Genomic DNA, 57,671 nt, shown 5'->3' on the forward strand with positions numbered 1-57,671 from the left:
CCTTTCTCTGTTCTTGCGAATCCTACCGCTATAGCAAGTGCAAACATTACGGGAAGATTGGCAAAAACAGGTTCCAAGAGAAGTAAAAAATATGCTTTGTGCCGATTATAAGCGCATTCGCCGCGCTGTTTTATGGTATTGTATTAACTTTTTTCTGGCCTTTTGTAGGGGCTCTGTTTGGCGTGGCAGGTTCTGCTCTTGGCAACTTGTCTGCAGGAGGCCATGGTTATATTGCATCATTTATTTTCGGCATCATTGAGAGATCATTGATTCCAGTCGGTCTGCACCACGTATTTTACCTACCACTCTGGCAATCTGAATTAGGCGGCACAGCAGAAATAGCCGGGCATGTAATAAAGGGAACACAAAGCATATTTTTTACTTCTCTTGGAACCGGAGACTTTACTCATTTTAGCTCAACAAATTTTATGACAGGAAAATTCCCGTTCATGATGTTTGGGCTACCAGCTGCAGCATATGCGATGTATACGGTGGCCGACAGAGAAAACAAAAGGGCTGCAGGTGGATTATTATTTTCTGTAGCGTTCACTGCTTTTCTGACAGGCATTACCGAACCTATTGAGTTCACATTCCTTTTCCTCTCCCCTGCACTTTACTATTTTATTCATGTTCCTCTGGCTGGTCTGTCATTCCTTCTGATGGATATTTTTCAGGTTAAAGTTGGAATGACATTTAGCGGTGGATTCATTGATTTTATTTTATTTGGTGTTTTACCGGGCGTAACTGGAGTTCATAACAACTGGTATTACATTCCTCTGGTAGGAATTGCTTATGCTTTCCTTTATTTTATTATATTCCGTTGGTACATTCTAAGATTTGACATAAAGACACCTGGCCGTAAAGAAACTCTAGTTGAAGTCAAAACAAAAAAAGATTATCTGGCGGCAAAAGAAAATAATGAACAAGTGCGACAAATAATAGATGCCCTCGGCGGCGCCGAAAATATACTGGATGTCGATGCCTGCATTACTCGTCTTCGTGTTACTGTAAAGGACAGTAATTTTGTCAAAGATAATGAATACTGGATTAATAAACTTGGAGCTAAAGGCCTGGTAAAAGTGGGAACGACAGGAGTCCAGGTCATATATGGTGCTGCCGCAGCACAATACAAACTATTAATCAATAACATACTGGAGAAATGATGAACATTCTGTTTAAGTACTGCAGAATCGGGGCCTTTATGATTGACATGGCCATTGTTCAAATGTTTACGCAACTAGCACATAATGTATTCATTATGATATTGAAACTGCTGACACTTAAAAGGCACTTAATTCTACCTTTTAGCAACAATCTGGCTCTTACGTTATTATTGTTTATATGTTTTATTTTACTTCTCATATTTACAGTGATATTTGTCATATACCAATGGATATGTTTCCGCTGCCTTGGTGTTTCGCTAGGAAAATGGATTCTGGGTCTAAATGTAATGGATACAAATGGCTATTCTTTGTCATTGACAAGCTATACTAAACGCGAATATGAAAAAGTTGCGCTCTTTACAACCAGCCTAACGTTTTATGGACTCTATAGCATAGCGCAATTTATCACTTTCTCCAGAGAACCTCTACATGGAAGAAGGAGTAATTCAGTGGTATCTTTCAATAAAGATATCATTAGGCATACATAATTAACTTTATCGGTTGCTGGTTATCCCGGCAACCGAACCCTTCCATTCTAGGATGTGTATCAGAATCCTCAGTACCATGCTGACACGATCTTAATTTGAAAATTGTCTCCTCTTTTTCTTTATCGTAAGAAAAAACGATGGCGAGATACCTGAATACTTGATTTACTGGATGGCATATTCCTACTCGAATGGACATAGCCCACATTATGGAAAAAAATTGGGTGCGCCAACGCACTATCTTACCGAGTTTGCGCTAAATGTTCAGGTAGTCCAGTGCAACATTGAATAGCTGCGCCGCCGAGTCTCCGCCTTAGTCCGGCGGGATATTTCATGATGGTGCAGGAAAACGGCCCAGGCCTCTGCGTCTTACACAGCACGGGGACGGTTCCTTACACTGCTCAGATCCTCCACGGTTTTCCTCCGGTCCGGTGACTCAAAGTCAGCCATCCTGCACAGGTGAATGTGAGCGAGAGCCCCAGGCTCAACAGCGACAGACGTAGCCCGATGAATTCAGCAACCGGTCCGACAATCAGCGGACCTGCCAGCAGGCCGATATAACCGATCCGCGTGGTGATGGCCAACCCCTCTGATGCCGGCATTCCCCCCTGAACGGCCAGCCTGGCCGCCGTTGAAAACAGAAGCGGAATGATGTTTGCAATACCGAGGCCGGTAAAGAAGAACCCGGCCACCACTTCCGCTGGCGAGCGCAGCGCCAGTACAGCCGCCAGCCCTCCTGTGGCGACTATCCAGCCCGTGGCTATAAGGAGTTGATTCGCAATTCGAATGCTGATCAGGACGCCTGAAGTATCAAAAGAACGGGAAGTAAATTATCTGAAATAATGAGTTTTGATAAATACAGCAAATGTCAGCTCATAGGTCCATGTAATTTATCATTTATTAACAATTGGTTAGCTTTGTTAAATTGATATTCTCCTCTTGTCCACGGATCTGTCCATGTCTATTTGTTCTCCCGTCGGATATATCAAGGATAGTGACGATTGAATTGGGCCTCAATTAGATGAAATTGGGTCAGTATTTCTGAATCAATCCGTTTAATGAGAATCAGATCACAATCTATAAAAACGTTATTTGTTTCATGCTTCAAAATAAATAGAAACTACCGCTAGGTAGCCCCTTAATTATAAATAAACGTCTTAGCTATCGATACGAACTATCTTTCTGATAAATGAGGAAATTATGCTAAAAGAAATTCAGAAGAACACTGTACGCCTTGCGGTTCTGGTATGCCTTCCCCTGTCAGTTTCTGCCAGCATCCGGGTTGCTCAGCAACCAGATCTGGGCCATGATACCGTCCCTATTCTTCATCTGTCGGGGCTAACCTTTAAGGATCTGAACCGTGACGGCAAGCTGACCCCATATGAAGACTGGCGGCTTCCACCGCAAATCCGAGCAGCGGATCTGGTAAAACGGATGACGGTAGCTGAAAAGGCCGGTGTGATGATGCACGGTACAGCCCCTGCTGAAGGCAGCGCTTTCGGCAACGGTAGCGTTTATGACAGTGACGCTATCCGCAAAATGGTTGTCGGAGCCCACGTTAACAGTCTGATTACCCGTCTGAACGGTGATGACCCGTCTAGGCTGGCTGAGCAGAATAACCTGATACAACAGACTGCTGAGACAACCCGTCTGGGGATCCCTGTCACCATCAGTACGGATCCACGTAACTCCTATCAGGCTCTTGTGGGCATCAGCAACCCTGCAGGCAAATTCACTCAGTGGCCGGAAGCAATTGGCCTGGGGGCAGCCGGAAGCGAGGTACTGGCACAGCAATATGCGGATTATGTCCGGCGTGAATACCGGGCTGTAGGGATCACCGTAGCTCTGTCACCGCAGGCTGACATCGCAACAGAACCTCGGTGGGCAAGGATCAGTGGAACCTTTGGGGAAGATCCAGAACTGGCTAAAAAGCTCGTCAGAGGATACATCACAGGGATGCAAAAAGGTGGGCAGGGTCTTAACCGCCAGAGCGTTGCGGCTGTGGTCAAACACTGGGTCGGCTATGGGGCAGCGGAAGACGGCTGGGATGGTCATAATGCTTACGGTAAGTATACTGTCCTCAGTAAAGAGAGTCTGCAAAAACACATTATTCCTTTCCGTGGTGCTTTTGAGGCTAACGTGGCAGCAGTGATGCCGACCTATTCCGTGATGAAAGGAGTAACCTGGAACGGGAAAGAGACTGAACAAGTTGCTGCCGGCTTCAGTCATTTTCTTCTGACCGACCTTTTAAGAAAACAGAATAACTTCTCTGGAGTGATTATCAGCGACTGGCTTATCACAAATGACTGTGATGACGAATGTGTTAACGGTAGTGCGCCGGCTAAAAAACCCGTTGCCGGAGGTATGCCCTGGGGCGTTGAGTCTCTTTCTAAAGAGCAGAGATTTGTTAAGGCGGTTAACGCCGGTATTGATCAGTTTGGCGGCGTGACGGATTCCGCTGTGCTGGTTGATGCCGTAAAAAAAGGTCTTATCACTCAGGTTCGTCTCGACGCCTCGGTTAAGCGTATTTTGCAGCAGAAATTTGAACTGGGTTTATTCGAGCAACCGTATGTAGATGCTAAGCTTGCAGAAAAGATTGTCGGTGCCCCAGACACCAAAAAAGCGGCCGATGATGCCCAGTTCCGTACGCTTGTTTTGCTGCAGAATAATAACATTTTGCCGCTAAAGGCCGGCACGAAAGTATGGCTTTATGGTGCTGATAAAACAGCCGCCGAAAAAGCGGGTCTGGACGTAGTTTCTGAGCCGGAAGATGCAGATGTGGCTCTTATGCGAACCAGTGCCCCCTTCGAGCAACCACACTACAACTACTTTTTTGGCCGCCGTCACCATGAAGGCTCTCTTGAGTACCGGGATGACAACAAAGACTACGCGATCTTGAAGCAGGTTAGTAAGCATGTTCCTGTCATCATGACGATGTACATGGAGCGGCCCGCCGTTCTTACGAACGTGACGGATAAAACCAGCAGTTTCATTGCCAACTTTGGGCTAAGTGACGAGGTCTTCTTCAGTAGACTGATGTCGAATGCACCATACACGGGGCACCTTCCTTTCGCTTTACCTTCCTCAATGGCATCCGTGCTTAAACAAAAATCTGATGAACCAGATGATCTGGAGGCTCCATTATTCCAGCGTGGATCCGGGCTGGCGCGCTGACATCCTGCAGAGGACTGTGCAAGACAGGTAACTACCCGCTGCGTCTATTTAATCTGATTTTCACTCATGTCGGTATTGACATCATTTATGTCGGTACCGACCCTTGTTGCTGGCCGATTCGGCTATCAGACTAGGGTCACGACACAACCAGACGGAGATAATGGGGATGAATACACTTAAAACAACTTGGAAAGGGTTAAAGCAGGGGCAGGGCAACATTAGTGGGAGTAACTTCGATATTCCCATCGCCATTCCTGAATCCTTTGGCGGCACCGGTAGTGGAGCGAATCCAAAAGATATGCTTAAGGCCTCAGCAGCGTCATGCCTGGTGATGACGCTGGCCATCATGCTTGAGTCACGCAACATCAGGGCTGATAATATTAACGTCTCCACGGATATCACAGGGGATAAACCTCAGAATTTGCATATCAGCCACTCAGTAGCGGTTTCGCTGCCTGCAGGGACGACGCCGGAACAGGAAGACAAAGCCAGACATATGATTTTTGCAGCTGATCAGGCCTGCATGGTTGGTAATTTACTCAAAGCCGCAGGTGTGCAGGTTACAGTATCAGGTGATGTGTCTTTGCTGTAACGTTTGCGGTTATGTCGGCGGCGTTGATATCGCCATGCTGTATACCGTCACTGATCTCAGTGACCTCAACTACCTGTCCCGTACCATTCTGACCAATGCTGCCAACATGATAGCCGGCGCGGTCAACCATGTTGATGCACCTAACCGGGCACAAAAACCGGTACTTGAATTGACCATGTTTGGCGTGACCACACCTTGTATCAACCAACTGTTAGCTGTTCTTAATGAACAGTATGACCCATTGGTGTTCCATGCCACGGGTAACGGTGGTACGTCGATGGAGCGCCTCGTTGAAAATGGCGAGGTAGTGGGGGTTATTGATATCACATTGACCGAAGTGGCTGACCTGCTGTTTGGTGGCGTCCTGGCGCGCCCGGAGACGCGACTCGATAGTATTGCCCAGACTGAAGTACCGTGGGTCGGCAGTGCCGGCACCCCGGACATGGTCAATTTTGGGAAACCTGACAGCATACCTGAGCGTTATGCTCAGCATAGAAAGTTTGTCGAGCATAACGCTCAGGTGACGCTAATGCGCACAACACCAGAGGAAAACTACCAGCTCGGCGTGTGGATTGGCGAAAAGCTCAATCGATGTAATGGGCCGGTACGCTTTACTACCAGAAGGCGGATTCTCCGCGCTTGATGCTCCTGGCCAGCCGTTCTTCGATCCGCAGGCAAGGCAGGCTTTTGCCGAAGGGTTAGAGTCGACTGTGTTACAGACGAGCAGGCGCCGGATTATCAAAACGCCTCACCATATTAACGCACCTGAATTTGCAGCACTTGTGATTGAGGAGTTCAACGCAGTCATGCAACACCAGGGAACCTCTCATCACTGAACACCAGGGAAACTTTAATGAATAACTACAAAGTACTTGTTGAAAGTCTGAAACAGAAAGTCGTCCGTGGTGAACCCATTATCGGTGCCGGTGCCGGTCTTTCCGCGCGCAGCGAAGAGGCCGGCGGTGTTGACCTGATAGTTATCTACAACTCGGGGCGTTTCAGGATGGCCGGCCTCGGTTCTCTGTCCGGCTTGATGCCGTATGGCAATGCCAACCAGATAGTCCGTGAGATGGGCGATGAAGTGTTGCCCGTTGTCAAAAAGACGCCGGTACTTGCCGGTGTCTGCGGTACGGATCCGTTCTGCAACCTCTCGCCGTTCCTGGACGAACTGAAGACCCAGGGATTTGCAGGGGTGCAGAACTTCCCGACCGTGGGCCTCATCGACGGTAACTTCCGCAAGAACCTGGAAGAGACCGGTATGGGCTATCAGTTGGAAGTCGATATGATACGTCTGGCGCATGAGAAGGGGATGCTGACGACGCCGTATGCCTTCAATCCGGATGATGCGGTAACGAGCCCAGGCTGGCGCTGACATTATTGTCGTGCACATGGGGCTGACTACCGGCGGAGATATTGGCACCGAAACCGCGCATGACCTTGAGTCTTGCATACCGATAATCAACGCCTGTGCCTGGGCGGCGAAAGCGGTACGTGACGATGTGATTGTGCTGTGTCACGGCGGGCCTATCGCGGAGCCGGAAGATGCGGCGTATATCCTGGCGGATTGCCACGGATTCTACGGCGCCAGCTCCATGGAGCGATTGCCGACTGAAAAAACGATTAAAAATACCGTCGAAGTATTTAAAAAAATAAAACGGAATTAATTATTACGTTAATTTCCGAATAATAAGCAGGGCCAAAAGTAATGATGGCAGCGCCCTGAACAGACTAAATAATAATTATTTTTGCCTCATCAGACTGAAGCAGCATGAGAGTGATAACGGTATATCACCCTGAATACGCCTGAACAGGATAAATCTTTTCTTCCGGGAAAAGAGTTTCCTGTGGTGCGTATCGCACTGACCTGCGCAGCATAGCGTCGGTTCCGTTTTAATGGAGTGCTGCTGATGTCTTATTCTGATACACCTGAACAGACTGCCGTTATTGGCTGGTCTGGTCATCGCCTGGTCGTCAGAGCGTTTGCCGGCACGGGTAAAACGTCCACCCTGGTGCGTTATGCCCTGGCGAACCCCAATAGCAGGATGCTCTATCTTGCGTATAACCGCGCAGTCAGGGATGAAGCCGAACAGAAATTCCCGTTCAACGTTGAGTGCAAAACGTCGCATCAGCTGGCCTGGCCAAACTTCGGCCGTTATTACCAGAAGCGGTTAGTAGGGAATCTGCGGATCACCGACGTAGCCCGCCTGCTCAATACCCGTCACTGGCCGTTGGCCAGAACGGCCATCATGACCTTCAATGCCTTTCTGTGCAGTGGTGACCACGAATTTGGGCCGCAACACCTGCCGGATGAAGATGACCGCAGCGGGGTGTCCGCGGAAAGGATCCTGACGGCCGCGCAATTGTTATGGCGCGAATCTGCACGCCAGGACGGCACGTTCCCGGTTACGCACGATGTCTATCTCAAGCTGTATCAGCTTTCTCAGCCAGATCTCTCAAAACGCTGGCAAACGTTGCTGTTCGACGAGGCGCAGGATGCCAATCCGGTGACACAGAGCCTGGTGCTGGCGCAGAACTGTAATGTGGTGCTGGTCGGCGATCGTCATCAGCAGATTTACCGCTTCCGAGGTGCCGAGAATGCCCTCGATGCGCCGGCACTGATTGACGCTGAACGGTTGAATCTGACCCACAGCTTCCGGTTTGGGCCGGCGGTGGCCAGCGTGGCCAACATGCTGCTGGCCCGCCAGGGAGAAACGCTGCCTGTTGTGGGTGATGGCGGTGAAGACGTCGTGGTCACGAGCCTTCCGCAAGCATGCAGGGGAGAACACGTCACGGTATTAAGCCGAACCGTTGCCGGCGTGATTGGCGCAGCGCTCGATGCCAGTCTGGCCGGCCAGAAGGTGTTCTGGGTCGGCGGTATCGCCGGCTACAAGACCGAAGAGCTTGAAGACCTTTACTGGTTTTCGGCAGACATGCCGGAGCGTATGCGCTCGCCGGGGTTGTCGCGGGAGTACCGTGATTTTGATGAATTTGAATCGGTGGCCAAGGCCACGAAAGATCCGGAAATGAACCAGGGTCTGCGCCTGCTTGAACAATATTTCCCGTTACCGCAGAAACTGCAGGTGATGCGTGAGCATGCCGTCACGGACGAAACTCAGGCTCAGGTCACGGTTTCGACGGCGCACCGCAGCAAGGGATTGGAATGGCCGGTGGTCGCCCTGAACGAGGACTTTGCTGATATCACTGATCCGCTGTTACCAGAGGATGAGCGCACGGACGAAACCAATCTGCTCTATGTGGCCGTTACTCGCGCGCGGAATACCCTGGTCATCAATGCCTTGCTTCAGGCGCTTCTTGATGAAGACGCCGGCGATGATATGGAAGGGGACATGGCGGCATGCTGAAGGCGATCAAGGAGCTGCTGGTCGGCACGGCGCCGACCAGGGCTAAATCATCCTCTGTGGCTTCATCGCCGGCTGGGCCGGCGGGGTATTTTATGCCGCAGTCTGCCACGCAGCTGCTGGACATGCCTGCTCGTAAACAGTGCCTGCAGCAGCTGTGGGAAAACAGTGCGCTGCCAAAGGATTTGTACGAAAAGTTTTATCTGCAGCCGCTCCATCACCTGGTAACGTTGATGCAAGTGCTGCCGGCAACCCGGCAGGGTGAGTATGCCAGCGAAGGGGGCCTGGTTGACGTCACGTTGCAGACGACGACCTATGCCGTTCGCCTGGCCAAAGGGCATATGTTACCCCCGGGCGCGGCACCTGAAGATCAGTCAGCGCAAAATATTCTGTGGAACGCGGTGGTGTTTTACGCGGCGCTCTGGCGTTACCTGCCGCAATTAGATCTGGTAGAAGGCGAACTGCAAAGCGGCCGGGCGTGGTTACCTGGTGTTACGGTTCCCGCCGAACCTTACCGTTTTCGATTCAAGGCGGCGGCGCCAGAACCAGGTATCACGATGAGCCAAAGCGCGTTAATAGCGTGCCGTCTGCTGCCGGCGGAAGCGGTCAACTGGCTGTCTACCCTGCCAGCTGCAGCGCAGGCAGTCATGCTGATAGCGTCACGTCAGCCTAGTTCCCTGCCGGTGATCGATGAAATTATCGGGGAGGCCGTCACGCTGGCACGCGGTGATGCCATTGCCAACCCAGTGGCCGTTGCCATTCCTTCCTCTCCAATGCCCGTGCCGTCAGAGACATCGCCAGTGCTTGTTAGCACACCTGCTGCGCAGGTTGCGCTGGAGAGCAGTGTACCCGATGTGCAAAGTGCTGTGTCGGGAGAGCAGGTTCCCGCTGAGGGCCAGGGCAATAGTGCTGACACTGTCGCAGCCGTCAGCTCGGAAGAAGCCATGCCTGTTCCATCGGGGGATGTCCTACTGAGTTCCGCGCTGGATACACCCGTTAATGATTTACCGCTGGCCGAGATGGTTGTTGCACCAGAGCCTGCTGTTGAGGTTGAGGAGGATATGCAGGCGCTGCTTTCGCTGATGAATGTCAGTGTATCTGCGCCGGAAGCCCCCGAAATGTTGGTTCAGGAGGACGCGCCCCAGGAGGAGGCTCCGGAGCCTACAGAAAGTGAGCGACCGGCAGCAGATTTACTCAATGTAGTGGATACGGTGACGACGTTACCAGAGAAAACTCCGACCCTTATACCTGAAGCATCTGCTTCTGATGAAGTTCCAGCTGTTGCTGAAGCAGTCATACCTCAAGAGGAACCTGAAAATTCTGAGCCGGTGATGGGGCAAGGCGCTTCTGAAGTTGGTAAAGGGGAAGTGCCGATCTCTGATGAGCATTCAGGGGAGCAATTCCTGCAGTGGCTGAGTACCGGTGTGACCTCAGGGGAAATTCCTATCAATACGGCAGGTGCGAGGGTTCATCTTGTTGCTGGATTTGCCTTATTAACTGTTCCAGGGATCTTCTACCTCTACCTTAAGCAATCGGGACTGGAAGGTAATCAACGCGAGGCATTACAGGAGAGCTTTGAGCGATTGGATAAGCACCGGCGTGTAAAGGGTAAGCGATTTTATTTTGCTGAGTTGTACGGAAACCCTGAGCGTACAGGTCCTTTTAAACGTACCAAGGGGTATCTCATTAAAGCGAGTTTGCTCTATCGAGGGGCACCGGTACCAGCCGACAGTCCGGTGCTGGTCATCCCTTGATAGGGATTGTCCGTGTCTTTATATGGCACTTAATTTCAACTGGGGGGATATATCATGAACAAACGAGGAATGATGGACTGGGAAACATTGCTTGAGGAATATTGCTTCTCAAAACCGTTACGACCGGATACAGAGAAAAGCTATCGCGGTGTGGTGGCTGTTTTCAGACGGTTTATAGGGCTTGAAGTAATGCCTGATGAAGTTACACAGCGCGACCTTATACTCTGGCGCCGTGATATGTTGAATCGAGGGCTTACAACGAGCACCTGGAATAATAAAGTGCGCCATCTCAGAGCGCTTTATAACCAAGGTATAAAGAAGAAATGGTTATCGATAACAGAGAACCCGGTTCAGGAAACGCAGGTCCCTCCAGGTAGCAAGAGGAAAAGGTTGCTCAATCGAGATCAACTGGTGAGGCTCAACCTGGTGTTGGCGCAGTTCGAAGAACAGGAGAAGTTGAGTGTGGGCAAGTGTCGCCCTTGTGCACTTTACCCTGTGTGGTACTGGAAGACTGTTATTGATGTTTTACGTTCAACAGGGATGAGGCAGAACCAGCTGTTACACATACGTCTGATGGATGTTGATATGGATGCCAATTCTATATTGCTGTGCAGAGAAGGGAGTAAGACGCATCGCGAATGGCTTGTACCTATAGTTAATTTCGCGCGAGAACGGATGCAAATATTAATCGATCGGGCAATAAATCAGGGGGCTGAGCCAGAGGATTATTTATTTGACGTGGATCGATTTAAAAATCCTTTGGGGGAAGTGGGGACTGAGCCAGAAATACAACCGGTGCGTTCGTTTTTTACCCGGCTGACAAAGGAGTGCGGTTTTAAAGTCACGCCACATCGTTTTCGCCACACCCTGGCTACGGAGATGATGAAATCCCCTGATCGCAATCTGGCCATGGTCAAGAACCTTTTGGGGCACAGGAGTGTCAGTACTACGATGGAATATATTGAGCTGGATCTGAAGATAACCGGAAAGGCTTTAGAGAGTGAGCTGGCGCTTTATATGGACATACCCCGGATACCCGCAAGTGAACCCGGAGTATCTTGACATAACTTTAACAAGCTGTAAAAATAGACAGTGATCGAGAAAAGGACGCCTGTGCAGCAACACAGGCATCCTTTTTAAGGGGAACCTAATCATCAATCTCGAGTGTGCAGTGAACAACACTACGACTTTGACTTGTAAGTTCCTTTGTTCCACCCGTTAAAGGGTTTGCCTCTAACCAGCGTGCTTTCATGCAGAATTAGTGGTGCCCGGACTCGGAATCGAACCAAGGACACGGGGATTTTCAATCCCCTGCTCTACCGACTGAGCTATCCGGGCAACGGAGCGCATTAAACCGCAATCGCGCGCGATCGTCAACATTATTTCGGGAAAAGCTGTTCAACTGCTTAAGTTTGCGGCAATCTGTCCGTTTGTGCGCTGAAAATGCACAAATCTTCCAGACAGTTCAGGCAAGATGTGACAATGCTGACGGTAAGAGGAGGGCAGTATGGCAAAAGACTGGCTTGAGCTGCGTCAGCATGCAGAAACAGGTATTGAGACAATTAAGGCGCATTTCGAAGGACACGCCTTTGATCCCCACTGGCATGATAGCTATCTGGTCGGAATAACCCTTTCCGGTACGCAGCAGTTCCACTGTCGCCGTGAACGCCACCGTAGCCAGCCGGGCGATGCTTTTTTACTTGAGCCTGGTGAAATACATGACGGTGATGCACCGGTAGAGGGTGGCTTTACTTATCTGACCTTTTATCTGGATGAACACTGGCTCACCCGTACGCTTCAAGGGCTGTATGACTCTACTCCCGGGAGTTACACCCTCCACTTTGCCCAAACGCTGACGCGAGAGCCTCAGCTGGTGCGCGCTATCGGTGATACATTTGCCTCGCTGCATAACGATGAGATGAAGATCGTACAACAGAGCACAATGGATAACCTGCTCACTAAGATTACAGCCCACTGCCACTGGCGGAAGAAACTCCCGTCGCAGTTACAAAGCTCCGCTGTGGCGCATCGTGCCCGCGACTATCTCTATGCGCATATCGGCGAGAACGTGGGGCTGTCAGACCTTGCGCGGGAGACGGGGACGGATCGCTTTACGCTCACCCGCTGCTTTAAGCGCGAATTTCACCTTGCGCCGCACGCCTGGCTTATCCAGCTGCGCCTGGCAAAGGCCCGACAGATGCTGGCGTATGGGGAACTGCCTGTTGATGTGGCGACGGCAGTAGGTTTTGCCGATCAAAGCCATCTTGGTCGCTGGTTCCAGCGGGCGTACCGTATTTCTCCGGCACACTACCGTCGGTTGTGCACAAACCTTCCAGACGTTTCCAGAAAATAACGGCACATTCATGGCTCTACTAAAAGGAGCCACCTGTGAATTTAATACCCTTCCTGCTGTTTGCATTTGTCGCCTCGATTACGCCGGGGCCAACCAATATTTTGGTACTGGCTAACAGTCAGCACTTTGGCGTAAAAAATACGATTCCTGCGATCCTGGGTGGGTGTATTGCCGCCAGCGCTATTGTTCTGGTTTCAGGCGCTGGGGCAGGAGAAGTGTTACGCCAGTATCCGCTGATACGTCAGGTGATGAGCTGGGCGGGTGTGCTGTGGCTTTCCTGGATGAGCTGGCAGCTGTTTAGCGCCCCGGCCGCGAATCTCTCCTCCAGGCGTCATGTCCGATTTACCGCGCGGGCAGCGGCGTTATTACAGGTTGTAAACCCAAAAACCTGGATGATGGCGCTGGCCGTCGTCAGCCTGTTTGCTCCGGCAAGCGACCATGCATTACGGGATATTTCGCTGATGGCGCTATGGTTTCTGGCGATCTCAGTGGTCTGTTTGTTGTGCTGGGCGTGGCTGGGGAAGGCGGTGAACCGGATTTTCCGCACCACCGAGGCGATGGTGCGATTTCAACGTGCAATGGCGCTGTGTTTGTTTATTTCCGCCTGGACGGGAATGCTGGCTTAGGTCAGTGCACCACCCATACGGCACTGCGCAAACCGCAAAATATCTTCCGCCAGACGGTGCGCCGTATCCACATCCGCCTGGCTACGGTTCACCAGCATGCGGCTCAGGCAACCTTCCAGCACCAGCTCCATCTGCTTCGCGACCATTGCCGGATCATCCACTTCAAGTGTGGTCAGCAACTCGTGTGTGAACTCGTGCGCGGCTCGTTTTTGCTGATCTGCCAGCTGATGGATGGGGTGCCCGGGATCGGGGAAGTAGGTGCAGGCGGCGATAAACAGACAGCCTGGGTAACGGTTGTTGGTGACACACTCCGTCAGTGCGGTATAGCGTGCCAGCAGCTTTTGCTCGGTGGTCAGCTCTTCATTCAGCATCAGTTGCCTGCGCCAGATATCCACCTGCTGGCTGAGATAGCGCAGGGCATCATACAGCAGCGCCTCTTTATCCGGCCAGAAGCGCTTAAGTTCATCCAGAGGGTAATCGATACGGTCGGCTACCATCTCAAGCGTGGTGCTGGCGATCCCTTGAATCTCAAGTAATTGCAGGGCTTGTCCCAGTACGTCTTCGCGTTGCACGGTTATCTCCTCCGCTATTCCCAACGGTTTGTCCCGTCTAAAGTGTTGTTTACGGTTGGCGATTGCGCAAATGCGCGTTGAATGCCGTCGCGTCCATAAACCCGGTTACACGCTGCGTCAGCTGTTCTTCCCCCTGTTCATTGAAGAACAGGATGGTAGGCAGCCCGAGCACGTTAAGTTGCTTCAGCAGAGCCTTATCCTGCGCGCTGTTGGCGGTAACGTTCGCCTGGAGCAGAACGGTATCGCTCAGCGCATGTTGTACCTGCGGATCGCTGAAGGTGTATTTTTCAAACTCTTTGCAGGCCACGCACCAGTCGGCATAGAGATCGAGCATGACCGGTTTTCCTTTCGCCTGCGCCAGGGCGCGGTTGAGATCGTCCACGTTCTTAATCTGTATAAAATTCAGATGAGCCTGCGTTTGACCTGTCGGGGTGCCAAACGCCCAGTCCTGTAGCGGACGGACGCTCACCAGCGCGGCCGCCAGCAGAAGGATCTGTAGCAGGCGCATCCACGGTTTCTTCGCACCCAGACTCACGATAAATGTCCAGCTGAAGAAGGCCACGCCGAGCATAGCCCACAGACGCGTACCCCACACATCACCGATGATGCGTTCCAGCAGGAATACCGGTAGCGCCAGAATGACAAAACCAAACGCGGTTTTCACTGTCTCCATCCACGGGCCGCTCTTCGGCAGCAGACGATTGCCAAATACCGTCACAAGGATCAGCGGCAGACCCATGCCGAGCGCGTAAAGGTACAGTGTGCCGCCGCCGAGCCAAAGGTTGCCGCTCTGGGCAATGTATAACAGGATGGCGCTCAGCGGCGCGGTGGTGCAGGGGGAGCAAATCAGCCCGGCGATGGCACCCATGGCGAACACGCCGCCCGCAGAGCCCCCCTGCTGACGGTTGCTCATTAGCGTCAGACGGGTTTGCAGGGAAGAGGGCAGTTGCAGAGTGAACAGGCCAAACATCGACAGCGCCAGCAGAATAAACACTGCTGACAGTCCGATAAGCACATAAGGGTGCTGAAGGGCGGCCTGGAACTGCAACCCGGCAGCGGCGACCACGAGGCCGAGCGCCGTATAGGTTAACGCCATGCCCTGCACATAGATAAAGGCCAGCAACAGCGCGCGGGCGGTGGAAAGGCGTTGCTTACCACCCAGCACGATGCCAGAGATAAGCGGGTACATAGGCAGTACGCAGGGCGTAAAGGCGATGCCGATACCAATCAATAACGCCCAAAGCGCTGAGAACGGAAGGTCTGAAGCGGCTTCGCCTTCACCCCTCACACTGGCCATTTCCCCTGAGGGGAGAGGGGAGGCCGCCGCTTTCACTTCGCTAAGCGGAACGACCTTTGTTTCAGGGGGATAGCAGAAGCCCGCATCGGCGCAGCCCTGATACGTCACCGTCAGGGTAGCGCCTTTATCCGCCTGATTCACCGTGACGGGCACGCTTAAGCGCTGGCGATAAATTTCACTTTTACCGTAGAACTCGTCCTCGTGCCATTCGCCAGCGGGCATCTGCAATGCGCCGACGTCAGCCTTTGCCGGCGTGATGCTGACCTGCTTGCGATAGAGGTAATAACCCTCTTTCACCTGCCAGGTGAGACTGAGATCGTGCTGGTTTTGCTGAAAGTCGAAAACGAATGCCTGGTCGGCAGGAATAAAGTTCGAACGGCCGGGCGCGTCAAACAACCCGGCAAAAACTGACGTGCTGCACAGCAGCAGGATCAGCGTAAAGAAGCGTTGAGCCATGAGAGATAATCGTTATCGCCGTGGACCACTGGCGGCACCAGCAGCTCCGGGGTTTGGTAAGGATGATGAGACTTGAGGCAGTCGAGGAGCGCCTGCTGGTTGGTCAAATTGGTTTTGAGCAACATCTGGACTTCGTACTCTTGCTCCAGCTTGCCTTCCCAGTAATAAAGGGAGGTGGCGCCGGGAAGTAGCGTGACGCAGGCAGCCAGTTTTTCGGCCAGCACTTTGGCGGCGAGATCCTGGGCGGAAGCTTCATCAGGGGCGGTACACAGTACAACAACAGCATCAGGCGTGTTCACAAGTCGACCTCCTCATCACGAAAGTCTTCACTATATCACGCCATGTGATTGGTCATTAATGAAACGGGCCGCAGCGCGGCCCGTTTTTAACTATTTTTACAACGGCTAACCGTTTACAGCACAATGCCGCCGATGATAAAGCCGAGGACCACGCAGAGCGTAATCGCCACCACGCCCGGGATGAGGAACGCGTGGTTAAACACGTATTTACCGATACGGGTCGAGCCGGTGTCATCCATCTCAACCGCGGCCAGCAGGGTTGGGTAGGTTGGCAGCACGAACAGGGCGGAAACCGCCGCGAAAGAGGCAATCGCCGTCAGCGGCGTCACGCCCAGCATCAGTGCCGCAGGCATTAGCGCTTTGGTGGTCGCAGCCTGGGAGTACAGCAGCGTTGCGGCAAAGAACAGCACCACCGCCAGTAGCCACGGATAGTTGTGCAGCAGGTCGCCTGCAACTGTCTGGATATCGCTGATGTGCGCTTTCACGAAGGTGTCACCGAGCCACGCCACACCCAGCACGCACACGCAGGCGCTCATACCGGATTTGAAGGTGCTGGCGTTCAGCACTTCGCTGGTGTCGATTTTACAGGTGATACTGATCAGCGTCGCGATGGTCAGCATAAATACCACAATCGCTTCGTTACGCGGCAGAACCGGGTTCTGGATCAGACCTACCGTATCGCTGATGGCGGTCGCGTAGAACATCACGGCGACGATACCAATCAGGAACAGCAGCACGGAGCGTTTTGCATGCGGCTTCAGCTCAAAGACCTGGCTACCGCGCAGGCTCACTTCACCTTTTGCCAGACGCTCCTGGTAAACCGGATCGTCTTTCAGCTCGGCGCCGAGGAAGTTACACAGCACGGCAGTGATCATTACCGCAATCAGCGTGACCGGAATACAGATCGCCAGCAGCGTCAGATAACTTACGCCCATCGGCTCGAGAATACCCGCGAAAAAGACCACCGCCGCGGAAATGGGCGAGGCGGTGATCGCAATCTGGGAGGCGACTACAGCAATAGAAAGAGGGCGAGACGGGCGAATACCCTGCTCTTTCGCCACCTCGGTGATGACCGGCAGCGTGGAGAAAGCGGTATGGCCAGTACCGGCGAGAATGGTCATAAACCAGGTCACCAGTGGGGCAAGGAAGGTGATGTATTTTGGATGACGACGCAGCATACGCTCCGCCAGGCTCACCAGGTAGTCCATACCGCCAGCGACCTGCATGGCCGCAATGGCAGCGATAACCGCCATGATGATTTCGATAACGTCAAAAGGGATTGCGCCGGGTTTAATCTGAAAGATCAGGGTAAGTACGAGCACGCCGAGACCGCCGGCAAAGCCGATGCCGATACCCCCGAGTCGTGCGCCCAAATAAATCGCCAACAGGACGATGACGAGTTCTGCTCCAAACATAAAGACCTGCCTTGCTTATTAACAAGTTGATATTGAATTGTTGTGTTTTGGTAACGGCCATAAAGAAAAAAGGCACGTCACAAGTGACGTGCCTTTCGGAAGCTTAGCCTGAACGGTTACTGTTCGCTTTCATCGGTATATCGTTTCGCTTTATATGCCGGGTGCATCAGGTTCTGGGCGGAGAAGATATCGTCCAGTTCGGCTTCGGTCAACAATCCTCGCTCGAGAACCACCTCACGCACGCTCTTACCGGTTTCGGCACAAATCTTCCCGACGATATCGCCGTTGTGGTGGCCGATGAACGGGTTGAGGTAGGTGACGATGCCGATGGAGTTATAGACGTAGCCTTCACACACTTCTTTATTCGCGGTGATGCCGTTAATGCATTTTTCCAGCAGGTTGTAGCAGGCGTTGGTCAGAATGTGGATAGATTCAAACATCGCCTGGCCAATCACCGGCTCCATTACGTTCAGCTGGAGTTGACCGGCTTCGGAGGCCATGGTGACGGTCGTATCGTTACCAATCACCTTGAAGCAAACCTGGTTCACCACTTCTGGCACCACCGGGTTCACTTTAGCTGGCATGATGGATGAACCCGCCTGCAACTCTGGCAGGTTGATTTCATTCAGGCCAGCGCGCGGACCGGAGGAGAGCAGGCGCAGGTCGTTACAGATTTTGGACAGTTTCACCGCCAGACGTTTCAATGCGCTGTGCACCATCACGTAGGCGCCGCAGTCTGAGGTGGCTTCAATCAGGTCTTCTGCAGGCACAACCGGCAGGTTGGACACTTCAGCCAGCTTCTGTACCGCCAGCTGCTGATAGCCATCCGGGGTGTTCAGGCGTGTACCGATGGCGGTAGCACCCAGGTTCACTTCCAGCAGCAGTTCGGACGTGCGCAGCAGGTTTTTGGTCTCTTCGTTCAACAGCACGTTAAACGCGTGGAACTCCTGGCCGAGGGTCATTGGCACTGCGTCCTGCAGCTGGGTACGACCCATTTTCAGAATGTCCTGGAACTCAACGGCTTTACGCTGGAAGCCATCACCCAGCTGATTAATCGCGTCGACCAGTTTGACGACAGAGGCATACACCGCGATGCGGAAGCCGGTTGGGTAGGCGTCGTTGGTGGACTGACATTTGTTAACGTGGTCGTTCGGGTTCAGGTACTGGTATTCACCTTTCTGATGACCCATCAGCTCCAGGCCGATGTTTGCCAGCACTTCGTTGGTGTTCATGTTGACGGAGGTGCCTGCGCCGCCCTGATAGACGTCAACCGGGAACTGATCCATGCATTTGCCGTTGTTCAGCACTTCATCGCACGCGGCGATAATCGCATTTGCAGCGCTTTTAGGAATGGTTTGCAGCTCTTTGTTTGCCAGAGCCGCGGCTTTTTTTACCATCACCATGCCACGCACAAATTCAGGGATGTCGCTGATTTTGCTGTTGCTGATGTAGAAGTTTTCAATCGCTCTCAGAGTGTGAACACCATAGTAGGCATCCGCTGGAACTTCCCTGGTACCCAACAAATCTTCTTCGATACGAATGTTGTTTAACATGTGAACCTTCTTTTCAAGCTGCCGATGGATTGTACTAAACACACAGTAGATATGTGGTTTTGAATATTTTATGACCGACGATTATTCCCTCAATCGGCCAGATGTTCGAGATCATATGCTGATGATAGCGAATTGCCGTAAGCTGGATCACTTATTATCGACCCGATTTCATGATAATTATTAATCTGTGAAATATGTCACCGCTTTAATATTTCCAGAAAAAATATCCGTGCAAACCGATTGAATTTTGGCTAACCGTCACCATTTCTTATCTACGCGCTTCGCGAACACATTCAGTCAGGGGCCAGAAGGCACCTGCCACACAGGAGATGCCAGTGCGCTGGATACCATTTATTGCTTTCTTTCTTTATGTTTACATTGAGATTTCCATTTTCATCCAGGTTGCCCATGTGCTGGGCGTCCTGCTGACGCTGATTCTGGTGATCTTCACCTCCGTCATCGGCATGTCGCTGGTGCGCAATCAGGGTTTCAAAAATTTCCTGTTAATGCAGCAGAAGATGGCCGCAGGTGAAAGCCCGGCCGCCGAGATGATCAAAAGCGTGTCGCTGATTATTGCTGGCCTGCTGCTGATCCTGCCGGGCTTCTTTACAGACTTCCTCGGCCTGCTGTTGCTGTTGCCGCCGGTGCAGAAGCATCTGACCATGAAGCTGCTGCCGCATCTGCGTTTCAGCCGTATGCCAGGCGGTGGTTTCAGCACCGGCCCGGGCGATACCTTTGAAGGGGAATATCAGCGTAAGGATGAGCAGCGCGACCGGTTAGATCATAAAGACGATCGGTAAGTTTCTTGCCCGGTGGCGCTCGCTCACCGGGCCTGCGGATTTTGCCGCTTCGGTAAAAACACCCACAGCCCCGCCAGCATGACGATGGCGTACACACTCTTCCATCCCACCATCGCCAGCAGCAGCAGGCACAGGACACACCCGATAGCCGCCAGCGCCTTAAAGCGTCCTTTCAGTAGCCGACAGCCCGCCAGCATGCACAACAGATAGATCATGATGAAAATACCGTTGGCGTAGATAATCAGCGCGTCAAGGTTGATGTCGAGGAGATAAATGGCCAGGGAACTCACCACGCAGCAGCCCAGTACGGTATTCAGCGCATTCACCGGAAGCTGACGCTTTGACAGGCGTGAGAGGGGGCTATCCGGTTTATAAAGTGCCTGAGACCACACCAGCCGGGCGAAGCTCTGAATATAGATGTTGAGGCTGGCAAAGCAGGCGAGATAGCCAATCATGCAGGCTACCCACAGGGCTTTAACGCCAAACAGCTGCACCACGATGCCCGGCAGCGACGCGGCGGCGGCTTTCTCTTCACCGAACGCGTTGAAGTGCAGCACCAGTACGGTACAGGCCCAGTACACGGTGCCCGCCAGCAGCAGGCCAATCATCAGGGCGCGGGGAAAATCACGCTCGGGCTGTTTAAACTCGGATGCCAGATGAGCGAACGCCTCCAGACCGACGAAACACCAGAACATGACGGATAGTGCAGCGAAAAGCTGTGTGTGGTCGATGTCATTAATCGCGGGGAAAGGAATATCCGCCACCGTAATGTCACCCGCAAACCAGATGGCGACGATCAGCGCGACGATTAACACGGCGACCAGCGTTTGCAGGTTGGCGCTGGAACTGGCCCCGCGTGAGCCAACCCACCAGATAATCGCCAGCGTACCGAGTTCAGCCAGCAGCAGCTGTTCATCGTGCCAGCCAAACAGCGCCTGTCCGAAGCCGGTTGCGATATGCAGGGCTGCCGGAAGGCCAACGGGTATCACCGACAAAAATAGCCAGCCGGTGACGCGTTCCATTCGCGGCCCAAACGCCATGCCGACAAAATGCGCTACGCCGCCTGCGCTCGGGAAGAGCCGCCCGAGTATGGCAAAGACAATCGCCACAGGAAACACCAGCACGATCAGCACCGGCCATGCCCAAAGACTGTTATTGCCGGCAACCAACGCCGCCAGCGCGGGAACCGCAAAAACGCCCGTGCCTAACAAAGACGTTGAGAGTAAGCCAATGCCCTGCGCCAGCCCCAACTCCTGCCTGAGTCCACTCATTTACCTCGTCCCGCCACCATCAAAAGAGAGTGGATGGTAACACTTTCGCAAATTTTTTTTCGATTACCCCTTGAAGGGGTAAAAAGCTATCCCCATCTCTCAGGGCACTAGCCGGAAAACCGCATGCGGACCGGCGTCATCCATAACTGATAATGACTTTCTCAAAGGAGAGCTATCAATGAGTATTCGTCCGTTACATGATCGTGTGATCGTCAAACGTAAAGAAGTTGAAACCAAGTCTGCTGGCGGCATCGTTCTGACCGGTTCAGCAGCAGCAAAATCAACGCGTGGCGAAATCATCGCTGTCGGTAAGGGCCGCATCCTGGAAAACGGAACTGTGCAGCCACTGGACGTTAAAGTTGGTGACATCGTCATTTTCAACGATGGCTACGGCGTGAAATCCGAGAAGATCGACAATGAAGAAGTGTTGATCATGTCCGAGAGCGACATTCTGGCAATTGTTGAAGCGTAATTAACGCACGAAACTGTACGAATTTGAGGAAATAAGAACATGGCAGCTAAAGACGTAAAATTCGGTAACGACGCTCGTGTAAAAATGCTCCGCGGCGTAAACGTACTGGCAGACGCAGTGAAAGTCACTCTGGGCCCGAAAGGCCGTAACGTCGTGCTGGACAAATCCTTCGGCGCGCCAACCATCACCAAAGATGGTGTTTCTGTTGCACGTGAAATCGAGCTGGAAGACAAGTTCGAAAACATGGGCGCACAGATGGTGAAAGAAGTTGCCTCTAAAGCGAACGACGCTGCTGGTGACGGTACCACCACCGCGACCGTACTGGCGCAGGCGATCATCACCGAAGGCCTGAAAGCCGTTGCTGCGGGCATGAACCCAATGGATCTGAAACGTGGTATCGACAAAGCTGTCGCCTCTGCTGTTGAAGAGCTGAAAGCGCTGTCCGTACCGTGCTCTGACTCTAAAGCCATTGCTCAGGTTGGTACTATCTCCGCTAACTCCGACGAAACCGTAGGTAAACTGATCGCTGAAGCGATGGATAAAGTCGGTAAAGAAGGCGTGATCACCGTTGAAGACGGTACTGGTCTGGAAGACGAACTGGATGTGGTTGAAGGTATGCAGTTCGACCGCGGTTACCTGTCCCCATACTTCATCAACAAGCCAGAAACTGGCGCTGTTGAGCTGGAAAGCCCGTTCATCCTGCTGGCTGACAAGAAAATCTCCAACATCCGCGAAATGCTGCCAGTGCTGGAAGCCGTTGCGAAAGCAGGCAAGCCGCTGGTAATCATTGCTGAAGACGTTGAAGGCGAAGCGCTGGCGACTCTGGTGGTTAACACCATGCGTGGCATCGTGAAAGTGGCAGCGGTTAAAGCACCTGGCTTCGGCGATCGTCGTAAGGCGATGCTGCAGGATATCGCTACCCTGACCGGCGGTACCGTGATCTCCGAAGAGATTGGTATGGAGCTGGAAAAAGCGACCCTGGAAGACCTGGGCCAGGCGAAACGCGTTGTGATCAACAAAGACACTACCACCATCATCGACGGTGTGGGTGAAGAAGCCGCTATTCAGGGCCGTGTTGGTCAGATCCGTAAGCAGATCGAAGAAGCAACTTCCGATTACGACCGTGAAAAACTGCAGGAGCGCGTAGCGAAACTGGCAGGCGGCGTTGCGGTAATCAAAGTTGGTGCTGCGACCGAAGTTGAAATGAAAGAGAAGAAAGCACGCGTTGACGATGCCCTGCATGCGACCCGTGCTGCGGTAGAAGAAGGCGTAGTTGCTGGTGGTGGTGTCGCGCTGGTGCGTGTAGCCGCTAAACTGGCTGGCCTGACCGCTCAGAACGAAGACCAGAACGTAGGTATCAAAGTTGCGCTTCGCGCAATGGAAGCCCCTCTGCGTCAGATCGTGTCCAACGCCGGTGAAGAGCCATCAGTAGTTGCGAACAACGTGAAAGCGGGCGAAGGTAACTACGGTTACAACGCAGCAACTGAAGAATACGGCAACATGATCGACTTCGGTATCCTGGACCCAACTAAAGTTACCCGTTCTGCTCTGCAGTACGCGGCATCTGTAGCTGGCCTGATGATCACGACCGAATGCATGGTAACCGACATGCCTAAAGGCGACGCGCCTGACTTAGGTGCTGCTGGTGGTATGGGCGGCATGGGTGGCATGGGCGGCATGATGTAATCATGTTGTTCTGAACCTCTCAGAATGAACCCCGGGCAGCGATGCCCGGGGTTTTTTATTGCCCGTCGAGCCGTTACTCGAACAAGATGTGCATGGCGGAAGAGATGCGGTTCCAGCACTGAAAAATCCATTTTTATCTCCTCAGAAGAGTAGCTGCATCACCCACATCGAGAGCAAGGCGTTGATAACGCAGACAGCGATGATGTGCGGGTAATATTTCGGGTTCACGCCCGCGGTGCCGAGGCAGCGGCCCGTGTTTTGCACCGGATTGCCCATCAGGTAGATGGCGGGCAGCAGGATGGTGGCATCATGGCCGCTGAGCGTGCCGGCGACGACCAGGCTGGCGCAAACCCCCACGCCGCCGCCCATGCTCATCACCGAGGCCAGAAGTACCGTTGCCGCCGCACCCGGAAGCCCCCACAGGGCCATGATGGGCTCGCATACCCTGCCGACAATATCCAGCAGGCCGGTCACCTTAAGCGCCTGAATGATGACAAACGCCATGACCACGTTCGGCAGCAGGCTGGTGGTGGCGATGGTAAAGCCGCGGCGGGCGCCATCGATAAACAAGTCCATGATATTTTTACGCGTCTGGGCGATCATTTTTCCTCCTGAACGCGACGAACTTCCATGTGGGCGATCCACAGCCGCAGGAAGTTGGCGCCAACAAATTTAAATACCAGAATGACCGCCAGCGGCGCGATCACCGGGACGGTAATAAAGGTAAAAAGTGCGGCACCGGAAGAAAAATAGTTGGTAATAATGGCGCTACCGCTGGTCTGGAAGGTGGCGAAAATGGCGCGTTCATGGTCAGTAATCGCCCCTTCGTCGGTCAACTCTTTGGTCATCCCTGCGGCTGCATCGGTATTTTGCAGGTTGGCGATAAGCGCCAGAGAGCAGATGCCCGGCACGCCGAGCAGCGGGCGCAGAATGGGCGTCATGAGCTGTTGTGCGGCGCGCAGCCCGCCCAGCCCCTCGGTAACGGCAATGATCCCGAGCGATAAAATGACCGAGGGCGCCAGTTCAAGGGCAAACAAAAAACCGTCTTTCGCTCCTGTGCCACCCTCGCCGCGAAACGTTAGGGCGCCGTTCACCGGTCCAAAGCTGCCGTTCAGGACGGTAAAATCCAGCATGCGCCACCATTCAGTACTTTTGGCGAAAAAACCTGAGAAAAATACGATGGTGAGCACGAACGCCAGATAGCCCACCCAGGTTACTTTTTCCTCTCCTGAGGATGATGCACTCATGAAACCCCCTTTTTTTTAGTCCCGTACAAAAGTTGTACGTCGCATCACTAAAAACGATCGGGGGCTAAAACACGATATCCCAAAGGTTATTATCAGAATTCATTTAAGATGTCGGAGGAGTGCCAGCGGAATCTGGCTCGCAGAAATGCTCAGCATTTTTCTTTTGGTCATCTTTTTAGTATAAGGTTTACACGCGGACAACTACTGTCCAGCTTATTGAAAACGAGGAATAACATGCGCATAAAAGTCTGTGCAGGGATTGTAGGTGCAGCATTGCTGCTGGCGGGTTGTAGCACCAGCAATGAGCTGACGGCAGCGGGCCAGAGCGTTCGCTTTGTGGAAGATAAGCCGGGCAGCGAATGCCAGCTGTTAGGCACCGCCTCTGGCGAGCAAAGCAACTGGATGTCAGGGCAGCACGGCGAGGAGGGCGGCTCTATGCGCGGTGCGGCCAATGCCCTGCGTAATCAGGCTGCGGCAATGGGCGGCAACGTGATTTACGGGGTGAGCAGCCCGACGCAGGGTATGCTGTCCAGCTTTGTGCCAACCGCCAGCCAGATGAACGGCCAGGTCTATAAGTGCCCGAACTGATATAACATTTTGATGGCGCTGCCGCTTTACCTGTAGGCAGGTAAGCGTAGCGCCACCTGCTTTTTTTACTGCTGCCGCAGCTGCAAATCCAGCGGCGTCTTACTCGGCTCTCCGCCAATCTCACGTGCCAGCTTCGGCACCATATAACCTGAAACCAGCGTTAACAGCTCGCGCATAATCTTCCGGGCCTCTTCATCCGTCACCATGAAGTGCGCCGCGCCCTGGACGCGATCCAGAACATGCAGGTAATAGGGCATTACGCCCGCATCAAATAAGGCATTGCTGAGATCGGCCAACACGTGGGCGCTGTCGTTCACGCCGCGCAGTAATACGCTCTGGTTGAGCAGCGTCACGCCTGCCATTCGCATACGCGTCATCGCCGCACGAAAGTCCGCGTCAATTTCATTTGCATGGTTGATATGATTTACCAGCAGCACCTGTAAACGGGACTGCTCCAGGCGCGTGACCAAGGCGTCGGTGATACGCGCCGGGATGACGATCGGTAAACGGCTGTGAATGCGCAGACGCTTAATGTGCGGGATGGTCTCAAGTTGAGTCAGCAGCCAGTCCAGCTCATGATCTTTTGCCATCAGCGGGTCGCCGCCGGAAAAGATGATTTCATCCAGTTCCGGATGCGCTGCGATGTAGTCCAGCGCCACCTGCCAGTTGCGCTTATTACCCTGATTTTCGGCGTACGGGAAGTGGCGACGGAAGCAATAGCGGCAATTTACCGCGCACCCGCCCTTAACCAGCAGCAGGGCACGATTGCGGTATTTATGCAGTAAACCCGGTACAACACTGTTCTGCTCTTCCAGCGGATCGGTGCTGTATCCGGGGGCGGTAATAAACTCATCCTGAGAGGTCAGCGTTTGTTTTAATAATGGATCATCAGGGTTACCCTTTTCCATTCGGGCAACAAACGCGCGGGGAACGCGCAGGGCGAAAAGGCGCTTCGCCTCACGGCCTGCACGCAACGCTTCGTGCTGTTCGAGGTCTAAAAGACGCAGCAATTCATCAGGACTGGTGATTACATCGGCAAGTTGCGATAACCAATCTTCTCTGGACGGGGTGTTTAGGGTTACAATATGCGCCATTTTGTGGCTTAGCTACCAGTTAACAAATTTAGAGGGCCTTATGGCAACGTACTATAGCAACGATTTTCGTGCTGGTCTTAAAATCATGATGGACGGCGAACCGTACGCGGTTGAAGCCAGCGAATTCGTTAAACCAGGTAAAGGCCAGGCATTTGCGCGCGTTAAGCTGCGCCGCCTGCTGACCGGTACCCGTGTTGAGAAAACCTTCAAATCTACTGACTCCGCTGAAGGCGCTGATGTTGTCGATATGAACCTGACTTACCTGTACAACGACGGTGAGTTCTGGCACTTCATGAACAACGAAACCTTCGAGCAGCTGTCTGCGGACGCGAAAGCGATTGGCGACAACGCCAAGTGGCTGCTGGATCAGGCTGAGTGCATCGTGACCCTGTGGAACGGTCAGCCTATCGCGGTTACGCCGCCGAACTTCGTTGAGCTGGAAATCGTTGAAACCGATCCAGGTCTGAAAGGTGATACCGCAGGTACTGGCGGCAAGCCTGCCACCCTGTCTACCGGCGCTGTGGTGAAAGTGCCACTGTTCGTACAGATCGGTGAAGTGATCAAAGTGGATACCCGCTCCGGCGAATACGTATCCCGCGTGAAGTAATTTACGTCATGATTAAAGGCGCAGCGCCCGCTGCGCCTGATTTTGCAGGCAGGGAAGATGAAACGTACCGTTAAAATTCTGCTTCTGTTAGCGCTCTCCAGCGCAATTCTCTCCGGCTGCAACACCGCGCGTGGCGTGGGTGAAGATATCCAGGATCTCGGCCATATCATTTCCCATGCGGCCAGCTAATTCCGTCTAATTTTCCTAAAAATTCTTCCTTTTCCGTCAAACGGCAAGATTTTGTCTATTCTTAAGTTGCTATACACAAAATAACTTTGGCTATAAAAGGAAGATATTATGGTTAAGAAAACAATTGCAGCGATCTTTTCTGTTCTGGTGCTTTCTTCGGTACTGACTGCATGTAACACCACCCGTGGCGTAGGGGAAGATATCTCCGACGGTGGTAGCGCGATTTCTGGCGCAGCAACTAAAGCTCAGAACTAATGTAAGCGACGGTACGGCAAGTTATTACACCGTACCGTCAATTCTCCACTTCCTGTAGCGATAAAAACGGCGAGTAGCGCGTATCCATATGCAGCTTCATGCGGATATTGCGTTTGTACGTGTATACCGTTTTTCCGTTAATGCGAAGATTGCTGGCAATTTTCTGGTTGCTCGCACCATCCATCCACAAGGTCAGAACTCTTTCTTCCTGACGCGTCAGCAACGGTGCCGCCATTTTCGGTAGCTCCGCGCTCGCGCATGACGTTAGCGCGTCGTTTATCACCGCCGCCAGTGCTTCCAGATCGGTATTTTTGGAGAGCGAAGACCATATCGGGAACTGCGCCAGATAATCAGTCATCTCCTGCTCCTGCCCTGATTGCAGCATAATAAAAGGCAGTGTTTCGCTGGCAATTAGCAGGGAGGAAAGCTGCTGAAAATGGTGTAAATCCTGCCGGAAGCCAGATAAATCAGCGATGACCAGCGCAGGTTTCCATTGCAGGATATGCTCTCTGGCGAGGAAAAGATTATTTACCCCGGTTACGACGAAATGACCCGAAAACAGGTCTGAATGATTGACCCAGGCTTCAAATCCCGCGCGGGTGAAGTGACAACGGTCAATCAAAAGAATTTTGAACATAAAATTTTCGCAGTCGGCTAGTGGTTTGGCTTCCTGCCATCAGAAAGCCTATCATCATAGAGAAGTCGGATGAGTCATAAATGCCTGAACTACGTGCCTTACTGAGGCTATTTCTTGCTTTAAGGTGTTCAGCAGAAAAAGTTTGAAAAAAAATTCCACGCTAACCAAAATATAAGGCGCAACTTCTGCCTTGCGGGACGACCCGTAAGCGCTTCACTCATCGGGGACGGCCCCAACTTGTCTTTAAGTTAAGGAGCCTGAAATGTCCTGGATCGTTCTTGTTATTGCTGGTTTGCTCGAAGTGGTATGGGCAATTGGTCTGAAATACACACACGGTTTTACCCGCCTGACGCCCAGCGTCATCACTATCGCCGCAATGATTGTCAGTATCGTCATGCTGTCATGGGCGATGCGAACCTTACCCGTCGGCACAGCTTACGCTGTCTGGACGGGAATTGGCGCAGTAGGGGCTGCCATTACCGGCATTCTGCTGCTGGGGGAGTCTGCGAGTCTGGCGCGCATCGCCAGCCTCGCGTTGATTGTCGCGGGTATCATCGGGTTAAAACTCAGTACGCACTAATGCGGCTGTTTTACCCAGATTAACTTCGTCACATCAAACCCTTGCCGGGTCGCTATGTCCAGCATCTGCTGTTTCATTTCCGCCGAGATCGTTGGCGTGCGTGAGAGGAGCCACAGATAGTTGCGATCCGGCCCACAGACCAGCGCGTGGCGGTACTCTCTGTCCAGCGCAATGACGTTATACCCGCCGTAGTATGGGCCGATGAAAGAGGCTTTCATGGCCGCGCGGTTAGATGCGCCGGTGAAATAGGCCTGACCAACTGACTGCTGCCACATCTGGCGATCCGGGTTATAGCCGCGGTTAATGACCCGGATCCCGCCGTTATCCATCGCGCTGTAGCTGATCGTGACTTTTTCTAAGCCCCGTTCGAACTGATGGTCCAGTCGGGCGATTTCATACCAGGTGCCGAGGAAGCGCTGTGCGTCGAAATTACTGACTACCGTGACGCCAGGCGGAGGAGTAGGAGAACTGCAAGCAACCACTAAAAACGCGGCTGTTACTGCGGCAATAACAGGCAGAATGCGCATAGGAGTTTCCTTACTGTTTTTTGTTAAGTGTAGATGACAGCAGGGAAAATGCGGGAGATTGTGCAGGGTGTTTTGCCGGGTGGCGGCTTCGCCTTACCCGGCCTACAAAGTTCATGCGTTGTGTAGACCGGGTAAGCGCAGCGCCACCCGCAATGTTTTACTGTAGCGCGTCGAGGATATGGTATGCCGCCTCAACGCGTGCCGGGTTCGGATAGCTTTTATTCGCGAGCATCACAATACCGATCTGCTTTTCAGGAATAAAGGCCACGTAGCTGCCAAACCCGCCAGTAGAGCCCGTTTTATGGACCCAGGACGCTTTGACCGGGGGAGCCGGTGGATTCACTTCTGCCACGGGCAGCGGTGCCAGCGCCACCTTACTGTCGCTGCCCTCGATCACCGTGTTGGCCTCCACGGGCCAGTTGAGCATCTCCCAGCCCAGACCCTGATACATTGACCCGATACGCCAGTAGCGCGACTGCGCCAGCGAGATGCCCTGCTTAAGTGAGGCATCAGCAACGTTCTCCGGCGCCATATTTGCCATGACCCAGTTCGCCATATCCTGCACGTTGGTTTTCACGCCATAGGCTTGTGCATCCAGCATTCCCGGCGAAACGCGCACCGCTTTACCGTCACGATAGCCCCAGGCGTAATGCGCCTCTTCCGCTTTCGGAACGTTAATCCAGGTATGGTCCAGCTTGAGCGGCTTAAGGACCCGCGTCGTCATGGCCTGCTCATAGCCCATGCCGGAAGGTTTGACCGCCAGCGCGCCAAAAAGACCGATACTGGCGTTGGCGTAAAGACGCGTTGTGCCAGGCTTCCACTGCGGCTGCCAGTTTTGATAAAAGCGCAGCAGGGCGGCATTATCCGTGACCTCATCCGGTACCTGTAGCGGCAGGCCGCCAGCGGTGTAGGTTGCGAGATCCAGCATACGAATCCCCTGCCACTGCTTGCCCGTCAGCTGTGGCCAGTATCTGGTCACCGGATCGTCCAGCGAAATTTCACCGCGAGCAATGGCATCCCCTCCTAAAACCCCGGTGAAGGTTTTACTTATAGAACCCAGCTCGAACAGAGTCTGAGGCGTAACGGGTTTGCTGGCCGCGATATCGGCTTTGCCAAACGTATAATAGTGCGGTTTACCCTGATAAATAACGGCCACCGCCATGCCTGGAATCGACTGGGCTTTCATCAGCGGGGTAATCGTATTCGCGACCACCTCCGCCAGCTGTTTTTCTGACACTGGCGCGGCGAGAGCAGTGCAAGAGATGCCGAGCAGCAGGGCGCAGCAAAGAGATTTTTTCATCATCAGTAATCTTCCGTAATAGCGAGTCAAGGGGATGTCCGGGCCCGTCAGACAGGCGTAGTCTGTTGGATTTGACTGTGCCTGACAAACGGTTAAATTTAGCATTAGCTGTTAATTTTTCTAACGAAAGAGACCATGACGCGAAGCTATCTCCCCCTCAATTCGCTTCGAGCCTTTGAAGCCGCCGCGAGACATCTCAGCTTTACGCATGCGGCCATTGAGCTGAACGTGACCCATTCAGCCATTAGCCAGCATGTGAAAACGCTGGAGCAGCACCTGAACTGTCAGCTGTTCGTTCGCGTGTCGCGCGGGCTGATGTTGACTACCGAGGGAGAAAACTTACTGCCGGTACTGAATGATTCGTTCGATCGTATAGCCGGAATGCTGGATCGCTTCGCTAACCATCGTGCGCAGGAGAAGCTGAAAATCGGCGTGGTGGGTACGTTTGCCATCGGGGTTTTATTCTCACAGCTGGACGATTTTCGCCGTGGCTATCCGCACATCGATCTTCAGCTTTCCACCCATAACAACCGCGTTGATCCGGCTGCCGAAGGGCTTGACTATACGATCCGCTACGGTGGCGGGGCGTGGCATGGCACCGAGGCTGAATTTCTTTGTCATGCGCCGCTCGCGCCGCTGTGTACGCCCGATATCGCCACCAGTCTGCACTGTCCGGCCGACATCCTCAGGTTTACGCTGCTGCGCTCCTACCGACGCGACGAGTGGACCGCGTGGATGCAGGCGGCCGGCGAGCACTCCCCTTCGCCAACGCACCGTGTGATGGTATTTGATTCGTCCGTGACCATGCTGGAGGCCGCTCAGGCAGGGGTAGGTATTGCCATTGCGCCTGTCGATATGTTTACCCATCTGTTAGCCAGCGAGCGCATTGTGCAGCCCTTTGCAACGCAGATTGAACTCGGCAGTTACTGGCTGACCCGATTGCAGTCCCGGGCAGAAACGCCTGCCATGCGCGAATTTTCCCGGTGGCTGGTGGAGAAGATGAAAAAGTAAAAAGCCCGCCGGATGGCGGGCCTGTTCAGTCAGATGGTGACCACGGCAATCAACGTGACGACCGTCAGAATGGTCGCCAGACCGTAGAAGACCCATTTACCGCTTGGCACATGGATTTTCAGATCGTGCATCGCATGGTGGATACGGTGCAGACCACACCACAGCGGCAGGACGATCATCAGGAAGATGAACACGCGGCCAATAAAGCTGCTCGCAAAGGCCAGTACGCGCTCATAGCTCAGCGCATCGCCCGGGAACAGCCCCAGCGGCAGCATGATCCCGACCAGCAGGATAATGACCGGGGCAATAATGGCGCTCCACATGCCGCCTGCGCCAAACAGCCCCCAGAAGACCGGCTCATCTGAACGTTTTGGATTTGGATTGATCATAGTAGTCTCCTTACCAGAACAGTGCGACAAACAGAATGACCACAGAGACAACGGCCGTCACTGCCCAGAGCCCTTTAATAACCGGCTCTGGCCCCATTTTTTCGCCTTTTACAATGATGTTCGCTGCTTTTGGCGCCAGTTCAAACCAGGTTTTGGTATGCAGTAGCGCGGCTGCGAGCACAATCAGATTCAGAACTACGATGATTGGGTTTTGCAGGAAACCCACAAAACTGGCCCAGGCTTCCGGGCCGTGCTTGAGGGCATACACCCCGTACATCAGTTCGAGGCTGAACCAGACCGCGGGAACAGCCGTGCCTTCACGCAGCATATAGAAGCGATAAAACGGCAGTTTTTTCCACCAGGTGGACGGCATTGGTCGCACGTAGGCTTTGCGTTTAGTCGTCATCATGCACTCCTTAGCGTGGTTTCAGGGTAGCGATAAGAAAGTCTTTCGAACTTTCCACTTTTCCCTGCTGAATAGCGGCGGCCGGGTCGACATGCTTCGGACAGACTTCGGAGCAGTAACCGACAAACGTGCAGGTCCAGACCCCATTCTGGCCGTTAAGCTGTGCCATACGTTCTTTTTTGCCGTGGTCGCGGCTGTCCTCGTTATAGCGGTGCGCCAGAGTAATGGCGGCCGGGCCGATAAACTCAGGGTTCAGGCCAAACTGTGGACAGGCGGCGTAGCACAGGCCGCAGTTGATGCAGCCGGAAAACTGATGGTATTTCGCCATCTGCGCGGGCGTCTGGGTGTTTGGCCCCTGATCCGGCGTGCGCGGGTTGCCGATGATGTACGGCTTAATCGCTTCGAGGCTTTCGATAAAGTGGGTCATGTCGACCACCAGATCGCGCTCAATCGGGAAGTTGCCCAGCGCTTCAACCTTGATGCCCTTGGTGTAATCACGCAGGAAAGTTTTACACGCCAGCTTCGGCACTTTGTTGACCATCATGCCGCAGGAGCCGCAGATTGCCATGCGGCAGGACCAGCGGTAGCTCAGGTCCGGGGCCAGGTTATCTTTGATATAGCCGAGCGCATCCAGCAGGGAGGTTTGCTCGTCGTAAGGGACTTCATAGAAAGCGCTGTGCGGCGCGGCGTCCACTTCCGGGTTGTAGCGCACCACTTCAACTTTCAGTTTTTGCATCTCAGCCATTCGCCTTCTCCTTCTTATCGGCGGCTTCTGCTTCTGCACCGTACACGCGTTTCGCCGGTGGCAGCGTAGTGATTTTCACGTCGCTGTAGTCCAGACGGGTGGTACCATCCGCATCGCGCCAGGCGAGAGTATGTTTAAGGAAATTGACGTCGTCACGTTCGGTGCAGCCCTCATCCAGGCGCTGGTGTGCGCCGCGGGACTCTTTACGCGCCAGGGCGGAATGGGCCATACACTCTGCGACGTTCAGGCCGTGGCCCAGTTCAATGGTATAGAGCAGGTCGGTATTGAAGACGCTGGAGGTGTCGGTGATGCGCACGCGCTTGAAGCGTTCCTGGAGTTCTGCCAGCTTGTCGACGGTTTTCTGCATCAGCTCTGGCGTACGGTAGATCCCGCAGCCTTCTTCCATCGACAGCCCCATTTCGTCGCGGATCTTCGACCAGTTTTCGTTACCTTCCTGGTTCACCAGGCCTTTCAGGCGTTTTTCGATGTCTGCAACCTGCGCATCCAGCGCCGCGCTGTTAGCTTCACCTGCCGTTGCGGCACGCTCCATCGCGCGTTCGCCCGCCATGCGACCAAAGACTACCAGCTCAGCCAGCGAGTTCGAGCCCAGACGGTTTGCGCCGTGCAGACCGACGGAGGAACACTCACCCACCGCAAACAGCCCTTTGATGCGGGTTTCGCACTGCTGGTCGGTTTCGATACCGCCCATGGTGTAGTGCGCGGTTGGACGCACCGGGATCGGCTCTTTCACCGGGTCGACGCCCACATAGGCTTTCGCCAGCTCGCAGATAAACGGCAGACGCTCCAGCAGTTTCTTCTCGCCGAGATGACGCAGGTCGAGATGCACCACGTCGCCGCGCGGCGTTGAGATGGTGTTGCCTTTGCGCCACTCATGCCAGAAAGCCTGAGAGACTTTGTCGCGTGGGCCGAGTTCCATGTATTTGTTTTTCGGCTCGCCAAGCGGGGTTTCCGGACCCATGCCGTAATCCTGCAAATAGCGATAGCCGTTTTTGTTGACCAGAATACCGCCTTCGCCGCGGCAGCCTTCCGTCATCAGAATACCGGAGCCCGGCAGGCCGGTTGGGTGATACTGGACGAACTCCATATCACGCAGCGGGACGCCGTGGCTGAGCGCCATGCCCATACCGTCACCGGTGACGATGCCGCCGTTGGTGTTGTAGCGGTATACGCGGCCCGCACCGCCCGTTGCCATCACCACCGCCTTAGCGCGGATCTGGACGAGCGTGCCTTCCATCATGTTCATTGCTACCAGTCCGTGCGCATGACCGTCGTCGACCAGAATGTCGAGAACGAAATGTTCGTCAAAGCGCTGGATTTGTGGGAACTGGAGGGAGGTCTGGAACAGGGTGTGCAGCATGTGGAAGCCGGTCTTATCGGCGGCAAACCAGGTGCGTTCGATCTTCATGCCACCAAAGCGGCGGACGTTGACGCTCCCGTCCGGACGGCGGCTCCAAGGACATCCCCACTGTTCCAGCTGGGTCATTTCCGTTGGGCAATGGTGCACGAAGTAATCAACGACATCCTGTTCGCAAAGCCAGTCGCCCCCTGCAACCGTGTCGTGGAAATGGTATTCGAAGCTGTCATGATCCTGCGCGACGGCGGCGGATCCTCCTTCTGCGGCTACCGTGTGGCTGCGCATCGGATAGACTTTTGAAATCAATGCGATTTTGGCGTTCGGATTGGCTTGTGCCGCAGCAATTGCAGCGCGTAATCCAGCCCCGCCAGCGCCTATTACGGCAAGATCGGCTTGAAAAGTTTGCACGACATTCCTCCAGATTTTGGTTTTCCCGCAACGTGATGAGCTAAAGGACGTTCACCTGCCCGAACGGACGATTGCGGAAGCGATTCCACTGCTCCTTTATGGGTAAAACAGTATAACCGCGTAGAAGTGAGGGAAATTTGACGTGTTCGATTTTTTTGCTGTTCTGTGCGGTGATTTATCATCGTGATTAATGAATGGCGTCACAGTATTTCTCTGTGCAATGAAAAGGGGCTTTTACTGTGCAAAATTTGTCTCTGCCCCGGCTTGCGAGTAGACTTCGTGCCCTTGTCTGAAAACGGAGAAATAACTCATGAGCGAAACGGCCACCTGGCAGCCGAGCGCATCCATTCCAAACCTGCTAAAGCGCGCAGCAATTATGGCGGAGATCCGCCGCTTCTTTGCGGATCGCGGCGTCCTGGAAGTGGAAACGCCGTGCATGAGTCAGGCGACGGTCACGGATATTCATCTGGTCCCGTTTGAAACCCGTTTTGTTGGCCCAGGCCACTCTCAGGGCATGAATCTGTATCTGATGACCAGCCCGGAATACCATATGAAGCGTCTGCTGGCGGCCGGGTGTGGTCCGGTCTATCAGCTGTGCCGTAGCTTCCGTAATGAAGAGATGGGCCGACACCATAATCCGGAATTCACTATGCTGGAGTGGTACCGCCCGCACTACGACATGTATCGTCTGATGAACGAAGTCGACGATCTGCTCCAACAGGTGCTGGATTGCGCGGAAGCTGAAACGCTCTCCTATCAGCAGGCCTTCCAGCGTCATCTGGAAATTGATCCGCTGTCGGCTGATAAAACACAGCTGCGTGAAGTGGCGGCAAAACTGGATCTGAGCAACGTGGCGGATAACGAAGAGGATCGCGACACGCTGCTGCAACTGCTGTTCACCTTTGGTGTTGAACCGCAGATTGGCAAAGATCGTCCGACGTTTGTCTATCACTTCCCGGCCAGCCAGGCTTCACTGGCGCAGATCAGCACCGAAGATCACCGCGTGGCGGAGCGCTTTGAGGTGTACTTTAAAGGCATCGAGCTGGCGAACGGTTTCCATGAGCTGACCGACGCGCGCGAACAGCAACAGCGTTTCGAGCAGGATAACCGCAAGCGCAACGCGCGCGGTCTGCCGCAGCAGCCGATTGACACCAACCTGCTGGAAGCGCTTAAAGCCGGTCTGCCGGACTGCTCCGGCGTGGCGCTGGGTGTGGATCGCCTGGTCATGCTGGCGCTGGGCGCAGAACAACTGGGCGATGTGATTGCCTTTACGGTCGATCGCGCATAAAGGATTGCCGGGTGGCGCTGTCGCTTACCCGGCCTACTTGGTCATTTAACTCTGCCACATTAAAAACTACTATCTTCTCTATGCACGGGTCTTTTTCTTAATTTGACTCGGATAGCCACAATATTTGTCTGGTCATCTGCTACCATCCGCGCAGTTTAATTCCGTTTCGGATGGTTATATGTCTCACTCACTCAAAAAAATGACCCTTACCGGGCTCATCCTGATGATTTTTACGTCAGTTTTTGGCTTTGCCAATAGCCCGTCCGCGTTTTATCTGATGGGCTACAGCGCGACGCCGTTTTATATCGTTTCCGCGCTGTTCTTCTTTATTCCGTTTGCGCTAATGATGGCGGAGATGGGGTCGGCGTACAGGAAAGAAGAAGGCGGCATCTATTCGTGGATGAACAACAGCGTCGGTCCGCGTTATGCGTTTATCGGTACGTTCATGTGGTTTTCATCCTATGTCGTCTGGATGGTCAGCACGGCGGCCAAGGTCTGGGTGCCGTTCTCAACGTTTCTCTTCGGTGCGGATAAAACGCAGGTCTGGTCTCTGGCGGGGCTGAGTTCCACACAGGTGGTCGGTATTCTGGCGGTGTGCTGGATGGTGGTTGTCACGCGGGTGGCCTCGAAAGGCATCAACAAAATTGCCCGTATCACTGCCGTTGGCGGAATTTCCGTGATGTGCCTGAACCTGGTGCTGCTGCTGGTCAGTATCGCTATTCTGTGCCTGAACGGCGGGCATTTCGCACAGGAAGTCAACTTCGTTTCATCGCCTAATCCGGGTTACCAGTCCGGGCTGGCCATGCTCTCCTTCGTGGTGTTTGCCATCTTTGCTTACGGTGGAATTGAAGCCGTGGGCGGGCTGGTCGATAAAACCGAAAACCCGGAAAAGAACTTTGCCAAAGGCATTATCTTTGCCGCCATCGTCATTTCCATTGGCTACTCGCTGGCGATTTTCCTCTGGGGCGTCAGCACCAACTGGCAGCAGGTACTGAGCAATAACACCACCAACCTCGGCAACATTACCTACGTGTTGATGAAAAGCCTGGGGGTGACGCTGGGCAACGCCATGGATCTCGCGCCGGAAACGTCGGCCACCCTGGGGATCTGGTTTGCGCGGATTACCGGTTTGTCGATGTTCCTCGCCTATACTGGCGCGTTCTTCACGCTGATCTACTCGCCGCTGAAAGCGATTATTCAGGGGACGCCAAAGGCGCTGTGGCCCGCACGTATGACGCAGCTGAATGCTGCCGGTATGCCTGCCAACGCGATGTGGATGCAGTGCCTGCTGGTGTGCGTGTTCATTCTGCTGGTGTCCTTTGGCGGCGATACCGCGTCGGCGTTCTATAACAAGCTGACCCTGATGGCAAACGTATCGATGACGCTTCCGTACCTATTCCTGGCGCTGGCGTTCCCGTTCTTTAAGGCGAAGCGGGATCTGGAGCGACCGTTTGTGATCTTCAAAACCCGCGTGGCGACGCTGCTGGCGACCACTGTTGTGGTGCTGGTCGTCGCGTTCGCCAACATCTTTACCGTCATTCAGCCCGTGGTTGAGGCAAATGACTGGAGCAGCACGCTGTGGATGGTTGGCGGACCGATCTTCTTCTCGCTGCTGGCAATGGGGATTTATGAGAACTACCGCCGCCGCATGATGACCTGCGTGGCAGAAGTGGCATAGCGGATGAAAAAACCCCTCCCGGAAGGGAGGGGGAAATGGATTATAAACTTCCCGCCGGGCGCGAACGCGCCGCAGATGTCAACGTTCTTCCTGTCTTACGTCCGTCCAGCGTTTCCAGACGCATCTGGAAAGGTGGGAACGGCATATCAATTCCGTGCTCGCGGAAGCCAGCCAGGATCAGCTGGTGGATCTCATGGCGCAGCGGCATACGGTGTCCCATCTCGGCGGCGTAGATACGCAGCTCGAAAATCTGGATCCCCTGCTGCAAATCAACCAGGAAGACTTCCGGCGGCGGGTTGTCGATTACCAGCGAACAGCGTTCAGCAGCCGTATACAGGATCTGCGTCACCTCTTCGCTGTTGGCATCCGACGGAGCGGGTACGGTCAGCACCACACGCGTGACGGAGTCAGACAGCGACCAGTTGATAAACTGCTCGGTGATAAACGCTTTGTTCGGGACGATGATCTCTTTACGGTCCCAGTCGCTGATGGTGGTGGCGCGGGTGTTGATCCTGGTGACGCTGCCGGTCAGATCGCGGATGGTCACCGTATCGCCAATTCGAATCGGCTTTTCAAACAGAATGATCAGACCCGAGACGAAGTTGGCAAAGATCTCCTGTAAACCAAAGCCCAGGCCTACGGTCAGGGCGGCAACCAGCCATTGCAGTTTTGACCATTCGATACCAATCATCGAGAAGCCAACCAGCCCACCAAACAGCATGATTAAATACTTGGTAATGGTGGTGATCGCATAGCCTGTGCCGGGGGTTAAATCCAGATGCTGCAACAGCGCCAGCTCCAGCAGGGCAGGGAAGTTACGGATCAGCTGCGTGGTGATAATGAGTACCAGAATCGCAATCAGCACGGCCCCTAAGGTGATGGGCTCCAGGCTTTCGACCCCCTGCACCGTCGACGTCACATCCCACAAAGAGATGTTCTCCAGGAAGCCAAACGCGGAGTGGATTTCCGACCACAGGAAGATCACCGACAGCAGGGCAACCAGCATCAGAATTGAGCGTACCAGCCGCAGGGACTGGGTACTGATCGCATCGAGATCCAGTTCGACGTCATCGGCGTCTGAAGTCCCTTCGGTGCTGTTGACGTGGTTCGGCTCTTCCTCACCCCGCGCGCGCTGGGCCAGTATTTCTGCGCGACGATGTTTGGCACGGTCAAACGCCAGACGACGACGCTGGATCAGCATGCCGCGGCGAATAACATGGTAGACCACCAGCAGCAGGAACCAGATAGCTACTGACGTTTCCAGTCGTGCGAGCAGCGCCTGCGATGTGGCGAGATAACCGACAGCCGCCGCCAGCATCGCCGCCAGCGGCGCGCTAAGCAGCAGGTTCCACAGCAGACGGTTAAACATGTTATCGCCACTGCCGGACTTGTCGAGATAGAGCGGGATCCCGGCGCGCTTCAGGCTGAGCGTCACTACCGCTAATGCCCCGCAGATCAGCATAAAGCACAGCCGTCCCAGCGAGCCGGAGAACTCCCGGTCATTGAGATTATCGAACATGATCAGCGCCATAATCAGCGGCACAATCAGCCCGATGCTCATCAGGTAATAGCGCATCGCCCGCGCCACGCGATTACGCGGCCAGCCAAAGTGAGCGATGAACAGACCATTTGGCCGCGCAAACGTGGCGCAAATCATCACCACCCACAGCAGCGGAACGGTGGCGGTCACGCCATCGCCAATTGCGACGGCAAGCGGATAGGGCCAGGCTTCACGCAGGCCGTATCCGAGCGTCATCCACAGCACCGGCAGCGGGGACGCGACCAGAATTGACCAGAACACTGTACGCAGCGTCAGCCAGAAGTGATCCTGTGTCACTTTCCCCACCCGGGCGCTGGAGCGCTCAAGGAAACGGGTGAAGTGGCGACGGGAATAAATACTGAAACCCACCAGAATCAGTGCCCCCAGCAGCGGGAAGATGGTCTCCTTACTGGTGAGCATCATCACGCTGGCGAGACCCAGCTGGCTGAAGGTGTCCAGCGAAATGAGGCGGCGCAGATCCTGCACGATCTCGATCGGCCAGGCGAAGGTCATCGGCCGCACGTCGGAGGTCCAGAACAGGTAACGGTGCGTGGCTTCGTTGACCTCTTTCAGCGCGTCCTCCAGCTGGCTGTTTGAGACTTTCAGCTTGGTGAGTTCGAGGATCAGCGTATCGCCCCCCTGCAACAGGGAATTGAGCAGTTCGCGTTGGGTGCGCAGCTGCGCTTCCAGAATACGGCTTTGCTCGCCGGTGAGCGGCTGTCCGTCAGCCTGACGGATCTGGCGGATTTGTGGCTGCTTATTAAGAAGGTCTTCATAATGAAGACGCTGAACGCGCAGCTGCGCCATCTCCGTATCAAGCTGCTGCGGTTTTGGCATCTCTGGCAGACGAGCCACCTGTGCGCGTAACGCTTCGCCCAACAGGTTAGACGAGCCAAGCCACTGGGACTGTTCACGCAGCGTGTTGAGAGCCTGACGAACCTGGAGGGTTTGATTAGTGGCCTGACGCTGCTGCGAGGCCACCAAATCCATGCGCTGCGCCTGCTGATTCAGCGCGGCAGAAAGCTCGCGGTTAACCTTAAACTGGGCGACGATGCTGTCGGGCAGGTTAGCGCTGTTTTCGGCCAACAACTCGGTGCTTTCCAGCGCACGTTCAGCTTCACGCTGACGCTGGCTGTTGAGTTGATTTCTCAGCGCCTGGAGATACGCATCCAGCTGTTCGCTCTGCTTCTGCGCCAGTTCCGAACGCATCCGCGACAGCTCCTGGCGGTTGTTAGCAGAAAGCTGTGCCAGCTCCAGTTCATCAACCAGCGCTTTTAGTCTGGCGGATTCCGCCTGTAGCCCAAGATTTTGGGCCTGATTCTGCGGGGTGTTGCCGGTCTGCGTCCCAATGCGGCGTTCCACCTCATTTAACTGACGGCGGGCATCGGTTTGCTGCTGTGGAAGCTGACTGAGAGAGTCGGCAATTTCACGCGCCCGTTCCTGCTCCTGCTGTGCCAGACGGCTTTTTTCCAGCAGCTGGCTGCTGACTTGCAGGATCTCCTGATTCAGCGCCTCGGACGTCATCCCTGCGGGTACCTGGCGTGGTTCATCACGCAGGCTGTTTAACTGCGAGCGCAGGGTTTGAGAGAGTTTGGGGAAGTTGTCGATAACCTGCTGATATTGCTGGGCGCGCTCAAGAGAACCCTTTCGTTCCTCAAGTGCGTTCAGTGCAGACTGGAGCGACTCAACGGCCTCCGGCTGAGCGGGTTTCGCCGCTTTTGCCTGCTCCAGCTCCTGGGTTATCTGTTTGGCGTCGGGGGCCGTCGCTGCATACGCCCCCATGCTGAGGCACCAGGCCATCAGTAATACGATAATCGGGCGCACGTCAGCGATCCTTCTGTTGTTAACCTTCGTCTTTTTTGTCGTCAACCAGCGGGCTGGCATCGTGCTCGGCTTTGATCTCTTCTTCCGGCAACGGGGCTGGCGCAACGTCTGGCGTTGCAAAGACCTCCGTCGATACTGCCAGAGGCTGGCCGAGTTTGGTCACGGACAGGCTTTCCAGCTCGTCGACAAGATTAACTTTGCCCGGTGCGAACAGGTTGATTACCGTTGAGCCCAGCTTGAAGCGGCCCATCTCCTGACCTTTCAGCAGGGCCACAGAACCTTCTTCTTCCCCGGCAGGCCAGGTCCAGCGCTTGATCACGCCTTCGCGTGGCGGCGTAATGGTGCCCGCCCAGACGGTTTCGATGCTGCCCACAATGGTAGCACCTACCAGAATCTGCGCCATTGGGCCAAATTCAGTATCAAACAGGCAGATGACGCGCTCGTTACGGGCAAACAGGTTAGGGACGTTTTGCGCCGTCAGGTGGTTTACAGAGAACAGATCCCCCGGCACGTAGATCATCTCGCGCAGGATGCCGTTACACGGCATATGAACGCGGTGGTAGTCGCGCGGGGAGAGATAGGTGGTCGCGAAAGTCCCGTTGCGGAACAGATCCGCCATTATGTAGTTACCGGCCAGCAGCGCTTCCAGGCTGTAGTTATGGCCTTTCGCCTGCAAAATTTTGTCGTCTTCAATTTTACCCAGCTGGCTGATCACGCCGTCAGCAGGCATCACCAGAACGTTCGGGTCGGTATTCAGCGGGCGCACTTCGTCGCGCAGCGGACGCACAAAAAATTCGTTGAAGGTGCGGTAGCTTGCCGTATCCGGTTTCTGCGCTTCTTTCATGTCGACCTTGTAGTATTTCACGAACAGGTCGATGACCAGTTTGGTCAGCCAGCCCGCTCGTTTGCTCGCGCCCCAGCCCGCCAGGCGAGTGAGCCACAGTTTAGGCAGAATGTATTGAAGCGAAAGTTTAAATGAGTTTAACAAGGTAGCCTCCAGGCCATTGTTTTGTCGTTCCTGATCCGGCAGTACGCTGCCGGAACCTGAAAAAAGGGGACGATTTTAGCGACGCTTAGCTTAGTTGTCAGTTATCAGAATCAGAAAAGTTTTTACGCGTTTTTACCTGGTCCATGCTTTCGAGAATACGATGGTAATTTTCGAAACGGGTTTCCGCTATTTCACCGTTCTCCACCGCTTCGCGGATGGCGCAGCCCGGATCGTTGTCATGTTTACAGTCGCGGTATTTGCAAGCGCCTATATAGTCATGGAATTCGACAAATCCGTTAAAGATTTGTTCCGGCTCGAGATGCCAGAGACCAAATTCACGCACACCCGGGGAGTCAATCACATCGCCGCCGTGCGGGAAGTGATAGAGACGTGAGGCGGTGGTAGTGTGCTGGCCCAGCCCGGAGACGTCCGACACATCGTTGGTCAGGATTTCTTGCTGAAGGCCGAGCAGGTTGTTAAGCAGGCTCGATTTACCCACGCCAGACTGCCCTGCAAAGATACTGATGCGGTCGGTCAGCGCATCTTCTAACGGCTTCAGGCCATCTTTGGTGCGGCTGGAAACCATCAAAACGCGATAACCAATATTGCGATAGATATCCATCTGCTCATTCACAAAGGCCATGGCCTCGTCATCCAGCAGATCGATTTTATTCAGCACGATGAGCGGCTCAACCTGTAGCGTTTCGCAGGCCACCAGGTAACGGTCAATAATGTTGAGCGAAAGTTCGGGTAAAATCGCTGAAACGATCACGATCTGGTTGATATTGGCGGCAATGGGCTTTACGCCGTCGTAGAAATCAGGACGGGTCAGAACCGACGTGCGTTCATGCACGGCTTCAACGATACCTTTAACCGTTACCCCTTCCGCAGCCGCTTTGCCTGGACGCCAGACCACGCGGTCACCGGTCACCAGGGAACGGATGGTGCGACGGATATTGCAACGGTGGATGTCCCCGTCGGCAGACTCGACATCGGCATGCATACCGAAGCGGCTAATCACCACGCCTTCCGTCGCTTCGCCAAACAGGTTGTCGTCGTAATCGGGCTTCTCCGTAGTGGTTTTAAGACGGCGCTGGTGATTTGCATTCACGCGGCGCTGCTGCCCTTTGGAGAGTTTATTTTTACTCAATCGCGCTGGCTCCTGGTCGCCCATAGCGGGCAAAACCTCTATGATACACTCTAATTAATACTAGTTAACCTGCTACTGCCGGTTAAGCGAGAAGGGTGGAAAATAACATGAGCGCGGACGAAAACAACCTGATTTGGATCGATCTGGAGATGACCGGCCTGGATCCCGAGCGCGATCGCATTATTGAGATCGCCACACTGGTCACCGATGCCAACCTCAATATTCTGGCGGAAGGCCCAACGATTGCCGTGCACCAGTCCGATGACCAGCTTGCGCTGATGGATGAGTGGAACGTGCGTACCCATACTGGCAGCGGGCTGGTGGAACGCGTGAAGGCCAGCACTCTGGGCGACCGCGAAGCGGAGCTGGCGACGCTTGAGTTTCTGAAGCAGTGGGTGCCGGCAGGAAAATCGCCTATCTGTGGCAACAGCATTGGGCAGGATCGTCGTTTCCTGTTTAAGTACATGCCGGAGCTGGAGTCCTATTTCCACTACCGCTATCTGGATGTGAGCACCTTAAAAGAGCTGGCCCGCCGCTGGAAACCGGAAATTCTCGACGGCTTCACAAAGCAGGGGACGCACCAGGCAATGGACGACATCCGTGAGTCTGTTGCGGAGCTGGCGTACTATCGCGAAAACTTTATTAAGCTTTAATTTTGCGATCCGGCGCCTTGCGTGGCCGGGTTTTTGTCGCTAAATTGTTCAGCTTGCCGATTAAATAAGCACTTGAACTGAATTTCAAAAAAATCGCTTTGAGGGGGGTTGCAGCTAAACGGATTTCTCGTATAATGCGCCTCCCGTAACGACAGAGAATTACACGTTACGACAGCAACAAAAGCAGTACAGATTTGCGGGAATAGCTCAGTTGGTAGAGCACGACCTTGCCAAGGTCGGGGTCGCGAGTTCGAGTCTCGTTTCCCGCTCCAAAATTTGAAAAGTATCGCAAGATACGCCAGCACCAGAACACCCAAGCGGGAATAGCTCAGTTGGTAGAGCACGACCTTGCCAAGGTCGGGGTCGCGAGTTCGAGTCTCGTTTCCCGCTCCAAAATTTGAAAGTATCGCAAGATACGCACAGCACCAGAATACCCAAGCGGGAATAGCTCAGTTGGTAGAGCACGACCTTGCCAAGGTCGGGGTCGCGAGTTCGAGTCTCGTTTCCCGCTCCAAAATTTGAAAGTATCGCAAGATACGCACAGCACCAGAATACCCAAGCGGGAATAGCTCAGTTGGTAGAGCACGACCTTGCCAAGGTCGGGGTCGCGAGTTCGAGTCTCGTTTCCCGCTCCAAATTCTTCTTCTTTCCTAAATTATCCACAGCGAAATGCTTCGTTGGGGACGTTTTCTATTGTATCTGAAACACTCTTGTAAACAGAGTTATCCACAGAAACTGTGATAAATCCCAGTTGTGCAAAATGTTAGCAGGGTGAATAATATCTTCGTAATTAACTGTAATATATGAAGAAAATTTGATTTCAAAATGTTATTGAGATCACTTGACCTGTTTGCTAAACCTTATTGCGCCTGAATTCTTATTTTTATTCACAGCCTGTGAATATATCACACATCCCGTGGCAGCCCTTTTTCAATCACCCTGACCAGGCGCTGTTTCTTCGGTAACTGCACTTCAACCACGCCGGCATTTCGCTTCTCAATTTGCTGCGCAATCGCCCATTCTATGTGCTCATCAAGAAGTGGGTGCTCACCTCTGCGGCTTTCAAGCGCCTGAAGATTGGCTTCATCCCATGGGGCATTACCCAGCGCAACAGCCACATTACGCAGCCAGCGCAGGTGGCCGATACGACGTATGGCGGAACCTTCCGTCACCTTCAGGAACCAGGCTTCGCTCCAGGCGAACAGTTCGATCAGCTGCGGGGCATGTAACGCCTTGCGGGGACTGAAGTCTTCTTCGTCCGTCAACTGTGAATAACGGTTCCACGGACAAATCAGCTGGCAGTCATCACAGCCGTAGATGCGGTTGCCAATAAGCGGACGAAATTCCTCTGGAATAGCACCTTCCAGCTCGATGGTGAGATAAGAGATACAGCGGCGCGCATCAACGGTATAGGGTTCAACGATAGCGCCCGTTGGGCAGATGGTCATACAGGCCACGCAGCGGCCACACCCTTCTTCCACCGGACCGTCTACCGGCAGGGGTAAATCAATCAACAGTTCACCCAGGAAAAAGAATGAGCCCGCGTCGCGGCTTAAGATAAGTGAGTGCTTACCTGTCCAGCCAAGCCCGGCTTTTTCGGCGATCGGGCGCTCAAGAATAGGCGCAGAATCGACAAAGGGTCTAAAATTCAGCGAAACACAGTGCTGCTGAATGGTTTCCCCGAGCTTTTTTAGACGGTTGCGCAGAAGTTTATGGTAATCACGTCCCAGAGCGTATCGGCTGACGTAACCCAGCGAAGGATTTTTTAGCGTGCGCGCAAAGGCCGCGTTAGCGGGCAGATAGTTCATGCGTACGCTAATGACGCGCAGCGTACCCGGCAACAGCTCGTGGGGGCGGGCACGCATCATACCGTGGCGCGCCATCCACTCCATCTCGCCGTGGTATTGTTTATCCAGCCATGCCTGTAGCTTAGGCTCGCTGGCAGAGAGGTCGGTATCGGTAATACCGACCTTCTGGAAGCCCAGTTCAGCACCCCACTGTTTTATTTTCTGCGCTAATTCATTGAGATCGAGGGGCTGTGACATGACGGACCATACTGTGAAGAAAAACCCCGCAAGTATACCACATTCCATCTGGCATGCGGATGACCTCCGTCGGGCCGAAAAAGAGGCCGCAGATAGCCTGGGCGTTACCCTTTATGAACTGATGCAGCGCGCGGGCGAGGCGGCGTTTAACGTAGCGCGCACGGCTTATCCGGATGCCTCGCACTACCTGATTCTGTGCGGGCACGGCAATAACGGTGGCGATGGCTATGTGGTGGCTCGTCTTGCGGTGGCGGCGGGGCTGCGCGTTACCCTGCTGGCGCTGGAGAGCGACAAGCCGCTACCGGAAGAGGCTGGCATGGCGAGAGAGGCCTGGCTGAATGCGGGGGGCATTATTCATGCGCCTGATATTATCTGGCCCGAGGATGTCGACGTGATTGTTGATGGTCTGCTGGGGACGGGGCTGATGCGCGCGCCTCGCGATGACGTCGCCGCGCTGATTACCCACGCTAATGCGCACCCCGCCCCGGTGGTGGCGCTGGATATTCCCTCCGGCCTGATGGCGCAAACCGGCGCGACGCCGGGCGTGTCGATTGAGGCTGCGCACACCGTGACCTTTATCGCCCTGAAGCCGGGTTTGCTTACCGGTAAAGCGCGGGATGTCGTGGGGACGTTACATCACAACGCACTGGGGCTGGAAAACTGGCTGGCTGGACAGGATACCCACATCACCCGCTTTGATGCCTCCCTGCTTGCTCAGTGGCTGCCTCCGCGCCGCCCCACATCCCATAAGGGTGATCATGGCCGGCTGCTGATTATCGGTGGCGATCATGGCACGGCAGGTGCGATTCGCATGACAGGAGAGGCCGCGTTGCGCAGCGGTGCCGGATTAGTACGCGTGCTGACCCGCAGCGAAAACATTCCGCCGATTATTACCGCGCGGCCGGAGCTGATGGTCCACGAGCTTGCCCCACAGGCGATTGAAGAGGGTCTTGAGTGGGCGGACGTGGTAGTCATTGGCCCGGGCCTGGGTCAGCAGGAGTGGGGTAAACAGGCCCTGCAAAAGGCCGAGAATTTTCGTAAGCCGATGCTCTGGGATGCCGACGCGCTTAACCTTCTGGCAATAAACCCGGATACGCGTCACAATCGCATTCTGACGCCACACCCCGGCGAAGCCGCACGGCTGCTTAACTGTAGCGTGGCAGAAATTGAAAGCGATCGCTTACTTTCAGCCCAACGTCTGGTAAAACGTTACGGAGGTGTTGTCGTTTTGAAAGGGGCGGGGACCGTTATTGCCAGCGATGATGCGATGGGCATCGTTGATGCCGGTAATGCAGGCATGGCGAGCGGCGGCATGGGTGATGTGCTCTCTGGCATCATTGGTGCATTGCTCGGACAGAAACTTCCCCTTTATGATGCAGCCTGTGCTGGCTGCGTGGCCCACGGTGCGGCGGCTGACAGGCTGGCTGCTCGTTACGGAACGCGCGGTATGCTGGCCACCGATCTTTTTTGCACGCTGCGGCGTGTTGTTAACCCGGATGTGATTGACGTAGAAAATGACTAATCGAGCGATTCCTTTACCTGATGAACAAGCCACTTTAGATCTCGGCAAGCGCGTGGCGCAGGCCTGTCAGGGGGCGACCGTCATTTATCTGTATGGTGATTTAGGCGCGGGTAAAACAACCTTCAGCCGTGGTTTTTTGCAGGCGTTAGGCCATAACGGGAACGTAAAAAGCCCGACTTATACACTAGTAGAACCGTACACGCTTGAAAATATCATGGTGTACCACTTTGATTTATATCGTCTTGCGGATCCTGAGGAGCTGGAATTTATGGGGATCCGCGATTACTTTGCCAACGACGCCATTTGCCTGGTGGAGTGGCCGCAACAAGGTGCGGGTGTGCTGCCTGACCCGGATGTCGAAATTCACTTGGATTATCAGGCACAAGGGCGTGAGGCGCGCATCAGTGCGGTTTCCTCATCAGGCTGTTCCTTACTGGCGCGTTTAGCCGGTTGAGCGTAGGGATAACGGGATGATTAATCGCGTTAAAGGTTGGATTTTGGCAGCCACGGTTCTGCTGTGCGCGCAGGCCGGTGCGGCCAGCCTCTCGGATATTCAGGTGTCGAATGGCGATAGCCAGGCCCGCATTACCTTCAGCTTTATGGGCGATCCTGAATATGCTTTCTCACAAATCGACAGCCGCAGCGTGGCGCTCGATATTAAACAGTCCGGGGTGATCCAGGGGCTGCCGCTCCAGTTCAGCGGCAACAATCTGGTGAAAAGCATCCGTTCGGGGACGCCGAAGGATGCGCAGTCTCTGCGTCTGGTGGTCGATCTCACCGAAAAGGGCAAAACGAAGGCGGTTAAGCAGCAAAACGGCGCCAGTTATACGGTGGTTTTTACCATTAATGCTGATGTTCCGCCGCCGCCACCGCCTGCACCTGTGGTAGCAAAACGCGTAGAAGCGCCGGTTTATACCCCAAGGCCGTCTGAGCCAGCCCGTAATCCGTTTAAATCACAAAATGACCGACTTACCGCCGTGACCAGCAGCAACACGGTGACGCGTCCGGCGGTCAGCGCGCGGCGAACGCCGGTCAGTGGCGACAAAGTGATTATCGCCATCGACGCCGGACACGGCGGGCAAGATCCTGGCGCGATTGGCCCGGGCGGCACGCGGGAGAAAAACGTCACTATCGCCATTGCCCGTAAGCTGCGTGCGCTTCTGAATGACGATCCGATGTTCAAAGGGGTCATGACCCGCGACGGAGATTACTTTATTTCAGTGATGGGACGTTCGGATGTGGCGCGTAAGCAAAACGCCAACTTCCTGGTGTCGATTCACGCGGATGCTGCGCCGAACCGTAACGCCACCGGCGCGTCGGTATGGGTACTGTCGAACCGTCGTGCCAACAGTGAAATGGCGAACTGGCTTGAAGAGCACGAGAAGCAGTCTGAACTGTTAGGCGGGGCAGGCGATGTGCTGGCAAACAGCCAGGCCGATCCGTATCTCAGCCAGGCGGTGCTGGATTTACAGTTCGGTCATTCTCAGCGCGTCGGGTATGATGTCGCCACTAACGTACTCAACCAGCTGCAAAGCGTCGGATCGCTGCATAAGCGTCGTCCGGAACATGCGAGCCTCGGTGTCCTGCGTTCACCGGATATTCCGTCGATTCTGGTAGAGACGGGTTTTATCAGTAATCACGGTGAAGAGCGTTTACTGGGAAGCGACAGCTATCAGCAGCAAATTGCTGAAGCGATTTATAACGGTCTGCGTAAATACTTTGACGCGCATCCGCTTCAGTCTGCGCCGCAGGGCGGGGCAGCCCAGACGGCAAGCGCCGCGCTGCCGGGTGAGATGACCGCGACTAATTAAGGAGAGTTCATGCCGATTCAGGTTCTACCGCCGCAGCTCGCGAACCAAATCGCCGCCGGTGAGGTGGTGGAACGCCCTGCATCGGTGGTGAAAGAGCTGGTGGAAAACAGCCTCGATGCAGGGGCGACCCGCATTGATATCGATATTGAACGCGGGGGCGCAAAGCTTATCCGCATTCGTGATAACGGCTGTGGCATCAAAAAGGACGAGTTGGCGCTGGCGCTGGCGCGTCATGCCACCAGTAAAATTGCGTCACTTGACGATCTGGAAGCGATTATCAGCCTGGGTTTTCGCGGCGAAGCGCTGGCCAGTATCAGCTCCGTTTCCCGCTTAACGTTGACCTCCCGCACGGCCGACCAGCAGGAAGCCTGGCAGGCCTACGCGGAAGGGCGCGATATGGACGTCACGGTTAAACCAGCGGCGCACCCGGTAGGCACCACGCTTGAAGTGCTGGATCTTTTCTATAACACGCCCGCCCGGCGCAAGTTTATGCGAACCGAGAAGACCGAATTCGGACATATCGACGAGATCATCCGCCGCATCGCGCTGGCACGCTTTGATGTCACTCTTAACCTCAGTCATAACGGTAAGGTGATGCGTCAGTACCGGGCAGTGGCGGAAGGCGGGCAAAAGGAGCGTCGGCTGGGCGCCATCTGCGGCACGCCGTTCCTGGAAAAAGCGCTGGCCATTGAGTGGCAGCATGGCGATTTGGCCCTGCGCGGCTGGGTTGCCGATCCGAACGCCAGTAGCGCCGCGTTTGCTGAGATTCAGTACTGCTACGTCAACGGTCGAATGATGCGCGACCGTCTGATTAACCACGCCATTCGCCAGGCCTGTGAAGATAAGCTCGGCGCCGATCAACAGCCCGCCTTTGTGCTTTATCTGGAGATCGACCCGCACCAGGTGGATGTGAACGTCCATCCCGCCAAGCACGAGGTGCGTTTCCACCAGTCGCGTCTGGTGCATGATTTTATCTATCAGGGCGTCGTTAGCATTTTGCAGAAGCAGGCTGAGCCAACGCTGCCGCTGGAAAACGACATTCCTGCACCGCGATCGCTGCCAGAAAATCGCGTGGCGGCCGGACGTAACCATTTCGCTGAACCCGCAGTCGCGCGCGAACCAGTGGCTCCGCGTTTTTCGTCAGCGGGAAGCGCACCGCGCCCGACGGGCGCCAACTACCCAAATGCCCAGCCGGGGTATCAAAAGCAGCAAGGGGCGTTATACCGTAAATTGCTGGACACCCCAGCCGTGGAACGGAAAGAACATATTGAGGTATCGCCGTCTTCCCTTGACGGACATAGCCAGAGTTTTGGCCGGGTATTGACGATTGTCGCCCCGGACATGGCACTGCTTGAACGCGAGGGGAAATTGATGCTGCTGGCGTTGCCGGTAGCGGAACGCTGGCTTAAACAGGCGCAACTGACGCCAGGGGAAAACGCCGCCTGCGCTCAGCCGTTACTGATCCCGGTTCGGTTGAAAATAAACCATGAGGAAACAGGGGTTTTGCAGCGTACCCAGGCGCTTCTTGCCGAAATGGGGATTGAAATCGTACTGGACGCGCAGCATGTGACAATTCGCGCAGTGCCTTTACCCTTACGCCAACAAAATTTACAAAACTTGATTCCTGAACTGATAGGCTACCTGGCGCAACAAACGACGTTTGATGCCGCCGATACCGCGCAGTGGATCGCCCGCCATCTGGCCAGCGAACATTCGCCGTGGAGTATGGCGCAGGCGATTACCGTTCTGGCAGAGGTGGAACGCCTCTGTCCACAGCTGGTGAAAGCGCCGCCAGGTGGTTTGTTACAACCTGTTGATTTAAAAACGGCGATGACCGCCCTGAAACATGACTGATGTAAGTAAGGCGAGCCTGCCAAAGGCGATTTTTTTAATGGGGCCAACGGCCTCCGGTAAAACGGCGTTAGCCATTGAGTTACGTAAAGTTTTGCCAGTAGAGTTGATTAGCGTTGATTCAGCCCTCATTTACCGAGGAATGGACATCGGCACGGCGAAGCCCAACGCAGACGAACTGCGTGCGGCACCGCACCGTTTACTGGATATTCTCGACCCGGCACAGGCTTACTCCGCAGCAGATTTTCGCCGCGACGCCTTAGCTGAGATGGCCGAGATTACCGCCGCGGGACGCATACCGCTGTTAGTTGGCGGCACGATGCTCTACTTTAAGGCGCTGCTGGAGGGGTTATCGCCTCTGCCATCGGCCGATCCGGAAGTTAGAGCGAAGATTGAGCGGCAGGCGGCAGAGCAGGGGTGGGACGTTTTGCACAGGCAACTGGAAGAGATTGACCCGGTTGCCGCAGCGCGGATCCACCCAAACGATCCGCAAAGGCTTTCCCGGGCACTGGAAGTTTTTTTCATTTCGGGTAAAACTTTAACGGAACTGACGCAAACGTCAGGAGACGCTCTGCCGTATCAGGTGCATCAGTTCGCCATCGCCCCGGCGAGCCGTGAACTGCTCCATCAACGAATTGAGCAGCGTTTTCATCAGATGTTGGCTTCAGATTTTGAAGCAGAAGTGCGGGCGCTTTTTGCCCGTGGAGATTTGCATACGGACATGCCTTCCATTCGTTGTGTGGGATACCGCCAGATGTGGTCGTATCTTGAAGGCGAGATTTCATACGATGAAATGGTTTATCGAGGTGTTTGCGCCACGAGACAGTTAGCGAAGCGCCAGATCACCTGGTTGCGTGGTTGGGAGGGTGTTCACTGGTTAGACAGTGAAAAACCACAACAGGCGTTAAACGAAGTGATTGAGGTTATTGGTGATATCGCTGACTGAATGTGTACAATTAAGCCGTATCGTGCGCAATTTTTCAGAATCGCAAGGTTCTAAGTACAAAACAAGCATATAAGGAAAAGATAGAATGGCTAAGGGGCAATCTTTACAAGATCCGTTCCTGAACGCATTGCGTCGGGAGCGTGTTCCAGTTTCTATTTATTTGGTGAATGGTATTAAGCTGCAAGGTCAGATTGAGTCTTTCGATCAGTTCGTGATCCTGTTGAAAAACACGGTCAGCCAGATGGTCTATAAGCACGCGATTTCTACTGTTGTTCCGTCCCGTCCGGTATCTCATCACAGCAATAACGCTGGCGGCGGCACTGGCAGTAACTACCATCATGGCAGCAACGCGCAGGGTTCATCTGCTCCTGCGCAGGACAGCGAAGAAACCGAATAAGGTTTTGGGCTGTTTTCCACACGGGGAGCCAGGGATCCTGCGTTCCCCGCTGATCTTTTTTGAGAGGTTTACGCTTGTTTGACCGATATGACGCCGGTGAGCAGGCGGTGCTGGTACACATCTATTTTTCGCAAGACAAAGATATGGAAGACCTCCAGGAGTTTGAATCTCTGGTCTCTTCCGCCGGTGTCGAAGCAATGCAGGTGATTACCGGTAGCCGTAAAGCGCCGCACCCGAAGTACTTTGTTGGTGAAGGTAAAGCAGTTGAAATTGCGGATGCCGTAAAAGCAACCGGCGCATCAGTCGTGCTGTTTGATCATGCGCTGTCTCCGGCTCAGGAACGTAACCTGGAAGCTCTCTGCGAATGCCGTGTTATCGATCGCACGGGGTTGATCTTAGATATTTTTGCTCAGCGTGCGCGTACCCACGAGGGTAAGTTGCAGGTTGAGCTGGCGCAGTTGCGCCATCTGGCGACGCGTCTGGTGCGTGGCTGGACACACCTTGAAAGACAAAAAGGCGGGATTGGTTTACGTGGCCCGGGTGAAACCCAGCTCGAAACCGACCGTCGTTTGCTGCGTGGCCGTATAACCCAGATCCTTTCTCGTCTGGAGCGTGTTGAGAAACAGCGCGAACAGGGGCGTCGGGCGCGAACCAAAGCCGACATCCCAACGGTGTCGCTGGTGGGCTATACCAACGCCGGTAAATCCACCCTGTTTAACCAGATAACCGAGGCCCAGGTGTATGCCGCAGACCAGCTGTTTGCGACCCTGGACCCTACGCTGCGCCGTATTGACGTCGCAGACGTCGGTGAAACGGTACTGGCGGATACCGTAGGGTTTATCCGCCATCTGCCGCACGATCTGGTGGCGGCGTTTAAAGCGACGTTGCAGGAGACGCGTCAGGCGACCCTGCTGCTGCACGTGATTGATGCGGCTGACGTACGCGTGCAGGAGAACATCGACGCGGTGAATGTGGTGCTCGAAGAGATTGACGCCCACGAAATTCCCACCCTGTTGGTGATGAACAAGATCGATATGCTGGACGATTTCGAACCGCGTATCGACCGAGATGAAGAGAACAAACCAATTCGGGTCTGGCTATCTGCTCAGGCCGGGATTGGTGTGCCACTGCTTTTCCAGGCTTTGACAGAACGTCTTTCCGGTGAGGTAGCTCAGCACACGCTGCGACTGCCGCCACAGGAAGGCAGGCTGCGTAGCCGGTTTTATCAGCTTCAGGCGATAGAAAAAGAGTGGATGGAGGATGACGGCAGCGTGGGGATGCAGGTGCGTATGCCGATCGTTGACTGGCGTCGCCTCTGTAAACAAGAACCTGCGCTGGCGGACTATATCGTCTGATCAGAAAGGGGAAGCCTGAAAAATTCGCCCTTGCATAACAAATATGGAGCATATACATGGCGTGGAATCAGCCCGGTAATAACGGACAAGACCGCGACCCGTGGGGAAGCAGCAATAATCAAGGCGGCAACTCTGGGGGAAATGGCAACAAAGGTGGTCGCGAGCAGGGGCCGCCGGATCTGGATGATATCTTCCGCAAACTGAGCAAAAAGCTTGGTGGCCTTGGCGGAGGAAAAGGTTCTGGCTCGGGTGGCAACTCCACTCAGAGTCCGCGCCCGCCTATGGGTGGCCGCGTAGTAAGCATTGTGGCCGCGGCGGTAGTCATCATCTGGGCAGCCAGCGGGTTCTACACCATTAAAGAAGCAGAGCGCGGCGTGGTAACCCGTTTCGGTAAGTTCAGCCATCTGGTTGAGCCGGGCCTGAACTGGAAACCGACCTTCATTGATAACGTGACCGCAGTGAACGTGGAGTCCGTCCGTGAACTGGCGGCGTCTGGCGTGATGTTGACCTCTGACGAAAACGTGGTGCGCGTTGAGATGAACGTCCAGTACCGCGTGACCGATCCTGAGCGTTATCTGTTTAGCGTGACCAGCGCGGATGACAGCCTGCGTCAGGCGACCGACAGCGCCCTGCGTGGCGTGATCGGTAAATACACCATGGACCGTATCCTGACTGAAGGTCGTACCGTTATTCGTAGCGATACCCAGCGCGAGCTGGAAGAGACCATCCGTCCGTACAACATGGGTATCACCCTTCTGGACGTCAACTTCCAGGCTGCACGTCCGCCGGAAGAGGTGAAAGCGGCGTTTGACGATGCGATTGCCGCGCGTGAAAACGAACAGCAGTACATCCGTGAAGCGGAAGCGTACACCAACGAAGTTCAGCCGCGTGCAAACGGTCAGGCGCAGCGTATTCTGGAAGAAGCGCGCGCGTATAAGACCCAGACCATCCTGGAAGCACAGGGTGAAGTGGCTCGCTTCGCGAAGATCCTGCCGGAATATAAAGCCGCGCCGGAAATTACCCGTGAGCGTCTCTATATCGAGACCATGGAAAAAGTGCTGAGCCATACGCGTAAAGTGCTGGTTAACGACAACAAAGGCGGAAACCTGATGGTCCTGCCGCTGGATCAGATGCTTAAAGGCGGTTCTGCACCGGCAGCAAAAGACAACAGCGGAGCCAACAACCTGCTGCGTCTGCCGCCAGCCTCGTCTGGTAGCTCCAGCGCGAACACAACGCCTTCTTCGAACGATGGTGACATTATGGACCAACGCCGTGCTAACGCGCAGCGTAACGACTACCAGCGTCAGGGGGAATAAGGATGCGTAAGTCAGTTATTGCGATCATCATCATCGCACTGGTCGTGCTCTACACCTCCATCTTTGTGGTGAAAGAGGGCGAACGTGGGATCAAGTTCCAGTTTAGCAGCGTCGTGCGTGACGGCGACAAGCGTCCGGTGATCTACGAGCCGGGTCTGCACTTCAAGGTGCCTTTCATTCAGTCAGTCAAAACGCTCGACGCACGTATCCAGACCATGGATAACCAGGCCGACCGTTTCGTGACTAAAGAGAAGAAAGACCTGATCGTTGATTCCTACATCAAATGGCGTATCAGCGACTTCAGCCGCTACTTCCTGGCAACCGGCGGTGGTGATGTTTCTCAGGCAGAAGTGCTGCTGAAACGTAAGTTCTCTGACCGTCTGCGTTCTGAAATTGGTCGTCTGGATGTAAAAGACATCGTGACCGACTCCCGTGGTCGTCTGACACTGGAAGTGCGTGATGCGTTGAACTCAGGTACAGCGGGTACCGAAGACGAAGTGGAAACACCGGCAGCGGATGACGCGATTGCCAAAGCGGCTGAACGCGTTCAGGCTGAAACCAACGGTAAAGTACCGGTGATCAACCCGAACAGTATGGCTGCACTGGGTATCGAAGTGGTTGACGTGCGTATCAAGCAGATCAACCTGCCAGCGGAGGTGTCCGAGGCGATCTACAACCGTATGCGCGCCGAGCGTGAAGCGGTAGCCCGTCGTCACCGTTCACAGGGTCAGGAAGAGGCCGAGAAACTGCGTGCCGCAGCGGACTACGAAGTGACCAAGACGCTGGCGGAATCTGAGCGTCAGGGCCGTATCCTGCGTGGTGAAGGCGATGCCGAAGCCGCGAAGCTGTTTGCCGATGCCTTCAGCCAGGATCCCGACTTCTACGCCTTTATCCGTAGCCTGCGTGCTTACGAGAATAGCTTCCAGAGCAACCAGGATGTGATGGTACTCAGCCCGGACAGCGATTTCTTCCGTTATATGAAGACGCCGACTAACGCAACGCGATAAACTCAGGCTCGTTTGAGTATTCAAACCACCGCTCTTCACGGAGCGGTGGTTTTCTTTTATAAGGATGAAAAATGAATTCAACGATCTGGCTCGCACTGGCTTTGGTTTTGGTGCTGGAAGGCCTCGGCCCGATGCTCTATCCACGCGCATGGCGACGGATGATCGCGACAATGAGCCAACTTCCGGACAATATTTTGCGTCGTTTTGGTGGTGGACTTGTGGTTGCCGGTATCGTTATCTACTACATGTTGAGGAAAACGATTGGCTGATCAAAAACTAACCGCAATCGGCATATTTTAGGGTCAAAAAGTGCTGTATATCTGAAAAAGCGATGGTAGAATCCATTTTTAAGCAAACGGTGATTTTGAAAAAAATGGGTAACAACGTCGTCGTACTGGGCACCCAATGGGGTGACGAAGGTAAAGGGAAGATTGTCGATCTTCTGACTGAACGGGCTAAATATGTTGTACGCTACCAGGGCGGTCACAACGCAGGCCATACTCTCGTAATCAACGGTGAAAAAACCGTCCTCCATCTTATTCCATCAGGCATTCTTCGCGAAAACGTCACCAGCATCATCGGTAACGGCGTTGTGCTGTCTCCAGCTGCGCTGATGAAAGAGATGAAAGGTCTGGAAGACCGTGGTATCCCTGTCCGTGAGCGTCTGCTGCTCTCCGAAGCCTGCCCGCTGATCCTGGACTATCATGTGGCGCTGGACGTGGCGCGTGAAAAAGCGCGTGGCGCGAAAGCGATCGGCACTACCGGTCGTGGCATCGGCCCGGCATACGAAGATAAAGTGGCTCGTCGCGGTCTGCGCGTGGGCGACCTCTTCGACAAAGCGACCTTCGCTGAAAAACTGAAAGAAGTGATGGAATATCACAACTTCCAGCTGGTGAATTTCTATAAAGCCGAAGCCGTTGACTACCAGAAAGTGCTGGATGACGTCATGGCGATTGCTGACATTCTCACCGGCATGGTTGTTGATGTGTCCGATCTGCTGGACCAGGCGCGCAAGCGTGGCGATTTCGTCATGTTTGAAGGTGCGCAGGGTACCCTGCTGGACATCGACCACGGTACCTATCCGTACGTAACGTCCTCTAACACCACCGCGGGTGGCGTGGCAACCGGCTCCGGCCTGGGCCCACGTTATGTGGATTACGTTCTGGGCATCATCAAAGCGTACTCCACTCGCGTGGGTGCGGGTCCATTCCCGACCGAGCTGTTTGATGAAACCGGCGAGTTCCTCTGCAAGCAGGGTAACGAGTTTGGCGCAACCACCGGTCGTCGTCGTCGTACCGGCTGGCTGGACGCCGTTGCCGTGCGTCGTGCTGTGCAGATCAACTCCCTGTCTGGCTTCTGCCTGACCAAGCTGGACGTACTGGACGGCCTGAAAGAAGTGAAAATCTGCGTGGGCTATCGTCTGCCAGATGGTCGCGAAGTGACTACCACTCCGCTGGCCGCTGACGACTGGGAAGGCCTTGAGCCAATCTACGAAACCATGCCGGGCTGGTCTGAGACCACCTTCGGTGTGAAAGAACGTAGTGGCCTGCCAAAAGCTGCGCTGGACTACATTAAGCGTATTGAAGAACTGACCGAAGTGCCGATCGATATTATT

The 57,671-nt window shown here is 54.3% G+C and carries 53 protein-coding genes, 5 tRNA genes and 2 pseudogenes (1 of these 60 running past the window's edge); 38 read left to right on the forward strand and 22 right to left on the reverse strand.

Going from position 1 to position 57,671, the window contains the following annotated elements:
* Window positions 1-98 precede the first annotated feature (98 nt).
* Entirely contained in the window at window positions 99-1,163 is a 1,065-nt protein-coding gene (locus IM282_RS21985) for a PTS transporter subunit EIIC (protein ID WP_370553533.1), read from the forward strand.
* A complete protein-coding gene (locus IM282_RS21990; RefSeq protein WP_370553535.1) occupies window positions 1,163-1,651 on the forward strand; it encodes an RDD family protein in 489 nt (162 codons plus the stop codon). Before IM282_RS21985 ends, IM282_RS21990 begins: the two co-directional genes overlap by 1 nt.
* Window positions 1,652-2,049: 398 nt before the next feature.
* Here IM282_RS21990 and IM282_RS02830 read toward each other — a convergent pair whose 3' ends face one another.
* Entirely contained in the window at window positions 2,050-2,340 is a 291-nt protein-coding gene (locus IM282_RS02830; RefSeq protein ID WP_192970097.1) for a hypothetical protein, read from the reverse strand.
* 508 nt (window positions 2,341-2,848) lie between these two features.
* Here IM282_RS02830 and IM282_RS02835 point away from each other — a divergent pair.
* The 7 genes and pseudogenes from IM282_RS02835 (at window position 2,849) to IM282_RS02865 (ending at window position 11,589) form a co-directional block, all read left to right on the forward strand.
* On the forward strand, window positions 2,849-4,822 hold the full coding sequence (locus IM282_RS02835; protein WP_192970098.1) for a glycoside hydrolase family 3 N-terminal domain-containing protein: 1,974 nt from the start codon (window positions 2,849-2,851) through the stop codon (window positions 4,820-4,822).
* A gap of 166 nt (window positions 4,823-4,988) precedes the next feature.
* Window positions 4,989-5,414 carry an OsmC family protein gene (locus tag IM282_RS02840; RefSeq protein WP_192970099.1) on the forward strand — a complete coding sequence of 142 codons (426 nt, stop codon included), beginning with the start codon at window positions 4,989-4,991 and terminating at the stop codon, window positions 5,412-5,414.
* Between the two features lie 34 nt (window positions 5,415-5,448).
* A pseudogene (locus tag IM282_RS02845) lies at window positions 5,449-6,250 on the forward strand (Tm-1-like ATP-binding domain-containing protein).
* Window positions 6,251-6,267: 17 nt separating this feature from the next.
* Window positions 6,268-7,078: pseudogene (locus tag IM282_RS02850) on the forward strand (phosphoenolpyruvate hydrolase family protein).
* A gap of 243 nt (window positions 7,079-7,321) precedes the next feature.
* Entirely contained in the window at window positions 7,322-8,776 is a 1,455-nt protein-coding gene (locus IM282_RS02855; protein ID WP_192970100.1) for a UvrD-helicase domain-containing protein, read from the forward strand.
* On the forward strand, window positions 8,770-10,527 hold the full coding sequence (locus IM282_RS02860; protein WP_192970101.1) for a TraI domain-containing protein: 1,758 nt from the start codon (window positions 8,770-8,772) through the stop codon (window positions 10,525-10,527). Before IM282_RS02855 ends, IM282_RS02860 begins: the two co-directional genes overlap by 7 nt.
* Before the next feature lie 54 nt (window positions 10,528-10,581).
* Window positions 10,582-11,589, forward strand: a complete 1,008-nt coding sequence (locus IM282_RS02865) for a site-specific integrase (RefSeq protein WP_192970102.1) — start codon at window positions 10,582-10,584, stop codon at window positions 11,587-11,589.
* A 200-nt stretch (window positions 11,590-11,789) separates the two neighbouring features.
* Here IM282_RS02865 and IM282_RS02870 read toward each other — a convergent pair.
* A tRNA-Phe gene (locus IM282_RS02870) sits at window positions 11,790-11,865 on the reverse strand.
* Between the two features lie 169 nt (window positions 11,866-12,034).
* On the opposite strand from IM282_RS02870, the gene IM282_RS02875 reads away from it, so the two are divergent.
* Together IM282_RS02875 and IM282_RS02880 are read left to right on the forward strand one after the other, a co-directional pair.
* The gene (locus tag IM282_RS02875) at window positions 12,035-12,880 is read left to right on the forward strand and encodes an AraC family transcriptional regulator (RefSeq protein WP_063148793.1); all 846 of its coding nucleotides are present in this window, start codon (window positions 12,035-12,037) and stop codon (window positions 12,878-12,880) included.
* A gap of 35 nt (window positions 12,881-12,915) precedes the next feature.
* On the forward strand, window positions 12,916-13,506 hold the full coding sequence (locus tag IM282_RS02880) for a LysE family translocator (protein ID WP_192970103.1): 591 nt from the start codon (window positions 12,916-12,918) through the stop codon (window positions 13,504-13,506).
* On the opposite strand, the gene IM282_RS02885 is transcribed toward IM282_RS02880, so the two are convergent.
* The 5 genes from IM282_RS02885 to aspA form a co-directional block, all read right to left on the reverse strand.
* Window positions 13,503-14,078 carry a transcriptional regulator gene (locus IM282_RS02885; RefSeq protein ID WP_022646797.1) on the reverse strand — a complete coding sequence of 192 codons (576 nt, stop codon included), beginning with the start codon at window positions 14,076-14,078 and terminating at the stop codon, window positions 13,503-13,505. The two genes, IM282_RS02880 and IM282_RS02885, sit on opposite strands and share 4 nt — an antisense overlap.
* Window positions 14,079-14,127: 49 nt before the next feature.
* The gene (locus IM282_RS02890; protein ID WP_192970104.1) at window positions 14,128-15,831 is read right to left on the reverse strand and encodes a protein-disulfide reductase DsbD; all 1,704 of its coding nucleotides are present in this window, start codon (window positions 15,829-15,831) and stop codon (window positions 14,128-14,130) included.
* On the reverse strand, window positions 15,807-16,130 hold the full coding sequence (gene cutA / locus IM282_RS02895; RefSeq protein ID WP_192970105.1) for a divalent cation tolerance protein CutA: 324 nt from the start codon (window positions 16,128-16,130) through the stop codon (window positions 15,807-15,809). Before cutA ends, IM282_RS02890 begins: the two co-directional genes overlap by 25 nt.
* 113 nt (window positions 16,131-16,243) lie before the next feature.
* A complete protein-coding gene (locus IM282_RS02900) occupies window positions 16,244-17,545 on the reverse strand; it encodes an anaerobic C4-dicarboxylate transporter (protein WP_008502949.1) in 1,302 nt (433 codons plus the stop codon).
* A gap of 116 nt (window positions 17,546-17,661) precedes the next feature.
* Window positions 17,662-19,098 carry an aspartate ammonia-lyase gene (gene aspA / locus IM282_RS02905; RefSeq protein ID WP_003855923.1) on the reverse strand — a complete coding sequence of 479 codons (1,437 nt, stop codon included), beginning with the start codon at window positions 19,096-19,098 and terminating at the stop codon, window positions 17,662-17,664.
* Window positions 19,099-19,433: 335 nt separating this feature from the next.
* Between aspA and IM282_RS02910 the strand changes: the two genes are divergently transcribed.
* Complete coding sequence (locus tag IM282_RS02910) at window positions 19,434-19,898, forward strand: FxsA family protein (RefSeq protein ID WP_003855925.1); 465 nt, start codon at window positions 19,434-19,436, stop codon at window positions 19,896-19,898.
* A 23-nt stretch (window positions 19,899-19,921) separates the two neighbouring features.
* Here the strand turns inward: IM282_RS02910 and yjeH are convergent, their stop codons facing one another.
* Entirely contained in the window at window positions 19,922-21,169 is a 1,248-nt protein-coding gene (gene yjeH / locus IM282_RS02915) for an L-methionine/branched-chain amino acid transporter (protein ID WP_192970106.1), read from the reverse strand.
* A gap of 178 nt (window positions 21,170-21,347) precedes the next feature.
* Between yjeH and IM282_RS02920 the strand changes: the two genes are divergently transcribed.
* Together IM282_RS02920 and groL are read left to right on the forward strand one after the other, a co-directional pair.
* Complete coding sequence (locus IM282_RS02920; protein WP_003855929.1) at window positions 21,348-21,641, forward strand: co-chaperone GroES; 294 nt, start codon at window positions 21,348-21,350, stop codon at window positions 21,639-21,641.
* Between the two features lie 39 nt (window positions 21,642-21,680).
* Window positions 21,681-23,327, forward strand: coding sequence for a chaperonin GroEL (gene groL / locus IM282_RS02925; RefSeq protein ID WP_006810416.1), 1,647 nt, complete (start codon window positions 21,681-21,683; stop codon window positions 23,325-23,327).
* Between the two features lie 141 nt (window positions 23,328-23,468).
* Here groL and IM282_RS02930 read toward each other — a convergent pair whose 3' ends face one another.
* Both IM282_RS02930 and IM282_RS02935 read right to left on the reverse strand, forming a co-directional pair.
* The gene (locus tag IM282_RS02930; RefSeq protein WP_022646800.1) at window positions 23,469-23,930 is read right to left on the reverse strand and encodes a YjiG family protein; all 462 of its coding nucleotides are present in this window, start codon (window positions 23,928-23,930) and stop codon (window positions 23,469-23,471) included.
* A complete protein-coding gene (locus IM282_RS02935; protein ID WP_032625166.1) occupies window positions 23,927-24,574 on the reverse strand; it encodes a nucleoside recognition domain-containing protein in 648 nt (215 codons plus the stop codon). Before IM282_RS02935 ends, IM282_RS02930 begins: the two co-directional genes overlap by 4 nt.
* 234 nt (window positions 24,575-24,808) lie before the next feature.
* On the opposite strand from IM282_RS02935, the gene IM282_RS02940 reads away from it, so the two are divergent.
* Window positions 24,809-25,162: a DUF4156 domain-containing protein gene (locus IM282_RS02940; RefSeq protein ID WP_022646802.1), complete on the forward strand. Its 354-nt coding sequence runs from the start codon at window positions 24,809-24,811 to the stop codon at window positions 25,160-25,162.
* A 65-nt stretch (window positions 25,163-25,227) separates the two neighbouring features.
* Here IM282_RS02940 and epmB read toward each other — a convergent pair whose 3' ends face one another.
* Entirely contained in the window at window positions 25,228-26,256 is a 1,029-nt protein-coding gene (gene epmB, locus IM282_RS02945) for an EF-P beta-lysylation protein EpmB (protein ID WP_022646803.1), read from the reverse strand.
* Between the two features lie 40 nt (window positions 26,257-26,296).
* Between epmB and efp the strand changes: the two genes are divergently transcribed.
* The 3 genes from efp to ecnB all read left to right on the forward strand — a co-directional run bounded on the left by efp (window position 26,297) and on the right by ecnB (window position 27,307).
* The gene (efp, locus tag IM282_RS02950; protein ID WP_003855940.1) at window positions 26,297-26,863 is read left to right on the forward strand and encodes an elongation factor P; all 567 of its coding nucleotides are present in this window, start codon (window positions 26,297-26,299) and stop codon (window positions 26,861-26,863) included.
* A 57-nt stretch (window positions 26,864-26,920) separates the two neighbouring features.
* Window positions 26,921-27,052, forward strand: a complete 132-nt coding sequence (locus tag IM282_RS02955; RefSeq protein ID WP_006810410.1) for an entericidin A/B family lipoprotein — start codon at window positions 26,921-26,923, stop codon at window positions 27,050-27,052.
* A 108-nt stretch (window positions 27,053-27,160) separates the two neighbouring features.
* Window positions 27,161-27,307, forward strand: coding sequence for a lipoprotein toxin entericidin B (ecnB, locus tag IM282_RS02960; protein ID WP_006178941.1), 147 nt, complete (start codon window positions 27,161-27,163; stop codon window positions 27,305-27,307).
* A 37-nt stretch (window positions 27,308-27,344) separates the two neighbouring features.
* On the opposite strand, the gene IM282_RS02965 is transcribed toward ecnB, so the two are convergent.
* The gene (locus tag IM282_RS02965) at window positions 27,345-27,944 is read right to left on the reverse strand and encodes a LuxR C-terminal-related transcriptional regulator (RefSeq protein WP_023299123.1); all 600 of its coding nucleotides are present in this window, start codon (window positions 27,942-27,944) and stop codon (window positions 27,345-27,347) included.
* A gap of 262 nt (window positions 27,945-28,206) precedes the next feature.
* Here IM282_RS02965 and sugE point away from each other — a divergent pair, with 262 nt between their 5' ends.
* Window positions 28,207-28,524 (forward strand): quaternary ammonium compound efflux SMR transporter SugE, encoded by a 318-nt coding sequence (sugE, locus tag IM282_RS02970; protein WP_015572453.1) that lies wholly within the window; start codon window positions 28,207-28,209, stop codon window positions 28,522-28,524.
* Here the strand turns inward: sugE and IM282_RS02975 are convergent.
* A complete protein-coding gene (locus IM282_RS02975; protein WP_023299124.1) occupies window positions 28,521-29,051 on the reverse strand; it encodes a lipocalin family protein in 531 nt (176 codons plus the stop codon). The two genes, sugE and IM282_RS02975, sit on opposite strands and share 4 nt — an antisense overlap.
* A gap of 157 nt (window positions 29,052-29,208) precedes the next feature.
* Window positions 29,209-30,354: an ACT family cephalosporin-hydrolyzing class C beta-lactamase gene (gene blaACT / locus IM282_RS02980; protein ID WP_192970107.1), complete on the reverse strand. Its 1,146-nt coding sequence runs from the start codon at window positions 30,352-30,354 to the stop codon at window positions 29,209-29,211.
* 132 nt (window positions 30,355-30,486) lie between these two features.
* On the opposite strand from blaACT, the gene ampR reads away from it, so the two are divergent.
* Entirely contained in the window at window positions 30,487-31,362 is an 876-nt protein-coding gene (gene ampR / locus IM282_RS02985) for a LysR family transcriptional regulator AmpR (protein WP_022646808.1), read from the forward strand.
* Window positions 31,363-31,391: 29 nt separating this feature from the next.
* Here the strand turns inward: ampR and frdD are convergent, their stop codons facing one another.
* From frdD to frdA, 4 genes are read right to left on the reverse strand one after another with little or no spacing between them, the layout of a single operon-like run.
* On the reverse strand, window positions 31,392-31,751 hold the full coding sequence (frdD, locus tag IM282_RS02990) for a fumarate reductase subunit FrdD (RefSeq protein WP_000609653.1): 360 nt from the start codon (window positions 31,749-31,751) through the stop codon (window positions 31,392-31,394).
* Window positions 31,752-31,761: 10 nt separating this feature from the next.
* Window positions 31,762-32,157 (reverse strand): fumarate reductase subunit FrdC, encoded by a 396-nt coding sequence (frdC, locus tag IM282_RS02995; RefSeq protein ID WP_003855953.1) that lies wholly within the window; start codon window positions 32,155-32,157, stop codon window positions 31,762-31,764.
* 10 nt (window positions 32,158-32,167) lie between these two features.
* Window positions 32,168-32,902 (reverse strand): succinate dehydrogenase/fumarate reductase iron-sulfur subunit, encoded by a 735-nt coding sequence (locus IM282_RS03000; protein WP_022646809.1) that lies wholly within the window; start codon window positions 32,900-32,902, stop codon window positions 32,168-32,170.
* Window positions 32,895-34,685 (reverse strand): fumarate reductase (quinol) flavoprotein subunit, encoded by a 1,791-nt coding sequence (gene frdA, locus IM282_RS03005; protein ID WP_023305293.1) that lies wholly within the window; start codon window positions 34,683-34,685, stop codon window positions 32,895-32,897. The genes IM282_RS03000 and frdA overlap by 8 nt, the downstream gene beginning before the upstream one ends.
* A 310-nt stretch (window positions 34,686-34,995) precedes the next feature.
* Here frdA and epmA point away from each other — a divergent pair, with 310 nt between their 5' ends.
* Both epmA and yjeM read left to right on the forward strand, forming a co-directional pair.
* Window positions 34,996-35,973, forward strand: coding sequence for an elongation factor P--(R)-beta-lysine ligase (gene epmA, locus IM282_RS03010; protein WP_003855960.1), 978 nt, complete (start codon window positions 34,996-34,998; stop codon window positions 35,971-35,973).
* A gap of 178 nt (window positions 35,974-36,151) precedes the next feature.
* Complete coding sequence (gene yjeM, locus IM282_RS03015) at window positions 36,152-37,651, forward strand: glutamate/gamma-aminobutyrate family transporter YjeM (RefSeq protein WP_032625184.1); 1,500 nt, start codon at window positions 36,152-36,154, stop codon at window positions 37,649-37,651.
* Between the two features lie 40 nt (window positions 37,652-37,691).
* On the opposite strand, the gene mscM is transcribed toward yjeM, so the two are convergent.
* The 3 genes from mscM to rsgA form a co-directional block, all read right to left on the reverse strand.
* The gene (gene mscM, locus IM282_RS03020; RefSeq protein WP_022646812.1) at window positions 37,692-41,015 is read right to left on the reverse strand and encodes a miniconductance mechanosensitive channel MscM; all 3,324 of its coding nucleotides are present in this window, start codon (window positions 41,013-41,015) and stop codon (window positions 37,692-37,694) included.
* Window positions 41,016-41,034: 19 nt separating this feature from the next.
* A complete protein-coding gene (asd, locus tag IM282_RS03025; RefSeq protein ID WP_022646813.1) occupies window positions 41,035-42,003 on the reverse strand; it encodes an archaetidylserine decarboxylase in 969 nt (322 codons plus the stop codon).
* A 97-nt stretch (window positions 42,004-42,100) separates the two neighbouring features.
* On the reverse strand, window positions 42,101-43,153 hold the full coding sequence (gene rsgA, locus IM282_RS03030; RefSeq protein WP_072202591.1) for a small ribosomal subunit biogenesis GTPase RsgA: 1,053 nt from the start codon (window positions 43,151-43,153) through the stop codon (window positions 42,101-42,103).
* 107 nt (window positions 43,154-43,260) lie between these two features.
* Between rsgA and orn the strand changes: the two genes are divergently transcribed.
* From orn to IM282_RS03055, 5 genes are all read left to right on the forward strand, one after another.
* Window positions 43,261-43,806 (forward strand): oligoribonuclease, encoded by a 546-nt coding sequence (gene orn, locus IM282_RS03035; protein WP_003855965.1) that lies wholly within the window; start codon window positions 43,261-43,263, stop codon window positions 43,804-43,806.
* A gap of 196 nt (window positions 43,807-44,002) precedes the next feature.
* A tRNA-Gly gene (locus IM282_RS03040) sits at window positions 44,003-44,078 on the forward strand.
* A 45-nt stretch (window positions 44,079-44,123) separates the two neighbouring features.
* Window positions 44,124-44,199 (forward strand) — tRNA-Gly (locus IM282_RS03045).
* 45 nt (window positions 44,200-44,244) lie between these two features.
* A tRNA-Gly gene (locus tag IM282_RS03050) sits at window positions 44,245-44,320 on the forward strand.
* 45 nt (window positions 44,321-44,365) lie between these two features.
* Window positions 44,366-44,441 (forward strand) — tRNA-Gly (locus tag IM282_RS03055).
* Window positions 44,442-44,711: 270 nt separating this feature from the next.
* On the opposite strand, the gene queG is transcribed toward IM282_RS03055, so the two are convergent.
* Window positions 44,712-45,851, reverse strand: a complete 1,140-nt coding sequence (queG, locus tag IM282_RS03060) for a tRNA epoxyqueuosine(34) reductase QueG (protein ID WP_015572463.1) — start codon at window positions 45,849-45,851, stop codon at window positions 44,712-44,714.
* Between queG and nnr the strand changes: the two genes are divergently transcribed.
* The 11 genes from nnr to IM282_RS03115 all read left to right on the forward strand — a co-directional run.
* Window positions 45,850-47,373, forward strand: a complete 1,524-nt coding sequence (gene nnr, locus IM282_RS03065; protein ID WP_192970108.1) for a bifunctional ADP-dependent NAD(P)H-hydrate dehydratase/NAD(P)H-hydrate epimerase — start codon at window positions 45,850-45,852, stop codon at window positions 47,371-47,373. The genes queG and nnr overlap by 2 nt on opposite strands.
* A complete protein-coding gene (tsaE, locus tag IM282_RS03070; protein ID WP_003855970.1) occupies window positions 47,366-47,827 on the forward strand; it encodes a tRNA (adenosine(37)-N6)-threonylcarbamoyltransferase complex ATPase subunit type 1 TsaE in 462 nt (153 codons plus the stop codon). The genes nnr and tsaE overlap by 8 nt, the downstream gene beginning before the upstream one ends.
* A 16-nt stretch (window positions 47,828-47,843) precedes the next feature.
* On the forward strand, window positions 47,844-49,184 hold the full coding sequence (gene amiB / locus IM282_RS03075) for an N-acetylmuramoyl-L-alanine amidase AmiB (RefSeq protein ID WP_022646817.1): 1,341 nt from the start codon (window positions 47,844-47,846) through the stop codon (window positions 49,182-49,184).
* A 9-nt stretch (window positions 49,185-49,193) separates the two neighbouring features.
* On the forward strand, window positions 49,194-51,038 hold the full coding sequence (gene mutL, locus IM282_RS03080; protein WP_192970109.1) for a DNA mismatch repair endonuclease MutL: 1,845 nt from the start codon (window positions 49,194-49,196) through the stop codon (window positions 51,036-51,038).
* Window positions 51,031-51,981 carry a tRNA (adenosine(37)-N6)-dimethylallyltransferase MiaA gene (miaA, locus tag IM282_RS03085; RefSeq protein ID WP_023299133.1) on the forward strand — a complete coding sequence of 317 codons (951 nt, stop codon included), beginning with the start codon at window positions 51,031-51,033 and terminating at the stop codon, window positions 51,979-51,981. The genes mutL and miaA overlap by 8 nt, the downstream gene beginning before the upstream one ends.
* Window positions 51,982-52,066: 85 nt before the next feature.
* Window positions 52,067-52,378, forward strand: a complete 312-nt coding sequence (gene hfq / locus IM282_RS03090; protein ID WP_006810391.1) for an RNA chaperone Hfq — start codon at window positions 52,067-52,069, stop codon at window positions 52,376-52,378.
* 74 nt (window positions 52,379-52,452) lie between these two features.
* On the forward strand, window positions 52,453-53,733 hold the full coding sequence (gene hflX / locus IM282_RS03095; protein ID WP_003855991.1) for a ribosome rescue GTPase HflX: 1,281 nt from the start codon (window positions 52,453-52,455) through the stop codon (window positions 53,731-53,733).
* Between the two features lie 56 nt (window positions 53,734-53,789).
* Window positions 53,790-55,049, forward strand: coding sequence for an FtsH protease activity modulator HflK (hflK, locus tag IM282_RS03100; RefSeq protein ID WP_022646820.1), 1,260 nt, complete (start codon window positions 53,790-53,792; stop codon window positions 55,047-55,049).
* A 2-nt stretch (window positions 55,050-55,051) separates the two neighbouring features.
* Window positions 55,052-56,056 carry a protease modulator HflC gene (hflC, locus tag IM282_RS03105; protein ID WP_022646821.1) on the forward strand — a complete coding sequence of 335 codons (1,005 nt, stop codon included), beginning with the start codon at window positions 55,052-55,054 and terminating at the stop codon, window positions 56,054-56,056.
* A 71-nt stretch (window positions 56,057-56,127) separates the two neighbouring features.
* Window positions 56,128-56,325 carry a DUF2065 domain-containing protein gene (locus IM282_RS03110; protein WP_003855996.1) on the forward strand — a complete coding sequence of 66 codons (198 nt, stop codon included), beginning with the start codon at window positions 56,128-56,130 and terminating at the stop codon, window positions 56,323-56,325.
* 104 nt (window positions 56,326-56,429) lie between these two features.
* On the forward strand, window positions 56,430-57,671 hold the 5' portion of the coding sequence (locus IM282_RS03115) for an adenylosuccinate synthase (protein WP_192970159.1). The gene runs 57 nt beyond the window's last position; the window shows 1,242 of its 1,299 coding nt (coding positions 1-1,242); the start codon lies at window positions 56,430-56,432; the stop codon falls past the right edge of the window.

Source organism: Enterobacter cloacae complex sp. P29RS (genome assembly GCF_014893445.1).
GTDB classification, from domain to species: domain Bacteria; phylum Pseudomonadota; class Gammaproteobacteria; order Enterobacterales; family Enterobacteriaceae; genus Enterobacter; species Enterobacter intestinihominis.

Coding starts and splice junctions, on each gene's coding strand:
- yjeM (WP_032625184.1), top strand. CDS start 36,152: ATGTCTCACTCACTCAAAAAAATGACCCTTACCGGGCTCATCCTGATG.
- IM282_RS02840 (WP_192970099.1), top strand. CDS start 4,989: ATGAATACACTTAAAACAACTTGGAAAGGGTTAAAGCAGGGGCAGGGC.
- IM282_RS02955 (WP_006810410.1), top strand. CDS start 26,921: ATGAAACGTACCGTTAAAATTCTGCTTCTGTTAGCGCTCTCCAGCGCA.
- IM282_RS03110 (WP_003855996.1), top strand. CDS start 56,128: ATGAATTCAACGATCTGGCTCGCACTGGCTTTGGTTTTGGTGCTGGAA.
- queG (WP_015572463.1), bottom strand. CDS start 45,851: ATGTCACAGCCCCTCGATCTCAATGAATTAGCGCAGAAAATAAAACAG.
- groL (WP_006810416.1), top strand. CDS start 21,681: ATGGCAGCTAAAGACGTAAAATTCGGTAACGACGCTCGTGTAAAAATG.
- ampR (WP_022646808.1), top strand. CDS start 30,487: ATGACGCGAAGCTATCTCCCCCTCAATTCGCTTCGAGCCTTTGAAGCC.
- hflC (WP_022646821.1), top strand. CDS start 55,052: ATGCGTAAGTCAGTTATTGCGATCATCATCATCGCACTGGTCGTGCTC.
- tsaE (WP_003855970.1), top strand. CDS start 47,366: ATGACTAATCGAGCGATTCCTTTACCTGATGAACAAGCCACTTTAGAT.
- IM282_RS02975 (WP_023299124.1), bottom strand. CDS start 29,051: ATGCGCATTCTGCCTGTTATTGCCGCAGTAACAGCCGCGTTTTTAGTG.
- IM282_RS02855 (WP_192970100.1), top strand. CDS start 7,322: ATGTCTTATTCTGATACACCTGAACAGACTGCCGTTATTGGCTGGTCT.
- frdD (WP_000609653.1), bottom strand. CDS start 31,751: ATGATCAATCCAAATCCAAAACGTTCAGATGAGCCGGTCTTCTGGGGG.
- IM282_RS02890 (WP_192970104.1), bottom strand. CDS start 15,831: ATGGCTCAACGCTTCTTTACGCTGATCCTGCTGCTGTGCAGCACGTCA.
- hflK (WP_022646820.1), top strand. CDS start 53,790: ATGGCGTGGAATCAGCCCGGTAATAACGGACAAGACCGCGACCCGTGG.
- IM282_RS03000 (WP_022646809.1), bottom strand. CDS start 32,902: ATGGCTGAGATGCAAAAACTGAAAGTTGAAGTGGTGCGCTACAACCCG.
- aspA (WP_003855923.1), bottom strand. CDS start 19,098: ATGTTAAACAACATTCGTATCGAAGAAGATTTGTTGGGTACCAGGGAA.
- miaA (WP_023299133.1), top strand. CDS start 51,031: ATGACTGATGTAAGTAAGGCGAGCCTGCCAAAGGCGATTTTTTTAATG.
- IM282_RS02875 (WP_063148793.1), top strand. CDS start 12,035: ATGGCAAAAGACTGGCTTGAGCTGCGTCAGCATGCAGAAACAGGTATT.
- IM282_RS21990 (WP_370553535.1), top strand. CDS start 1,163: ATGAACATTCTGTTTAAGTACTGCAGAATCGGGGCCTTTATGATTGAC.
- IM282_RS02920 (WP_003855929.1), top strand. CDS start 21,348: ATGAGTATTCGTCCGTTACATGATCGTGTGATCGTCAAACGTAAAGAA.
- ecnB (WP_006178941.1), top strand. CDS start 27,161: ATGGTTAAGAAAACAATTGCAGCGATCTTTTCTGTTCTGGTGCTTTCT.
- IM282_RS02935 (WP_032625166.1), bottom strand. CDS start 24,574: ATGAGTGCATCATCCTCAGGAGAGGAAAAAGTAACCTGGGTGGGCTAT.
- IM282_RS02835 (WP_192970098.1), top strand. CDS start 2,849: ATGCTAAAAGAAATTCAGAAGAACACTGTACGCCTTGCGGTTCTGGTA.
- orn (WP_003855965.1), top strand. CDS start 43,261: ATGAGCGCGGACGAAAACAACCTGATTTGGATCGATCTGGAGATGACC.
- blaACT (WP_192970107.1), bottom strand. CDS start 30,354: ATGATGAAAAAATCTCTTTGCTGCGCCCTGCTGCTCGGCATCTCTTGC.
- epmB (WP_022646803.1), bottom strand. CDS start 26,256: ATGGCGCATATTGTAACCCTAAACACCCCGTCCAGAGAAGATTGGTTA.
- frdC (WP_003855953.1), bottom strand. CDS start 32,157: ATGACGACTAAACGCAAAGCCTACGTGCGACCAATGCCGTCCACCTGG.
- yjeH (WP_192970106.1), bottom strand. CDS start 21,169: ATGAGTGGACTCAGGCAGGAGTTGGGGCTGGCGCAGGGCATTGGCTTA.
- amiB (WP_022646817.1), top strand. CDS start 47,844: ATGATTAATCGCGTTAAAGGTTGGATTTTGGCAGCCACGGTTCTGCTG.
- mutL (WP_192970109.1), top strand. CDS start 49,194: ATGCCGATTCAGGTTCTACCGCCGCAGCTCGCGAACCAAATCGCCGCC.
- IM282_RS02940 (WP_022646802.1), top strand. CDS start 24,809: ATGCGCATAAAAGTCTGTGCAGGGATTGTAGGTGCAGCATTGCTGCTG.
- hfq (WP_006810391.1), top strand. CDS start 52,067: ATGGCTAAGGGGCAATCTTTACAAGATCCGTTCCTGAACGCATTGCGT.
- IM282_RS02930 (WP_022646800.1), bottom strand. CDS start 23,930: ATGATCGCCCAGACGCGTAAAAATATCATGGACTTGTTTATCGATGGC.
- sugE (WP_015572453.1), top strand. CDS start 28,207: ATGTCCTGGATCGTTCTTGTTATTGCTGGTTTGCTCGAAGTGGTATGG.
- IM282_RS02865 (WP_192970102.1), top strand. CDS start 10,582: ATGAACAAACGAGGAATGATGGACTGGGAAACATTGCTTGAGGAATAT.
- IM282_RS02965 (WP_023299123.1), bottom strand. CDS start 27,944: ATGTTCAAAATTCTTTTGATTGACCGTTGTCACTTCACCCGCGCGGGA.
- IM282_RS02900 (WP_008502949.1), bottom strand. CDS start 17,545: ATGTTTGGAGCAGAACTCGTCATCGTCCTGTTGGCGATTTATTTGGGC.
- epmA (WP_003855960.1), top strand. CDS start 34,996: ATGAGCGAAACGGCCACCTGGCAGCCGAGCGCATCCATTCCAAACCTG.
- nnr (WP_192970108.1), top strand. CDS start 45,850: ATGACGGACCATACTGTGAAGAAAAACCCCGCAAGTATACCACATTCC.
- IM282_RS02860 (WP_192970101.1), top strand. CDS start 8,770: ATGCTGAAGGCGATCAAGGAGCTGCTGGTCGGCACGGCGCCGACCAGG.
- efp (WP_003855940.1), top strand. CDS start 26,297: ATGGCAACGTACTATAGCAACGATTTTCGTGCTGGTCTTAAAATCATG.